This window comes from Ottowia beijingensis, assembly GCF_042680925.1.
Classification (GTDB): Bacteria; Pseudomonadota; Gammaproteobacteria; order Burkholderiales; family Burkholderiaceae_C; genus Ottowia; species Ottowia beijingensis.
The window spans coordinates 221148-276522 of the sequence record NZ_JBHUEP010000005.1 but is presented as its reverse complement, the minus strand read 5'-3'; the positions used below and the strand labels follow the sequence as shown (position 1 = coordinate 276522).

General features: G+C 68.0%; 54 protein-coding genes, 1 pseudogene and 1 riboswitch (2 of these 56 only partly in view). Of the genes and pseudogenes, 19 read left to right on the top strand and 36 right to left on the bottom strand.

Annotation, left to right across the window (positions count from 1 at the left end):
* The 11 genes from ACFSCU_RS04720 to ACFSCU_RS04670 form a co-directional block, all read right to left on the bottom strand.
* Positions 1 to 509, bottom strand: partial view of a UDP-N-acetylmuramoyl-tripeptide--D-alanyl-D-alanine ligase gene (locus ACFSCU_RS04720; protein ID WP_180550743.1) — the 5' end (the start) only. The gene continues 910 nt to the left of window position 1, outside the view; the window shows 509 of its 1419 coding nt (coding positions 1-509); its start codon is at positions 507 to 509; its stop codon lies off the left edge, out of view.
* The gene (locus ACFSCU_RS04715; protein ID WP_180550742.1) at positions 506 to 1996 is read right to left on the bottom strand and encodes a UDP-N-acetylmuramoyl-L-alanyl-D-glutamate--2,6-diaminopimelate ligase; all 1491 of its coding nucleotides are present in this window, start codon (positions 1994 to 1996) and stop codon (positions 506 to 508) included. The genes ACFSCU_RS04720 and ACFSCU_RS04715 overlap by 4 nt, the downstream gene beginning before the upstream one ends.
* A gap of 169 nt (positions 1997 to 2165) precedes the next feature.
* Positions 2166 to 3902, bottom strand: coding sequence for a peptidoglycan D,D-transpeptidase FtsI family protein (locus tag ACFSCU_RS04710; protein WP_180550741.1), 1737 nt, complete (start codon positions 3900 to 3902; stop codon positions 2166 to 2168).
* Positions 3899 to 4207, bottom strand: coding sequence for a cell division protein FtsL (gene ftsL / locus ACFSCU_RS04705; protein ID WP_180550740.1), 309 nt, complete (start codon positions 4205 to 4207; stop codon positions 3899 to 3901). The genes ACFSCU_RS04710 and ftsL overlap by 4 nt, the downstream gene beginning before the upstream one ends.
* The gene (gene rsmH / locus ACFSCU_RS04700) at positions 4204 to 5118 is read right to left on the bottom strand and encodes a 16S rRNA (cytosine(1402)-N(4))-methyltransferase RsmH (RefSeq protein WP_180550739.1); all 915 of its coding nucleotides are present in this window, start codon (positions 5116 to 5118) and stop codon (positions 4204 to 4206) included. Before rsmH ends, ftsL begins: the two co-directional genes overlap by 4 nt.
* Before the next feature lie 12 nt (positions 5119 to 5130).
* Positions 5131 to 5559: a division/cell wall cluster transcriptional repressor MraZ gene (mraZ, locus tag ACFSCU_RS04695; protein ID WP_377560027.1), complete on the bottom strand. Its 429-nt coding sequence runs from the start codon at positions 5557 to 5559 to the stop codon at positions 5131 to 5133.
* A 436-nt stretch (positions 5560 to 5995) separates the two neighbouring features.
* The gene (gene hslU / locus ACFSCU_RS04690; RefSeq protein ID WP_180550737.1) at positions 5996 to 7333 is read right to left on the bottom strand and encodes an ATP-dependent protease ATPase subunit HslU; all 1338 of its coding nucleotides are present in this window, start codon (positions 7331 to 7333) and stop codon (positions 5996 to 5998) included.
* Between the two features lie 143 nt (positions 7334 to 7476).
* Complete coding sequence (gene hslV / locus ACFSCU_RS04685) at positions 7477 to 8022, bottom strand: ATP-dependent protease subunit HslV (protein ID WP_180550736.1); 546 nt, start codon at positions 8020 to 8022, stop codon at positions 7477 to 7479.
* Positions 8023 to 8203: 181 nt separating this feature from the next.
* Entirely contained in the window at positions 8204 to 9973 is a 1770-nt protein-coding gene (locus ACFSCU_RS04680) for a hypothetical protein (protein WP_180550735.1), read from the bottom strand.
* Between the two features lie 34 nt (positions 9974 to 10007).
* Positions 10008 to 10535 (bottom strand): RNA polymerase-binding protein DksA, encoded by a 528-nt coding sequence (gene dksA, locus ACFSCU_RS04675; RefSeq protein ID WP_333707950.1) that lies wholly within the window; start codon positions 10533 to 10535, stop codon positions 10008 to 10010.
* 482 nt (positions 10536 to 11017) lie between these two features.
* Entirely contained in the window at positions 11018 to 12088 is a 1071-nt protein-coding gene (locus tag ACFSCU_RS04670; protein ID WP_180550734.1) for a CobW family GTP-binding protein, read from the bottom strand.
* Positions 12089 to 12306: 218 nt separating this feature from the next.
* Here ACFSCU_RS04670 and ACFSCU_RS04665 point away from each other — a divergent pair, with 218 nt between their 5' ends.
* Positions 12307 to 14046 (top strand): sensor domain-containing diguanylate cyclase, encoded by a 1740-nt coding sequence (locus ACFSCU_RS04665; protein WP_180550733.1) that lies wholly within the window; start codon positions 12307 to 12309, stop codon positions 14044 to 14046.
* A gap of 5 nt (positions 14047 to 14051) precedes the next feature.
* Here ACFSCU_RS04665 and xerC read toward each other — a convergent pair whose 3' ends face one another.
* The 6 genes from xerC to ACFSCU_RS04635 all read right to left on the bottom strand — a co-directional run bounded on the left by xerC (position 14052) and on the right by ACFSCU_RS04635 (position 19988).
* Complete coding sequence (gene xerC / locus ACFSCU_RS04660) at positions 14052 to 15020, bottom strand: tyrosine recombinase XerC (protein ID WP_377560026.1); 969 nt, start codon at positions 15018 to 15020, stop codon at positions 14052 to 14054.
* Between the two features lie 71 nt (positions 15021 to 15091).
* Positions 15092 to 15766, bottom strand: coding sequence for a DUF484 family protein (locus tag ACFSCU_RS04655; protein WP_180550732.1), 675 nt, complete (start codon positions 15764 to 15766; stop codon positions 15092 to 15094).
* Between the two features lie 17 nt (positions 15767 to 15783).
* Positions 15784 to 16713, bottom strand: coding sequence for a diaminopimelate epimerase (dapF, locus tag ACFSCU_RS04650; RefSeq protein ID WP_180550731.1), 930 nt, complete (start codon positions 16711 to 16713; stop codon positions 15784 to 15786).
* 9 nt (positions 16714 to 16722) lie between these two features.
* Positions 16723 to 17466 (bottom strand): ABC transporter ATP-binding protein, encoded by a 744-nt coding sequence (locus tag ACFSCU_RS04645; protein ID WP_180550730.1) that lies wholly within the window; start codon positions 17464 to 17466, stop codon positions 16723 to 16725.
* Positions 17463 to 18689 carry an ABC transporter permease gene (locus ACFSCU_RS04640; protein WP_180550729.1) on the bottom strand — a complete coding sequence of 409 codons (1227 nt, stop codon included), beginning with the start codon at positions 18687 to 18689 and terminating at the stop codon, positions 17463 to 17465. Before ACFSCU_RS04640 ends, ACFSCU_RS04645 begins: the two co-directional genes overlap by 4 nt.
* Positions 18690 to 18695: 6 nt before the next feature.
* Positions 18696 to 19988, bottom strand: a complete 1293-nt coding sequence (locus tag ACFSCU_RS04635; protein ID WP_377560025.1) for an efflux RND transporter periplasmic adaptor subunit — start codon at positions 19986 to 19988, stop codon at positions 18696 to 18698.
* Positions 19989 to 20107: 119 nt separating this feature from the next.
* Here ACFSCU_RS04635 and ACFSCU_RS04630 point away from each other — a divergent pair, with 119 nt between their 5' ends.
* Positions 20108 to 20665, top strand: a complete 558-nt coding sequence (locus ACFSCU_RS04630; RefSeq protein ID WP_180550728.1) for a carboxymuconolactone decarboxylase family protein — start codon at positions 20108 to 20110, stop codon at positions 20663 to 20665.
* A 114-nt stretch (positions 20666 to 20779) separates the two neighbouring features.
* On the opposite strand, the pseudogene ACFSCU_RS04625 reads toward ACFSCU_RS04630, so the two are convergent.
* Positions 20780 to 21375: pseudogene (locus ACFSCU_RS04625) on the bottom strand (aquaporin).
* A 182-nt stretch (positions 21376 to 21557) separates the two neighbouring features.
* On the opposite strand from ACFSCU_RS04625, the gene ACFSCU_RS04620 reads away from it, so the two are divergent.
* Positions 21558 to 22259 carry a toprim domain-containing protein gene (locus tag ACFSCU_RS04620; protein WP_377560024.1) on the top strand — a complete coding sequence of 234 codons (702 nt, stop codon included), beginning with the start codon at positions 21558 to 21560 and terminating at the stop codon, positions 22257 to 22259.
* Positions 22260 to 22356: 97 nt separating this feature from the next.
* Here ACFSCU_RS04620 and ruvB read toward each other — a convergent pair whose 3' ends face one another.
* The 6 genes from ruvB to ACFSCU_RS04590 form a co-directional block, all read right to left on the bottom strand.
* Complete coding sequence (gene ruvB, locus ACFSCU_RS04615) at positions 22357 to 23427, bottom strand: Holliday junction branch migration DNA helicase RuvB (RefSeq protein WP_377560023.1); 1071 nt, start codon at positions 23425 to 23427, stop codon at positions 22357 to 22359.
* A gap of 120 nt (positions 23428 to 23547) precedes the next feature.
* A complete protein-coding gene (locus ACFSCU_RS04610; protein WP_377560022.1) occupies positions 23548 to 25059 on the bottom strand; it encodes a trypsin-like serine peptidase in 1512 nt (503 codons plus the stop codon).
* Positions 25060 to 25093: 34 nt separating this feature from the next.
* Positions 25094 to 25444: an I78 family peptidase inhibitor gene (locus tag ACFSCU_RS04605; protein WP_180550723.1), complete on the bottom strand. Its 351-nt coding sequence runs from the start codon at positions 25442 to 25444 to the stop codon at positions 25094 to 25096.
* Between the two features lie 118 nt (positions 25445 to 25562).
* Complete coding sequence (gene ruvA, locus ACFSCU_RS04600; protein ID WP_180550722.1) at positions 25563 to 26135, bottom strand: Holliday junction branch migration protein RuvA; 573 nt, start codon at positions 26133 to 26135, stop codon at positions 25563 to 25565.
* Between the two features lie 294 nt (positions 26136 to 26429).
* On the bottom strand, positions 26430 to 27089 hold the full coding sequence (locus tag ACFSCU_RS04595) for a response regulator (protein ID WP_180550721.1): 660 nt from the start codon (positions 27087 to 27089) through the stop codon (positions 26430 to 26432).
* A gap of 257 nt (positions 27090 to 27346) precedes the next feature.
* Entirely contained in the window at positions 27347 to 29662 is a 2316-nt protein-coding gene (locus ACFSCU_RS04590; protein ID WP_180550720.1) for a sensor histidine kinase, read from the bottom strand.
* 24 nt (positions 29663 to 29686) lie between these two features.
* On the opposite strand from ACFSCU_RS04590, the gene ACFSCU_RS04585 reads away from it, so the two are divergent.
* Positions 29687 to 30646 carry a PhoH family protein gene (locus ACFSCU_RS04585; RefSeq protein WP_377560021.1) on the top strand — a complete coding sequence of 320 codons (960 nt, stop codon included), beginning with the start codon at positions 29687 to 29689 and terminating at the stop codon, positions 30644 to 30646.
* Positions 30647 to 30944: 298 nt separating this feature from the next.
* Positions 30945 to 31409: an rRNA maturation RNase YbeY gene (gene ybeY, locus ACFSCU_RS04580; protein WP_180550719.1), complete on the top strand. Its 465-nt coding sequence runs from the start codon at positions 30945 to 30947 to the stop codon at positions 31407 to 31409.
* 54 nt (positions 31410 to 31463) lie between these two features.
* Here the strand turns inward: ybeY and dtd are convergent, their stop codons facing one another.
* Together dtd and ACFSCU_RS04570 are read right to left on the bottom strand one after the other, a co-directional pair.
* A complete protein-coding gene (dtd, locus tag ACFSCU_RS04575; RefSeq protein ID WP_180550718.1) occupies positions 31464 to 31913 on the bottom strand; it encodes a D-aminoacyl-tRNA deacylase in 450 nt (149 codons plus the stop codon).
* A 293-nt stretch (positions 31914 to 32206) separates the two neighbouring features.
* On the bottom strand, positions 32207 to 33172 hold the full coding sequence (locus ACFSCU_RS04570) for a cation diffusion facilitator family transporter (RefSeq protein WP_180550717.1): 966 nt from the start codon (positions 33170 to 33172) through the stop codon (positions 32207 to 32209).
* Positions 33173 to 33380: 208 nt separating this feature from the next.
* On the opposite strand from ACFSCU_RS04570, the gene ACFSCU_RS04565 reads away from it, so the two are divergent.
* Positions 33381 to 34367, top strand: coding sequence for a TauD/TfdA family dioxygenase (locus ACFSCU_RS04565; protein ID WP_180550716.1), 987 nt, complete (start codon positions 33381 to 33383; stop codon positions 34365 to 34367).
* Between the two features lie 18 nt (positions 34368 to 34385).
* Here ACFSCU_RS04565 and tyrS read toward each other — a convergent pair whose 3' ends face one another.
* Positions 34386 to 35630 carry a tyrosine--tRNA ligase gene (gene tyrS, locus ACFSCU_RS04560; protein ID WP_180550715.1) on the bottom strand — a complete coding sequence of 415 codons (1245 nt, stop codon included), beginning with the start codon at positions 35628 to 35630 and terminating at the stop codon, positions 34386 to 34388.
* A 152-nt stretch (positions 35631 to 35782) separates the two neighbouring features.
* On the opposite strand from tyrS, the gene ACFSCU_RS04555 reads away from it, so the two are divergent.
* On the top strand, positions 35783 to 37132 hold the full coding sequence (locus ACFSCU_RS04555) for a M23 family metallopeptidase (protein ID WP_308645846.1): 1350 nt from the start codon (positions 35783 to 35785) through the stop codon (positions 37130 to 37132).
* A gap of 202 nt (positions 37133 to 37334) precedes the next feature.
* Here ACFSCU_RS04555 and erpA read toward each other — a convergent pair whose 3' ends face one another.
* The 5 genes from erpA to ACFSCU_RS04530 all read right to left on the bottom strand — a co-directional run bounded on the left by erpA (position 37335) and on the right by ACFSCU_RS04530 (position 39575).
* Positions 37335 to 37715 (bottom strand): iron-sulfur cluster insertion protein ErpA, encoded by a 381-nt coding sequence (gene erpA, locus ACFSCU_RS04550; RefSeq protein ID WP_180550714.1) that lies wholly within the window; start codon positions 37713 to 37715, stop codon positions 37335 to 37337.
* A gap of 62 nt (positions 37716 to 37777) precedes the next feature.
* On the bottom strand, positions 37778 to 38224 hold the full coding sequence (locus ACFSCU_RS04545) for a bactofilin family protein (protein ID WP_333706341.1): 447 nt from the start codon (positions 38222 to 38224) through the stop codon (positions 37778 to 37780).
* A 125-nt stretch (positions 38225 to 38349) separates the two neighbouring features.
* Positions 38350 to 38742, bottom strand: coding sequence for a 30S ribosomal protein S9 (gene rpsI, locus ACFSCU_RS04540; RefSeq protein ID WP_333706342.1), 393 nt, complete (start codon positions 38740 to 38742; stop codon positions 38350 to 38352).
* 12 nt (positions 38743 to 38754) lie between these two features.
* Positions 38755 to 39183: a 50S ribosomal protein L13 gene (rplM, locus tag ACFSCU_RS04535; protein WP_180550713.1), complete on the bottom strand. Its 429-nt coding sequence runs from the start codon at positions 39181 to 39183 to the stop codon at positions 38755 to 38757.
* Positions 39184 to 39386: 203 nt separating this feature from the next.
* Positions 39387 to 39575 carry a hypothetical protein gene (locus ACFSCU_RS04530; protein ID WP_180550712.1) on the bottom strand — a complete coding sequence of 63 codons (189 nt, stop codon included), beginning with the start codon at positions 39573 to 39575 and terminating at the stop codon, positions 39387 to 39389.
* A gap of 116 nt (positions 39576 to 39691) precedes the next feature.
* Between ACFSCU_RS04530 and ACFSCU_RS04525 the strand changes: the two genes are divergently transcribed.
* From ACFSCU_RS04525 to paaE, 6 genes are all read left to right on the top strand, one after another.
* A complete protein-coding gene (locus tag ACFSCU_RS04525; RefSeq protein ID WP_180550711.1) occupies positions 39692 to 40663 on the top strand; it encodes a 23S rRNA (adenine(2030)-N(6))-methyltransferase RlmJ in 972 nt (323 codons plus the stop codon).
* 198 nt (positions 40664 to 40861) lie between these two features.
* On the top strand, positions 40862 to 41824 hold the full coding sequence (gene paaA / locus ACFSCU_RS04520; RefSeq protein WP_333706367.1) for a 1,2-phenylacetyl-CoA epoxidase subunit PaaA: 963 nt from the start codon (positions 40862 to 40864) through the stop codon (positions 41822 to 41824).
* Positions 41825 to 41848: 24 nt separating this feature from the next.
* On the top strand, positions 41849 to 42151 hold the full coding sequence (paaB, locus tag ACFSCU_RS04515) for a 1,2-phenylacetyl-CoA epoxidase subunit PaaB (RefSeq protein WP_180550710.1): 303 nt from the start codon (positions 41849 to 41851) through the stop codon (positions 42149 to 42151).
* Positions 42151 to 43035 carry a 1,2-phenylacetyl-CoA epoxidase subunit PaaC gene (paaC, locus tag ACFSCU_RS04510; protein ID WP_333706345.1) on the top strand — a complete coding sequence of 295 codons (885 nt, stop codon included), beginning with the start codon at positions 42151 to 42153 and terminating at the stop codon, positions 43033 to 43035. Before paaB ends, paaC begins: the two co-directional genes overlap by 1 nt.
* A gap of 72 nt (positions 43036 to 43107) precedes the next feature.
* The gene (gene paaD / locus ACFSCU_RS04505) at positions 43108 to 43665 is read left to right on the top strand and encodes a 1,2-phenylacetyl-CoA epoxidase subunit PaaD (protein ID WP_377560020.1); all 558 of its coding nucleotides are present in this window, start codon (positions 43108 to 43110) and stop codon (positions 43663 to 43665) included.
* Between the two features lie 117 nt (positions 43666 to 43782).
* Positions 43783 to 44886, top strand: coding sequence for a 1,2-phenylacetyl-CoA epoxidase subunit PaaE (paaE, locus tag ACFSCU_RS04500; protein WP_377560019.1), 1104 nt, complete (start codon positions 43783 to 43785; stop codon positions 44884 to 44886).
* 229 nt (positions 44887 to 45115) lie between these two features.
* Here paaE and ACFSCU_RS04495 read toward each other — a convergent pair whose 3' ends face one another.
* The 4 genes from ACFSCU_RS04495 to ahcY form a co-directional block, all read right to left on the bottom strand.
* Positions 45116 to 45586: a septal ring lytic transglycosylase RlpA family protein gene (locus ACFSCU_RS04495; RefSeq protein ID WP_180550709.1), complete on the bottom strand. Its 471-nt coding sequence runs from the start codon at positions 45584 to 45586 to the stop codon at positions 45116 to 45118.
* A gap of 322 nt (positions 45587 to 45908) precedes the next feature.
* Complete coding sequence (gene metF, locus ACFSCU_RS04490; protein ID WP_180550708.1) at positions 45909 to 46742, bottom strand: methylenetetrahydrofolate reductase [NAD(P)H]; 834 nt, start codon at positions 46740 to 46742, stop codon at positions 45909 to 45911.
* Complete coding sequence (locus ACFSCU_RS04485; protein ID WP_180550707.1) at positions 46739 to 47536, bottom strand: TlyA family RNA methyltransferase; 798 nt, start codon at positions 47534 to 47536, stop codon at positions 46739 to 46741. Before ACFSCU_RS04485 ends, metF begins: the two co-directional genes overlap by 4 nt.
* Before the next feature lie 58 nt (positions 47537 to 47594).
* Positions 47595 to 49031: an adenosylhomocysteinase gene (gene ahcY, locus ACFSCU_RS04480; RefSeq protein WP_333706352.1), complete on the bottom strand. Its 1437-nt coding sequence runs from the start codon at positions 49029 to 49031 to the stop codon at positions 47595 to 47597.
* A 68-nt stretch (positions 49032 to 49099) separates the two neighbouring features.
* Positions 49100 to 49185, bottom strand: a riboswitch (S-adenosyl-L-homocysteine riboswitch).
* A gap of 106 nt (positions 49186 to 49291) precedes the next feature.
* Between ahcY and ACFSCU_RS04475 the strand changes: the two genes are divergently transcribed.
* From ACFSCU_RS04475 to ACFSCU_RS04450, 6 genes are all read left to right on the top strand, one after another.
* A complete protein-coding gene (locus tag ACFSCU_RS04475) occupies positions 49292 to 50917 on the top strand; it encodes a peptide chain release factor 3 (RefSeq protein ID WP_377560018.1) in 1626 nt (541 codons plus the stop codon).
* Positions 50918 to 50919: 2 nt separating this feature from the next.
* Positions 50920 to 52920, top strand: a complete 2001-nt coding sequence (locus ACFSCU_RS04470; RefSeq protein ID WP_377560015.1) for a glycosyltransferase family 39 protein — start codon at positions 50920 to 50922, stop codon at positions 52918 to 52920.
* Positions 52921 to 53005: 85 nt separating this feature from the next.
* Entirely contained in the window at positions 53006 to 53887 is an 882-nt protein-coding gene (locus tag ACFSCU_RS04465) for a class I SAM-dependent methyltransferase (RefSeq protein WP_377560013.1), read from the top strand.
* 22 nt (positions 53888 to 53909) lie between these two features.
* On the top strand, positions 53910 to 54257 hold the full coding sequence (locus tag ACFSCU_RS04460) for an EamA family transporter (protein ID WP_180550702.1): 348 nt from the start codon (positions 53910 to 53912) through the stop codon (positions 54255 to 54257).
* A gap of 8 nt (positions 54258 to 54265) precedes the next feature.
* Entirely contained in the window at positions 54266 to 55255 is a 990-nt protein-coding gene (locus ACFSCU_RS04455) for a glycosyltransferase family 2 protein (protein WP_180550701.1), read from the top strand.
* Positions 55256 to 55303: 48 nt separating this feature from the next.
* Positions 55304 to 55375: the start of an HAD family hydrolase gene (locus ACFSCU_RS04450; RefSeq protein WP_377560011.1), read on the top strand. 732 nt of this gene lie beyond the right edge of the window; the window shows 72 of its 804 coding nt (coding positions 1-72); the start codon lies at positions 55304 to 55306; the stop codon falls past the right edge of the window.

Genomic DNA, 55375 nt, shown 5'->3' with positions numbered 1-55375 from the left:
AGCTCCACCACCGCCGCCTGGGTGCTGGGCCGCAGACGCAGCAGCGTCAGCGGCAGGCCGATGTCGTTGTTGAAGTTGCCCTCGGTGGCCAGGGCCGCATCGCCCCGCCAGACCCGCAGGATGGAGGCGATCATCTGCGTCACCGTGGTCTTGCCGTTGCTGCCGGTGACGGCGATCAGCGGCCCGGCGAAGCGGCGGCGCCACTGGCGCGCCAACTCACCCAGCCCGATCTTCGCGTCCGGCACCAGCACGCCAGGCAGGCCGGAGGCCGTCAGCTGCGCTGCCGCGCTCGCGTCGCACAGGGCCGCCACCGCGCCCTTGGCCGCCGCGTCGGGCAGAAAGCTGGCGGCATCGAAGCGCTCGCCCTTGAGGGCCACGAACAGGGCGCCCGGCTGCAGGCTGCGCGTGTCCGAATGCACGCGCGCACACAGGGTGGCGCCGTCGCCCACCAGGCGCGCGCCGGTCAGCGATTCGGCCACTTCGCGCAGGCTCAGGTTCATGGCCGTCATGCCGCGGCCTCCATGCGCTGGCGCAGCGCCTGCAGCGCCAGGGTCTGGTCGGAGAACGGCAGGCGCTGGCCGCGCACTTCCTGATAGTCCTCGTGCCCCTTGCCGGCGATCAGCACCACGTCGCGCGGATCGGCGTCGCGCAGCGCGCGCGCGATGGCTTCGGCGCGGTCGACCACCACGCGGGCCTGGGCGGGTTGCCGAAGGCCCGCCAGCACCGCGTCGATGATGGCTTGCGGCGCTTCATCGCGCGGGTTGTCGCTGGTGATCACCACGCGGTCTGCACCGCCTTCAGCGGCCGCGCCCATCAACGGGCGCTTGCGCGCATCGCGGTTGCCACCACAGCCGAACACGCACCACAGCCGGCCACCGCGCTCGCTGACCAGCGGCCGCAAGGCGCCCAGCGCCTTCTCGAGGGCATCGGAAGTGTGTGCATAGTCGACCACCGCCAGCGGCGCACCCGGCACGTCGATGCGTTGCATGCGGCCCGGCACCGCCGGCAGGTCGGTGCAGGCCGCCACGGCGTCGTTCAGCGGCACGCCCAGGGCGCGCAGCGCGCCCAGCACGCACATCAGGTTGTCGATGTTGTATTCGCCTACCAGATTGGTGCGGATGGGCACCGAGGCATCGCCCTCGCGCACCACCCACGCCATGCCGGCCGCACCATAGGTGACATCGACCGCCGCCAGCCGGGCGGGCCGCTGGCGCGACACCGTCCACACATCGAGCCCACGCGCCTCGGCCTGCGCCAGCAGCAGGTGCGCGCGCGGGTCGTCCAGTTGGATCACGGCCGACTGCAGCTGCGGCCAGTCGAACAGCGCGGCCTTGGCCTGCCAGTAGGCGTCCATGTTGCCGTGGTAGTCGAGGTGGTCCTGCGTGAAGTTGGTGAACACGGCCACTCGGATGGCCGTGGCATCCAGCCGGCGCTCGACGATACCGATGGACGACGCCTCGATGGCGCAGGAGCGCACGCCGCCGTCGACGAATTCGCGAAAGCGCTGCTGCAGCAGCACCGGATCGGGCGTGGTCATGCCCGTCGGCACCATTTGGCCCGGCAGACCCACACCCAAAGTACCCACCAGGCCGCACGGAGACAGCGCCGGCAGCTTCACTTTCGAGAGCAAGCAGGACAGCCAGAACGCCGTCGACGTCTTGCCGTTGGTGCCGGTCACCGCGATCACGTTCAGGGCCTGTGACGGCGCCTCGTAGTACGCCGCCGCGATCGGCGCGGTGGCGGCCTTCAACTGCGGATAGACCGCCACCGATGGCGCATCGAAACCGAAGGCCTCGACACCCTGCTGCTCGACCAGGCAGGCGCTGGCACCCTGCGCCAGCGCGCCCGCCACGAAGCGCCGGCCGTCGGTGGCGGCGCCGGGCCAGGCGATGAAGCCATCGCCTTCGCGCACCTGCCGGCTGTCGGTGTGCAGGCGCCCGGTCACCCGCGCGCGCAACCAGCGTGCAGCCTCCTGGGGCGAAGCCAGCAACGTCATCACGCTTGCGTCTCCCCATGGGGTGCGAGCGCCTGCAGCCAACCGATGGCCGCGGAGCAGGCCATGCCAGCGATCGCCGCGGAAGGGCTTGGCCCGCCCGCTGGCGATGTCCTCCCTCGCGCAGCAGAGGGGGGAAGGTGCGTCAGCGACTCAGGGGGGAGCCTCATCATCAGAACGACTCCTCCACCTGCTCGGCCACGATGGCGGGCTTCACGGCCATGTCGGGCTGCACGCCCATGATGCGCAGCGTCTGCTGCACCACTTCGCTGAACACCGGCGCCGCCACGGCACCGCCGTAGTACACGCCGTTGCTGGGCTCGTCCACCATCACCGCCACGATGACGCGCGGCTTGTCGATGGGCGCCATGCCGGCGAACCAGGCGCGGTACTTGTTGGCGGCATAGCCCTTGCCCTGCTGCTTGCGCGCGGTGCCCGACTTGCCGCCCACCGAATAGCCCACGGTCTGCGCGCGCTGACCGGTGCCGCCGGGGCCGGCGGCCATCTCGAGCATCTTGCGCACGGCGCGCGCGTTCTTCTCGGAAAACACGCGCACGCCCTGCACCTCGGCGCCTTCGGGCGCCTTCAGCAGCGTGGCGGGAATGATGGCGCCGTCGTGCGAGAACACGGTGTACGAGTGCGCCATCTGGAACAGCGAAGCCGACAGGCCGTAGCCGTACGACATGGTGGCCTGCTCCACCGGCTTCCAGCTCTTCCAGTGCCGCACGCGGCCGGTGGCGGCGCCGGGGAAGGCCAGATCCGGCTTGCGACCGTAGCCCAGCGCTGCATAGGTCTCCCACATGTCCTGTGCGGACAGCCGCTGCGCGATCTTCAGCGAGCCGACGTTGCTGGACTTCTGCACCACGCCCTCGACGGTGAGCGTGCCGTGGTTGCGCGTGTCGCGGATGGTGAACTTGTCGAGCTTGTAGAAACCGGGCGCCGTGGGGATCGAGGTCTGCGGCGTGACCTTGCCCGCCTCGAGCGCCATCGCCACGGTGATGGGCTTCATGATGGAGCCCGGCTCGAAGGTGTCGGTGACCGCGATGTTGCGCAGCTGTGCGCCGCTCAGGTTGCGGCGGTTGTCGGGCGAATAGCTGGGGTAGTTGGCCAGCGCCAGCACCTCGCCGGTCTGGGCGTCCAGCACCACCACGCTGCCGGACTTGGCCTTGTTGGCCGTCACGGCATCGCGCAGCTTCTGGTAGGCGAAGAACTGCACCTTGGAATCGATGGACAGCTGGATGTCCTGCCCGTCCACCGGCGGCACCTCGTCGCCCACGGCCTCCACCACGCGGCCCAGGCGGTCCTTGATGACGCGGCGCGATCCGGGCTTGCCGGCCAGCTGCTTCTCGAACGACAGCTCGGCGCCTTCCAGGCCCTTGTTCTCGACGTTGGCGAAGCCCACCACGTGCGTGGCCGCCTCGCCCTCGGGGTATCTGCGCTTGTATTCCTTGCGCTGGTAGATGCCGGCGATCTTCAGCTCGGCGATCTGCTTGGCCACCGGCTCGTCGACCTGGCGCTTGAGCCAGACGAAAGTCTTGTCCTCGTTGGACAGGCGCTTGTTCAGGTCGGCCAGCGGCATGCCCAGCAGCTTGGCGAGCTGCTGCAGCTTGGCCGGGTTGCGGTCCACGTCCTCGGGGATGGCCCAGATGCTGGGCGCCACCACGCTGGAAGCCAGAAGCAGGCCGTTGCGGTCGAAGATGCGGCCGCGGCTGGCCGGCATCTCCAGCGTGCGGGCGAAGCGCACTTCACCCTGGCGCTGGAAGAAGGCGTTGCCGAACACCTGCACGTAGGCCGCGCGCGCGGTCAGGCCGATGAAGGCCAGCGCCAGCATGGCGACGATGAACTTGCTGCGCCAGACCGGCGTCTTGGAGGCCAGCAGCGGGCTGGAGGTGTAGCGGATATCCCTCATGGCCGGCTCCCTGACGCCGCAGCGGATGCCGCCGGCACGGCTGCCGACGACGTGACGTACTCCGTGATGGCGGGCGTGACCGTGCGCATGGCCAGCTTGTCCTTGGCCAGCTTCTCGACGCGCAGCGAGGTCGCCTCGGCGCGCTTTTCCACCTCCAGGCGGCTGCGCTCGGTCTCCAGCCGGCGCGCCTCGGCGGTGGCGCGGTCCAGCTCGGTGAACAGGCGGCGCGAGTCGTACTGCACCCGCACCAGGTACAGCGCCGACACCATGACGGCGGCCAGCAGCACGATGGAAAGCCGGGTCATGCCGGCGCCTCCGTGCGCTCGGCCACGCGCATCACGGCGCTGCGCGCGCGCGGGTTGGCGGCCACTTCGGCCTCGGACGGTTTCACGCGGCCCAGCGCGCGCAGCAGCGTGGGCGCCGGCTCGGCGAACGGCGCGCGGCGGTCCACCACCGCCTTCGAATGGCGGGCGATGAACTGCTTGACGATGCGGTCTTCCAGTGAATGGAAGCTGATCACCACGAGCCGACCTCCGGGTTGCAGCACATGCAGGCTGGCCTTCAGCGCCTGCTCGAGCTCTTCAAGCTCGGCGTTGACGAAAATCCGAACAGCCTGAAATGTGCGCGTTGCAGGGTTCTGGCCCGGCTCGCGGGTTTTGACCGCGCCAGCCACGAGTTCGGCCAGTTCAAGGGTGGTTGCAACAGGGCCCCGTTCCTGTCGGCGCGACACAATCGCCTTTGCAATGGGGCCAGCAAACCGTTCTTCGCCGTAGTCACGAATCACCTCCGCGATCTGCCGTTGATCGGCCACCGCCAGCCATTCGGCCGCGCTCTGGCCGCGCGTAGGGTCCATGCGCATGTCCAGCGGGCCGTCGGCACGAAAAGAAAAACCCCGCGCGGGGTTGTCGATCTGCGGCGAGCTGATCCCTAAGTCCATCAGCACCCCGGCCGCACTGCCCGCCGGCAGCTCGCCCAGCGCGGCAAAGCCCTGGTGTCGGATCGAGAAGCGCGCATCCTGAATGCGCGCTGCCTCGGCCAGCGCCTCGGGGTCCTTGTCGAAGGCCACCAGGCTGCCCTGCGGCGCCAGCCGCTGCAGGATCAGGCGCGCATGCCCGCCCCGGCCGAACGTGGCATCCACGTACTGACCTTGCGGGTCCGTGATGAGGGCGTCTGTCGCCTCGTTCAGCAGGACCGTGGTGTGTGACCATGTGCTCACCCGCCTCCTGCCTCAAAAAGCGAAGTCCTCGAAGGCCTCGGGCATGCCGGCCTGCATGGCCTCGGCCTCCTTGGCTTCGTAGGTCGTCTTGTCCCACAGCTCGAAGTGCTGGCCCATGCCCAGCAGCATCACGTCGCGCGTCAGGCCGGCGGCCTGGCGCAGCTCGGGCGACACCAGCACGCGGCCGGTGCCGTCCATGTCCACGTCCATGGCGTTGCCCAGGAAGATGCGCTTCCACCACTGGGCGGACATGGGCAGCCGGGCGATGCGCTCGCGGAACTTCTCCCACTCGGGGCGCGGAAACACCATCAGGCAGCCGTGCGGGTGCTTGGTGATGGTGAGCTGGCCGGCGGCGGTGGCGCTCAGGACGTCACGGTGCCGGGTAGGCACGGAAAGCCTTCCCTTTGCATCCAGACTCAGCGACGACGCCCCTTGAAACACGCGAATTTCCCTGCCTTGAGTGCCCAAACACCGGGGAATGGCACTTTCCCCCACTTAATTGCACTTTTTTGCACTGTAGCAGGAAAAGCCAGGCAGGCAAGGACGACCTACAAATTATTTCAATGAAATCAAGAGCTTAGCTGGGTTTTCCCTCAGATATCCACAGCGAAACCCCTTTGAAATGAGCAACTTAGCGCGCATAGTCAAAGTGATGGTCGACGCCATTGTGGATAACCCGGCTGGCGGGTCGCGCAGTGGACAACGCAGCGGGCAGGCAGCACCCCGGCCGGGCGCCATCAAAATAATAGCTGCTTGCGCACATCAATCAATGTTTTCAGATAGAAAACTATCTGAAATGACCATATGACAGGCGCCAGAAGCTCCTATTTTTGAAGCGCCCACGCTTCCAGAGAAGCGGGCGCTCGCCCGCCCCCGCTCAGAGGATGTAGCGCGACAGGTCCTCGTCGCGGCTCAGCGCCGCCAGGCGCGCGTCGACGTAGGCGGCGTCGATGGTCACCGTCTGGCCCTCGAGTTTGGTGGCGTCGAAGCTCACCTCGTCCAGCAGCCGCTCCATCACGGTCGACAGCCGGCGCGCGCCGATGTTCTCGGTCGACTCGTTCACGGCGCAGGCGATCTCGGCCAGGCGCGAGATGCCCTCGGGCGTGAACGTCAGCGTCACGCCCTCGGTGGCCAGCAGCGCCTGGTACTGGCGCACCAGGTTGGCGTCGGTCTGGGTCAGGATGGCCTCGAAGTCCTGCACGGACAGCGACGCGAGCTCGACGCGGATCGGCAAGCGCCCCTGCAGTTCGGGAATCAGGTCGCTCGGCTTGGACAGGTGGAACGCGCCCGAGGCGATGAACAGGATGTGGTCGGTGCGCACCATGCCGTACTTGGTGCTCACCGTGGTGCCTTCCACCAGCGGCAGCAGGTCGCGCTGCACGCCCTGGCGCGACACCTCGGCTGTGCTGCCGCCGCCTTCCATGCTGCGCGAGGCCACCTTGTCGATCTCGTCGATGAAGACGATGCCGTTCTGCTCCAGGTTGCGCAGCGCCTCGCTGCGCAGTTCGTCCTCGTTCACCAGCTTGCCGGCCTCCTCGTCCACCAGCAGCTTCATCGCCTCGCCGATCTTCACGCGCCGCAGCTTGCGCCGGCCGGCCCCGAGTTGCCCGAACATGCCCTTGAGCTGCTCGGCCATGTCTTCCATGCCAGGCGGGCCCATAATCTCCATGGTGGGCGCTGGCTGGGCCAGTTCGAGTTCGATCTCCTTGTCGTCGAGCTGGCCCTCGCGCAGCTTCTTGCGAAAGCCCTGGCGCGCCGCGCCGTCGGTGGCGGGCGCGTTGCTGCCGTCGGCGTTGCGCGCGGGCGGCAGCAGCACGTCGAGGATGCGGTCCTCGGCCAGGTCCTCGGCGCGCGTGCGGTGCGCCTTCATGGCCTGCTCGCGCTGCTGCTTGACGGCCATTTCGGCCAGGTCGCGGATGATCGAATCGACATCCTTGCCGACGTAGCCCACCTCGGTGAACTTGGTCGCCTCGACCTTGATGAAGGGCGCGTTGGCCAGCCGCGCCAGCCGGCGCGCAATCTCGGTCTTGCCGACGCCGGTGGGGCCGATCATCAGGATGTTCTTGGGCGTGATCTCGGGCCGCAGCTTCTCGTCGACCTGCTGGCGCCGCCAGCGGTTGCGCAGCGCGATGGCGACGGCGCGCTTGGCGTCGTTCTGGCCAATGATGTGGCGGTCGAGTTCGGAGACGATCTCCTGCGGGGTCATGCTGGACATGGAAGGTATCTATTACAAAAACAATAGCTGCCTGCGCTGGTCAATAGCCGATTTCAGAATCATTTGGCTTGAAATCATTGCACGGCGAGCGCAGGCCACTATCAATTCATGAGCGAACGGGTGCGCACCGGGCGCGCCACCCGTCAGAGCGTTTCGATGGTGTGGTGCATGTTGGTGTAGATGCACAGCTCGCCGGCGATCTCCAGCGCCTTCTTCACCACCTGGTCGGCGGGCAGTTCGGTGTGCTCCAGCAGCGCGCGGGCGGCGGCCTGCGCATAGGCGCCGCCCGAGCCGATGGCCACCAGGCCATGCTCGGGCTCCAGCACGTCGCCGTTGCCGGTGATGATGAGCGAGGCCTCCTTGTCGGCCACGGCCAGCATGGCCTCGAGCCGGCGCAGCACGCGGTCGGTGCGCCAGTCCTTGGTCAGCTCGATGGCGGCGCGCGTCAGGTGGCCCTGGTGCTTTTCCAGCTTGGCCTCGAAGCGCTCGAACAGCGTGAAGGCGTCGGCCGTGGCGCCGGCAAAGCCGGCCAGCACCTTGCCGTGGTACAGCCGGCGCACCTTGCGCGCCGAGCCCTTGACGACGATGTTGCCCAGCGTGACCTGCCCGTCGCCCCCGATGGCGACTTGCCAGCCTTCGGGCGTCTGGCGCCGCACGCTGACGATGGTGGTGCCGTGAAATGGTTCCATCGCGCCGAGATGGGGACGACGCCCGCGTTCTTCAAGACCGCCACCGCCAACGGCATGCGCAGCGAAGCAAGCGCAAAAAGGGCCGCGGAGCAGGCCGCCCCGGAACGCCGTGGCCGGGGCCCCCGGCCACCAGCGTTGTCCCCCTGGGGGGGAAGGCGCCGCAGGCGCCTCAGGGGGGATGTCAGTCCGTGCGCAGCATCACCCGCGCCGACTCGGTGATGCCGATGACACCGAAGAACGCGGCCACCAGGCGATTGACCTGCTTGAGCGTGACGCTGCGGCCCTTGCCCTGCTGCTCCATGCACCAGTTCAGCAGATCGCCGGCGGCGCCGAAGTCCACCCGCAGCAGCTTGCGGCAGTTGATCTCGTACGCCGTGGCCGTGGTCTGCGCATTCAGCGGCTGCAGCGCCTCGCCGGCGGTGCCGATGTATTCGCCCTCGAACGTGGCCTTGACGATGCCGTTGTCCACGGCCGGTCCGGCAGCCGGGGTTTCGGTGCCGGCGAAGGACGGCGCGGGCGCCGGGCCTTCTTCAGCGGGCAGTTCGCTGGGCACCAGCGTCTGCCCTTCCTCGGTCGCGTTGCTGTAGCGGCTCCTGGGTTCTTCCCAGGCGGGCGGCGACACCTCGTAGGTGACGCAATAGTTGAGCGCCACCAGTTCGAACTCGTCCATCTCGCCCATCACCCGCAGCAGCGCCAGGCGCGCCAGCCACCACTGCGGATCGGCCTCGCGATCATCGGTGGGCGAATGCCCGGTCAGCACTTCGAGGAGGCGTTCGGCACCGTGGAACTTCAGCCGCGCCGGCGTTTCGGCCCAGCGGCTGAGCACGTCGATCAAGCCGGGCACGGCCGCCGGCTCGATGGCCTTCACATGCCGCCAGTCGATGCGCCAGGGCGGCGCATGGCGATCCAGCGTGGCCTTGAGCGCGGCCACCGACTGCGTGCCCATGGTGGAAGGGCAGGTCCAGTGGAACAGCCCGGCGCTGACCGCCGCCGGCTGCACCGCCATGGGTGCGGGCGACGACACCGCCTCGGTCACCAGCGCCCACTGCGGCGCCGAGCGGCCGAAGATGGCGGCGAAATCGAACGCCGCGTCGTCGAACTTGGTCGGCTCGCTGGCGCAGCGGTACAGGTCGAACAGCGTCAGCCAGGTGTCGACGTCATCGCGCCGCGAGCCGCCCATGCCCACCAGGTCCAGCAGCACCGCCTCGGCGCCCGCCACGTCGCCGTTGGCGAAGCGGATGGCGGCCTCCTCGATCTCCGGATCCTGCTTGGCGGCGGCCACGACCTCGACGTTGAACTCCGGCACGTCGCCCAGCAGGCGCGGGCCGGCCGGGGATGAAGCTGGTGCTGGGACTGGGGCGGACACCGGCGCCATGTCGGGCACGGGTGCCAGCAAGGGAGGTGGGACGACGGGTTCGTGGCCTACCGTCTGATCCATGGTCAGCGTCGGGGCGAAGGCCGCTGCCGGGGGCAGCGTGGTGCGCTCGGCCGCGGGCAGGGACATCGGCGTGGGTGCGGTCTTCGCGTAGGGATCGCCCGCCGGCTGTGGCGCCTCCTGGCTGGCGCCCGCGGCCTGTGGCCCGGCCGCCGCGTTGCGATTGAACCAGGCGGTGGACATCTGCGCCTCGATCTCGTCGATCTTCTTCAGCGTGCGGGCGCGCTCACCGGTGTTGGCCGGCTGGCTGCTGGGGTAGAAGGACGGGCCCGCGGCCAGGTCGCTGTCCCTCAGGGTTTCGCGCCGGCGCACCTTGCGCAGCATGTCGAATTCGCGGTTGCGCACGAAATCGTTGCGGCGCTTGCGCTCGATCATCTCCTTGAGCGCCAGGCGCGACTCGGTGTCCCCGCCATTGCCCTCGGGGCGGTCAAGATCCGACCAGTGCGTGGTCGGGCTCTTGACGAACTTCACCATCTTCGACAGCAGGCCGCTGCCCTGTCCGGAATCCTTGCTCATGGCTGGGGGTTCTCCGCGATGGAAGCCTGCCTGCTCAGTCGCCGAACATCTTCTGCTTCAGCTCGCGGCGCTGCTGCGCCTCGAGCGACAGCGTGGCCGTGGGGCGCGCCAGCAGGCGCGGCACGCCGATGGGCTCGCCGGTTTCGTCGCAATAGCCGTAGTCGCCCGAGTCGATGCGGGCAATCGACTGCTCGATCTTCTTCAGCAGCTTGCGCTCGCGGTCGCGCGTGCGCAACTCCAGCGCATGCTCTTCCTCGATGGTGGCGCGGTCGGCCGGGTCGGGCACCACCACCGTGTCCTCGCGCAGGTTCTCGGTGGTCTGGCCGGCATTGGCCAGGATGTCCTCTTTCAGGCCCACCAGCTTCAGGCGGAAGTAGGCCAGCTGCTTGTCGTTCATGTATTCGCTGTCGGGCATGGCGATGACTTCGGCATCGCTCAGGTCGGCAACGTTCTTGGATTTCCAGTTGTTGGCCAGCTTCGGGTCTTTCTTGACCGGAATCGGCACGGGAGGAGCGGCAACAGTGGGCATGGGCAGATTCTTGGGTGCCGGCACCGGCGGCAATGCCGAGGGTGCAGTGGCGGACTTCCTGGCAGCGGTGCGCGGCGTCGCCGTGGTGCTGGTCTTGGCAGGCGCCTTGGGCTTGCTGTCTGTCTTGGCAGCAGCGGACGTCGCCTTGGCCGCCTGCTTGGCAGGCGTCGTCTTGGCGGGCGTGGCCTTGGGTTTGGCCGGGCTCTTGGCAGCCGCAGTTTTCACTTCTACTGTCTCCTGAAGACCCCAGCGCCACAAAGGCCCGGGGCCGACCGCATGGCCAGCGGATGAAGCATGGTCTTTTTCATCCGATGAGCGCCCTTATTGTTGGACCTTCTTGGGCGGCTGGACCAGGCCGCTCCTGAATGGGGTGCGGCCTGTGCAAAGGCGGCGATTGTAGCCACCGGAACGCGGCTGCGGCCATTTGGCCTTTACAAACGCACTGGTTCAGCCGGTTTTCATGAAAAATGATTAATCTGCAGGCTGTTCTGGAGATTTGGGCGCACCGGCGTGCTTCAGACCAGGCACTGCTCCAGCCCCTGCGTCAGGATGTCCCGAGGCAGGTCGATGCCGATGAACACCATCTTGCTGGTGCGCTGCTCGCCTTCTTTCCACGCCGGCCCCAGATCGCTGCCCATCAGCTGGTGCACGCCCTGGAACACCACCTTGCGCTCGGTGCCCTTCATCCACAGCACGCCCTTGTAGCGCAGCATGCGCGGGCCGTAGATATTGACGATGGCACCGAGGAAGTCCTCCAGCTTGGCCGGATCGAAGGCGCGGTCGCTGCGGAAGACGAAGCTCTTGACGTCGTCGTCATGGTGGTGATGGTGGCCGTGGCCATGACCGTGCTGGTGCGACGGATGGTCGCAGTGCTCGCCATCGTGGTCATGGTCGTGGTGATGGTCGTGGTGATGGTGGTCGTGCGACTCGGCCGCCAGGAACTCCGGGTCCACGTCGAGCTTGGCGTTCAGGTTGAAGCCGCGCAGGTCGAACACCTCCTTGAGCGGCACCTCGCCGAAATGCACCACCTTCTGCGGCGCGCGCGGGTTCATGTGCTTCAGGCGGTGCTGCAGCGCATCCAGTTCCCCGGCATCCACCAGGTCGGCCTTGCTGATGAAGATCTGGTCGGCAAAACCCACCTGGCGCTGCGCTTCCACCCGGTCGTTCAACTGCTGCGCCGCATGCTTGGCATCCACCAGCGTGACGATGGCGTCCAGCAGATAGGCCTCGGCGATCTCGTCGTCCATGAAGAAGGTCTGCGCCACCGGGCCGGGGTCGGCCAGGCCCGTGGTCTCGATCACCACCCGCTCGAAATCGAGCTCGCCCTTGCGCTTTCTCGCGGCCAGATCGCTCAGGGTGGAGCGCAGGTCTTCACGGATGGTGCAGCAGATGCAGCCGTTGCTCATCTGGATGATCTGCTCCTGCTCGTCGGCGACCAGGATCTCGTTGTCGATGTTTTCTTCGCCGAATTCGTTCTCGATCACGGCGATCTTCTGGCCGTGCGCCTCGGTCAGCACGCGCTTGAGCAGCGTGGTCTTGCCCGAGCCGAGGAAGCCGGTAAGGATGGTGGCGGGAATCAGGGACATGGCGTAGCGTGGCGTCGCGGCCGCCAGCCGGCAGCACGCGCACAAAGGACTGAAACAGCGCAGTGTAGTCCCGCGCCCGCCGCCTGTCCCGCCGGCCCATGCACCGCGCCGCCACGGCAGACCAGCCCGGTTTCCGTGAAATCGTGCACACCCGATGGCCGCGCGACCGTAAGCAGTTGTGATTGACTTGAGGGTTAACCCGCTGCCTGTCCCGCCCAATGCCCCGTCCCGCGCTCATCCACAGCCTCCGAACCTGGCCCGGGCTGGCCTGGGCCATCCCGCTGCTGCTGCTGCTGCTGTGCTGGCCGGCGGCCCAGGCGCAGCCCCTGCTGACGCTGGACCCGCACCCCGAGCAGGCGCGCCGCCTGGGCCCCGATGGACAGTACTGGATCGACCACACGGGACGCGCCACCCCCGACGAGGTAATGCGCTTGCCCGACACGGCCTGGCAAGCCACGCGGTCGGACCACATCTTTCCCCTGCACACCCTGGCCGACATGGTGTGGATTCGCTTTCGCACCGCGCCCATCGGGTCGACCCATTGGCACTGGTACCTCGAAATCCCCTACGCCAACCTGGACCGCGCCACCCTGTTCATCCAGGCCGACGACGGCCGCTGGACGCAGCAGGATGCGGGCGACGCCCTGTCCGTGGCCGAATGGCCGCTGCCACACCGCCAGCCGCTGCTGCAACTGCGGCCCAAGGCCGATGCGCCGGTCGTCCACCTGCTGCGGATCGGCCACGCCAACCCGACCTCGGTGCCGGTGCTGGTGACCGAGGAGCGTCAGCTGCTGCGCCGCGAGCGCAACGTGTCGGTCGGCCTGGGCGTGTACTTCGGCATCGCCGCGCTGGCCGTGCTGGTGGCGCTGAGCAGCGCCTGGCGCGGTCGCGACCTGGCCTTCGTCCTCTACGCCCTGTTCACGCTGCTGACAGCCCTGTCGGCGGCATCGCTCTCCGGCTTTGCAGGCCTGGTGCTGTGGCCAAGGCACGCCGCGTGGAACCACCACGCGGCCACGGTCCTGCCGCTGCTCACGCTGGGGGCTGCGCTGGCTTTCGTGGTGGCAGCCACCGACCTGCACCTGCGCTCCAGGCGCTTGTTCCTGTGGGCGTCCGCCGCCGTGGCCGCCGCCGTGCTGCTGGCCCTGGCCATGCCGTGGCTGCCAGCCACCTGGACCGACGAAACCGTGGGCGTGTATGCCATCGTCGCGCTGCTGCTCGGTATCGGCGTGCCCGCCTGGGCCATCGGGCACGGCGACCGTTACGCGCCAGCCGTCCTGGCGGGCATGGTGTGCCTGGCGGCACCCGCCTCGCCCTACATCCTGCGCATGTTCCAGCTGGCGCCGGTGGGCCTGCTGATGCGCTTCGTGCTGCTGGGCGGCGCGGCCCTGCAACTGGGCATTCTGATGACGACGCTGCTGGTGCGCGGGCGTGACCGCAGCCTGACGGCGCAGCGCCTGCGCGGCCTCGACCGGGTCGACCCCGCCACCGGCCTGTCGACCCCGGCCGTGGTGATGGAGCGCCTGCGCCGCATGACCGCGCGCGCGCAGCGGCAGGAGCACCAGATCGCGGTGCTGCTGATCGACCTGGTCAACCTGGGCGAGCTGCGCCAGCTGTACGGCCGCCGGGTCGACCAGGAAATTCCGCTGCGGCTGGCCAACCGGCTGCTGCACGTGATGCGCGAGATCGACACCGTCGGGCGCCTGAGCAACCGCCGCTTCATCATGCTGATCGAGGGGCCGGTGACGCAGGAAGCCATCGAGGACCAGGCGCAGCGCGTGCTGGCCCATTGCCTGCGGCCCATCAGCGGCCGCCCCGAGGGCTGGCGGCCCAGGCTGCGCATGGCCCTGGGCGTGATGCCGCGCGACGGCCGCCAGCCCGACCTGATGCTCGACAAGCTGGCCCTGATGCTGGACACCGTGGCGCCCGGCGACAACCGGCTGCTGTTCCGCTGCCAGTAGGCGACTCAGCCCTTGCGCCGCGCACGCGGGTGCGCCGCGTCGTAGGCCTTGGCCAGGTGCTGGAAGTCGAGCCGCGTATACACCTGCGTGGTGCCGATGTTGGCGTGGCCCAGCAGCTCCTGCACCGCGCGCAGGTCGCCGCTGGACTGCAGCACGTGGCTGGCGAACGAGTGGCGCAGCATGTGCGGGTGCACCGGCGTGGCCAGCCCGGCGCGCAGGCTGCGGCGCTTCAGGCGCTGCCATACCGACTGCGCCGTCAGCCGCGTGCCGCGGCGGCCGATGAACAGCGCCTGCGCGGCCTGCGGTTGCGCAGGCACCTGATCGCGCACCGCCAGCCACTGCTGCAAGGCTTGCAGCGCGCCGCGCCCCACCGGCACCGTGCGCCGCTTGTCGCCCTTGCCATGGACCTGCACCTCGGCGCTCTGCAGGTCGAGCCAGCCGCGGCCGGCGCGCAGGGCGGCGTCGCTGGGCGCCACGTCCAGCCCGATCAACTCCCCCACGCGCAGGCCACCGCCGTACAGCAGTTCCACCATGGCGGCGTCGCGCGCGTCGAGCCAGGGGTCGTCGGCCTCGTCGGCGTGGTCGGCCAGCTGCACCGCCTCGTCCACGCCCAGCGCCTTGGGCAGGGGGCGCGGCTGCTTGGGCGCGCGCACGTCCTGCACCGGGTTGGCGCTGATCAGGCCTTCGCGCCCCAGCCAGGCGTAGAAGCCGCGCCAGCCCGAGAGGATGAGCGCGATGCCGCGCCCGCTGCGCCCGCCGGCGTGCATCTGCGCCACCCAGCGGCGCACGTGGTGGTTGCCGACCGTGGTGAGCGCCACACCGGACTGGGCGGCGAACTGGGCGAGTTTTTCGAGGTCCAGGCTGTAGAGCGCGAGCGTGCGCTCGGCCAGGCGCTTTTCAACGCGCACGTGCTCCAGGTAGCGCTCGACCAGCGCCGCATCGGCAGCGGAGATCGGGGCGGCATCGGCACTCATGTCGCTATGCATTCAATAGCTGCTTGCGCTTGCTGCATGGGCGCCAAAGGCCGATTTGGCTTGAAAACCCGTCAGGTATCCCGCACCCGCGACAGCGCCGCGCTGGCCAGTTCGGCGATGCGCTCGAGGAAGTCGGTGGCCATGCCGGCCTGGTAGCGCTGGCTGTCGGGCGAGGCCAGCACCAGCAGGCCGAAGGCCGGCTGGGTGGCGCCCGCACGCAGCGGGATCAGCGCCAGCGAGGCGGCGGCCTCCGGGTCGTCCAGCCACTGCACCGAATCGAAGCCGGCGTTGACGCCGCAGTACGGCGCCGTGAGCGACGAGGCCAGGCTTTTCACGTCGTCGCTGGCACCCTGCGCAAAGGGCTCGCCGGCGTACACCTCGGCCACGTCCCACAGCTTCAGCGCCGCCTGCGGCACGCTGAACTGCGCCTTCATCTCGCTCACCAGCACGGCCGGCAAATCGACCGGGCGCGCCACCATGAACAGCTGGCGCGACCAGCGCAGCAGCTTGTCGGCGATCAGCATGTTCTCGTTGCCGTGGCGCATCATCTCCATCAGGCGCAGCTCCAGCACCTTGATCTTCTCGCGCAGCATCTCGGCCTGGCGCTCCTGCAGGCTCACGGCACGGCCGCCGTGCGGGCTGGTGAGCTGCACGGCGCCCAGCAGGTCGGCATGGCGCTCGAAGAAATCCGGCGTGTGGATCAGGAACTGGGCGATGTCTTCTTCGGTGATGGGGTGGGTCTGCATGGTGGTTCTGCCGGCGTTCAGGCCGGGTTGGAAAGAGAGTCGGGCAGCTCGATGCTGCCCTCGAACACGGTGGTGGCGGGGCCGGTCATGAACACATGATCCTGCATGCCGCCGGCCCATTCGATGGTGAGCTGCCCGCCGCGCGCCTGCACGTCGACGCGGTGATCGAGCAGGCCGATCCGGATGCCCGCCACCACCGCCGCGCAGGCGCCGGTACCGCAGGCCAGCGTCTCGCCAGCGCCGCGCTCGTACACGCGCAGGCGCACGTGACCGCGGTCGACGATCTGCAGGAAGCCCGCGTTGACGCGGTTGGGGAACGCGGGGTGCCGCTCGATCAGCGGGCCGTGGTCGAGCACCGGCGCCGTGTCCACATCGCCCACCAGCTGCACCGCGTGCGGGTTGCCCATGGACAGGATTGCTACATTAACCATAGCTTCCTGCGCTTGACTGGCGGGCGCTGAAGCCTGATTTGGCTGCAAATCCAGCGACCACAGCTGCCACCGGTGATCGGGCGTGGCACCGGCCGGCACCGGCGTCAGGCCCGTCGGGTCGAACGGCACCTGGTCCAGCGCGAACACCGGCGCGCCCATGTCGACGCGCACACGGCCGTCGTCGGCCTCGGTCAGCTCGATCACGCCGCGCTGCACCTGCACCCGCACCGTGCGCTTCTCGGTCAGGCCACGCTCGCGCACGTAGCGCACGAAGCAGCGCGCGCCGTTGCCGCAGTGCTCCACCTCGCCGCCGTCGGCGTTGTGGATCACGTACTCGAAGTCCACCTCGGGCGACGGCGCCGGGCGCACGCTGAGGATCTGGTCGGCCCCGACGCCGAAGTGGCGGTCGGCCAGAAAACGGTACTGCGCCGCGCCCAGGCCCAGCCGGCCCTGCGTCTCGTCGAGCACCACGAAATCGTTGCCCGCGCCCTGCATCTTGGTAAAGCGAATGCGCATGGGGCCGGATTATCCCCGCTGGCCCGCGCCGGGCGGCACCCGTTCGTCGCGGGCGATGCGGCCGTCGACCAGCTCGACGATGCGGTCGCAGCGCTGCGCCAGCCGCGGGTCGTGCGTGACGACGATGAAGGCCGTGCCGCGCTCCTCGTGGATCTGGCGCAGCAGGCCGAACACGGCGTCGGTCGAGGCGGTGTCGAGGTTGCCCGTGGGCTCGTCGGCCAGCACCAGCGGCGGGTTGTTCACCAGCGCGCGGGCAATGGCCACGCGCTGCTGCATGCCGCCCGAGAGCTCGCCGGGGCGCTTGTCCATGGCCTGCGCCAGGCCCACGGCGCCCAGCAGCGCGCGTGCCCGCTCGCGCTGCGCGCTGCTCACGCGGCCCTCGGCCATCAGCGCCGGCAGCGTCACGTTCTCCAGCGCGCTGAAGGCCGGCAGCAGGTGGTGGAACTGGAACACGAAGCCCAGCGCGCGCCGGCGCAGCAGCGTCAGGGCCTGATCCTGCAGATCGCGCACCGACTGGCCCTGCAGCGCGTAGTCGCCGTCCGTCAGGCGTTCCAGCAGGCCCAGGATGTTGAGCAACGTGCTCTTGCCCGAGCCCGAGGGGCCGATCAGCGCCACGAATTCGCCCGGCGCCACGCGCAGATCCAGCCCGTGCAGCACCTCCACCTCGTTCGGCTGGCCCAGGTTGTAGCGCTTGACCAGCTGGCGCAGCGCGATCAGCGGCACGGCGGTGTCGGCGGGCGCGGGCGTGCTCACAGCCGGATCGCCTGCGCCGGGTCCATGCGCGCGGCGCGGCGCGCCGGCGCCAGCGCGGCCAGCACGCCGCACACGGTGGCCAGCAGCGCGGTGTAGGCCGCCGTGCCGGGCGGCAGGTGGATGACGAACATGGGCTGCCCGTCGGGCCCCACCGCCAGCGTGGTGAACAGCCACACCAGCAGCATCGCCAGCAGCACGCCCAGCACCGAGCCCAGCGCGCCCACCACCGCCCCTTGCAGCAGGAACACGCGCAGAATCTGCCCGCGCGTGGCGCCCATGGCGCGCAGGATGCCGATCTCGCGCTGCTTCTGCACCACCGACACCACCAGCACGCTGGCAATGCCCAGCACCACCACGGCCGCCACCACGCCGCGGATCACCGCCGTGCTGATGCTTTGCGCGCGCAGGGCCGACACAAGTTGAGCATTGGTCTCCTGCCAGCTCTCGACCTTGTAGGGCAGCGCCTGGCGCAGTTCGGCGGCCAGGCGTTCGGCCTGCCACACGTCGGTCACCTGCAGCTCCAGCACGGTGGCGCCACCGGGCAGCTCCAGCAGGCTTTGCGCGCTGCGCAGCGGCACGATGACAGTGCGGCGGTTCAGGTCCTTGATGCCCAGGTCGATCAGCCCGGTGACGCGCATCGAGTCGGTGACGCGCCCGGTGTTCACGCTGAAGCGGTCGCCCACGCGCAGGCCCAGGTCGCGCGCCAGCTCGGTGCCGACGATGGCGTCGCCCGGCTCCAGCCGCGCCGCGCCATCCACCAGCTTGCGGCGCAGATCGACCATGCGGTCGTAGCGCGCCAGTTCCACGCCCATCAGCGCGATCGACTGCGAGGCCTCGCCGCGCAGCGCCAGCCCGCTGCCCGACACCATGGGCGAGACGGTGCGCACCTCGGCGCGCCGCTCCAGCAGCGGCACCAGCGCCTGCCAGTTGGCCACCGGGCGCAGGCGCTGGGCGCGCGCCTGGCGTTCGCTCAGCGTGTGGGTGGCGGCGTCGCGCGGCCAGCTGGGGGTGACCACGTCGTCGGGCGCGCGCAGCGCCACGTGCGCCTGCGTGCCCAGGGTCTTGGCCACGGTGTTGGCCTGCAGGCCGTCGATGAGCGCAGTGACGTAGGCGATCACCGCCACACCCGCCGCCACGCCGACGATGATCAGCACGCTCTGCATGCGCCCCTCGCGCAGAAAGCGCAGCGCCACGCGCCATTCGAAGCCGAGCCAGCCCGCCATGGCCCGTCAGCGCCCCTTGGCGTTGGTCAGGGTGGCGCCGGCGTCGCTGCGCGTGCCGAAGTCATGCGCCGTGCCGGGGTGCCAGTCGATGGCGCGCGGCCGGGCACGCTGCCCCGGCGCGGGCGCGCTGCCAACGATCACGGCAGTGCCTTCGGCCAGGCCGTCCAGCACCTCGGCCGCCTCCAGCGTGCGCAGGCCCAGGCGCACCGGGCGCGCCTGCACGCGGCCATCGCCCAGCACCCACACGCTGTCGGGCGCGCCCGGCGCCGCACCCGGCGCGGGACTGCGCAGCGCGGTGAGCGGCAGCGCCAGCGCGGCAGGGCGCTCGCCGGTGCGCACCTCCACCGACAGCGTCATGTCCTCGCGCAGGAAATCCGGCGGCGCCTGCCGCGGCGCCAGCTTGACCTCGACCGAGCCGCGCTGCGCATCCACCGCCGGCGCCAGGCTGCGCAGCTGCGCGGCAAAGGGCTGGGCCGGAAAGGCATCGGCCACCACGCTGGCGGCCTGGCCGGGCTGCAGCTGGTCGAGAAAGCGTTCGTCCACCTGGGCCACCAGCTCGGTCGGGCCGGCCAGCGCCAGGCTCAGCAGCGCGCTGCCGGGCTGCACGATCTGCCCCGGCTCCACCTTGCGCAGCAGCACGCGGCCGTCGGTGGGCGCGTGCACCACCGTCTGCGCCAGGCGCGCCTGCGCGGCCTGCACGGCGGCGCGGGCCTGCTGCAGCTGGGCCTCGGCCTGCGCCAGCTCGGCGCCGCGCTCGCCCACGGCCTGCGCCTGGGCGCCGGCACCGTCGCGCTGGGCGCGCGCCACCGCCACGGCGCGGCGCGCGTCGTCCAGCCGCGCCTCGCTGATGAAGCCGCTGGCCACCAGCTGCTGGGTGCGCGCCAGCTCGCGCGCGGCGGCGCGCAGCGTGGCGTCGGCCTGGGCGAGCTGCGCCTGCGCCTGGGTGCGCCCGGCGCCGCGCAGGCCCGCCAGGCGTGCCTGCGCCTGCTGGGCGTTGGCCTGGGCCTGGGCCAGCGCGGCCTGGGCTTCGTCGGTCTCCAGGCGCAGCAGCACGTCGCCCTGGCGCACGGCATCGCCCTCGCGCACGGCCACGTCGGCCACGCGGCCGGTGAGCGTGGCACCCACGCTGACGCGCGAGGTGGTGGCCACGCGGGCCGAGAACTGCAGGGTGCGCACCAGCGGGGCGGTGCCGAGCGTCACCACATCCACCTGTGGCGCCTGCAGCCGCCATGCGGCCGCCGCTGCCCCCACGATGTGCAGCACCACCAAAGCCCACAGGGCGGGCCGCCAGCGCTTCATGCCACGCACCTCGGCGCGCGCGGGATGCAATGGGAACAGGACAAACCCCGCGAACCGGACATGCGAAGGATTATCCGCATATGCTTGCCGCACCCTTCATCAGCCGCCGAGACCCAACCATGCGCATCCCCGACTGGACCCCCGAAGCCAAGCCCCAGCCCGCCGAACTGGTCGACGCCATCCTGGCGCGCCGCGGCGGCCAGCTCATCAACCTGGACAAGGCGCTGCTGTGGAGCGAGCCCCTGGCGCGCGGCTGGAACACCTACCTGAAGGCCGTGCGCACCGAGCTGCCCACCAGCCCGCGGCTGCGCGAGCTGGCGATCTGCACCGTGGCGCTGCTGACCGGCGCGCTGTACGAATACCACCACCACGCGCCGGACTTCCTGGCCGCCGGCGGCACGCAGGCTGAGCTGGATGCGCTGGATCGCGTCGTCGCCGGCGATGCGCGGCGCAGCGCCGCCGATGCAGCGCTGGGCGAGATCGAGCAACTGGTGATTCGCTACGCCGCGCAGATGACGCGCGACGTGCAGGTCGAAGACGCGCTGTTCGATGCGCTCAAGGCGCACTTCGACACCACGCAACTGGTCGAGCTCACCGCCGCCATCGCCACCTACAACATGGTGGCGCGCTTTCTGGTGGCGCTGGGCGTCAGGCCCGAGGCGCAGCCGGGTTTGTAAGTCTTTTCGGGCCTTGGCGCTTGCAGGACAAGCGCAAAAAGCTATGCTAAAAATAGCAAATCGCCGCCACTGACTGGCGGTGATGGCGATTTGCAGTGGGCCGATGCGGCGTGTTCAGTCGCGATCGCCGACCACCGCCTTGTAGACCACCGCGCCGGTCATGCCGCCCACAATCGGCGCCACCCAGAACAGCCACAACTAACTTAGCGCGCCGGTCTGCGCAAACAGCGCCACGCCGGTCGAGCGCGCCGGGTTCACCGAAGTGTCCGACACCGGAATGCTGACCAGGTGAATCAGCGTCAGGCACAGGCCGATGGCGGTCGGCGCAAAGCCGGCCGGCGCCTTGCCGTGTGTCGAACCCATGATGACGAACAGCAACATCGCCGTCATCACCACCTCGCACACCAGCACCGACACCATCGAGTACTTGCCCGGCGACAGATCCAATCACCTGAGCCGCCACGTAAGGCACCAGGTCCTTGGTCGGAAGCGGCCGCCGGCCTCAGGCCAAAGCTCACCGCCGGGTTCAAATGGCAGCCCGAGATGTGGCCGATGGCGTAGGCCATCGTCAGTACCGTCAGGCCAAACGCCAGCGCCACGCTGTGAAAGCCGATGCCCAGCTGCGGAAACGCCGCCGCCAGCACCGCGCTGCCGCAGCCGCCCAGCACCAGCCAGAAAGTGCCGATCAGTTCGGCCAGATACTTGTTCATGATGCAACCTCCACACACTCGCTGTTGAACACGGAGTGACTACTAATGACTGATGTCAACTCGCCACGGGCGCGCGCTTCACCCCCCATTTGCGGCGCGGCTGCGGTGGCGTGCACAAGGATTTTGAGAGCACACGTATAAATGTTGCCAAACGCTACCTCCGAGGCCGCGAGGCGCCCGTCATGAGCCTGGCGCGCCGCTCGCAAGCGGGCATGACGCTGATCGAAAGCCAGCGCCACGGGGCGGGTTGCGAGCTGTTCCTGGTAGAAGGCGAATCCGCCGCCGGCGCCGTCGCGGCCGTGCGCGACGCCCGCACGCAGGCCGTGCTGGCGTGCCAGGGCAAGCCGCTGAACGCCTGGCGCGCCACGCCGGCGCGCGTGGCGGCCTACCCGCTGTACCCGCAACTGGCCAGCGCGCTGGGCTGGTCATCGGTCGTGGACAGCAGCGCCACGGCGGCGCCGCGCTTCGAGCGCGTGATGCTGCTGTTTGACCCCGATGCCGACGGCATCCACATTGGCGCGCTGTTGCTCTTGTATTTGCAGCGCTTTGCGCCCGCCCTGCTTGCGCAAGGCCATGTTTTCATGGTCAGGGCGCCACTGGCCGGCCTGCGCGTGGCCGCGCGCGATACCGGCGAAGTGGAAGACGTGTGGGCCTACTCGCCCGAACAGGCGCGCGCCCTGCGCCAGCGCGCCGCCGCCGCGCCCGAGCGCTGGGCCGTGCTGCGCGAATGGGGCTTTCGCGGCCTGGCCAGCCTGCCGCCCGAGGTGCTGCGCGCTACTTGCGTCGATGCCGCCACGCGGCGCGCCGATGTGGTGACGGCGGCGCAGATACAGGCGGTGGTTGATGTGTTTGGGGGTGCGGGCAGAACGTCGTCTGGACGTTGACTACATTTTTTATAGCTGTTGGCGCACGTCCCAATTGCGCCAGCGGCCCATTCGGCTTGAAACTCTCAAGCGCCTGCGCGTCTGCTCGCCGCCACCATCACGCCGCGCCGAACAAGCCCCCCGCACCCTGCGGGGCGGCCACGCCCAGGTGCCGATACGCCGCCAACGTGGCCACGCGACCGCGCGGCGTGCGCTGCAAGAAGCCTTGCTGGATCAGGTAGGGCTCGATCACGTCTTCGATGGTGCCGGCCTCTTCGCCGATGCTGGCGGCGATGTTGTCCAGGCCCACCGGGCCGCCGTCAAAGCGGTGGATCACGGCTTCCAGCAGCTTGCGGTCCATCACGTCAAAGCCTTCCGGGTCGACGTCCAGCATGGCCAGCGCGTCGTGCGCTATTTTTTTGGAGATGTGGCCATCGCCCTTGACATCGGCGTAGTCGCGCACGCGGCGCAGCAGGCGGTTGGCGATGCGCGGCGTGCCGCGGCTGCGGCGCGCGATCTCGAGCGCGCCTTCGGCATCGGCTTGCACGTTCAACAGACCGGCCGAGCGGGTGACGATTCGCGCCAGCTCTTGCGGCGTGTAGAAGTCCAGCCGCGCGACGATGCCGAAGCGGTCGCGCAGCGGGTTGGTCAGCATGCCGGCGCGCGTGGTGGCGCCCACCAGGGTGAACGGCTGCAGATCGAGCTTGATCGAGCGCGCGGCCGGGCCTTCGCCAATCATGATGTCGATCTGGTAGTCCTCCAGCGCGGGGTAGAGGATTTCTTCCACCACCGGCGAGAGGCGGTGGATCTCGTCGATGAACAGGACGTCGTTTTTTTCCAGGTTGGTCAGCAGCGCCGCCAGGTCTTTCGGCTTTTCGAGCACCGGCCCGCTGGTCTGGCGCAGGCTAACGCCGAGTTCGTGCGCAATGATGTGCGACAGCGTGGTCTTGCCCAGACCCGGCGGGCCGAACAGCAGCACGTGATCGAGCGCCTCGCCGCGCTTTCGCGCCGCGCCGATGAATATCTCCAGCTGCTCGCGCGCCTTGCGCTGGCCCACGTACTCGTCCAGCAGCTTGGGGCGCAGCGCACGCTCCAGCGCCTCCTCGCGCGGTGAGGCCACGGCTGCGGAAACCATGCGCGGCGCAGCCCCGCCCGGCGGCAGGGCAAACTCGTCAACGGTGATGCTCATGGGCCGACATTCTGCCGCCTGCAGGCGTGGCGCAGGCGGCCAGGGAACGGGCCCCCGGGGGAGGCCCGTGCTTCGCGGCGGGGCACGCAGCGCCGCACCCGCCGCGCTGGCGTCAGCGCGTCAGCGCGTCAGCCAGTTGCGGATGCCGTCCGCGAACGAAAGCTCGAAGCGGCCGTAGGCGTCTGTGCCGCTCGGGTTCTGGCAGCTGGCGCTGCCCGAGCTAAGCGCGCCCACGACGTAGCGAACGTCGTTGGCCTGCACGAAGATCGCCGAGCCGCTGCTGCCGCCTTCGGTGGTGCCTTGGCGCCAGGAAACGCGGAACATGGCGCCATCGCTCACGCCGGCCTCCAGGCACTGCGCGCTGCCATTACTGCCGAAACTGCAGTTGGTGTAACCGCGGATGCTGCCGATGCTCATCTTCTGCAGGTCGCCCGCGGGGTGGTGCACACCCAGCACGTCAACGCCCGGCACCGCTTCGCTGCCGAAGTACGAGCCGGCGTACACCACGTTGGCCGGTGGGGCGCTGTTGAGCTGCACCAGGGTGGTGTCGACAATGGCGCGCGTATAGAGCAGGCGCGCGCCGCCGGTCATGCGCACGGCGTTGGGGTCGAACCGGGGGGCGCTGCCGCACGATTCGGCGCGGAAGAACCAGTAGGTGATCAGGTTGCTGGCCGCTTCCTGGCTCGAGATGCAGTGCGCGGCCGTCAGGAAGTACGGGGTGAGGCTGTTGCGCGTGTCGTTCAGCAGCGTGCCGGTGCAGAGCAAGGTTCTGCCACCTTCGGTGAACACCATCTTGGCCACCGCTCGGCCTTCGGTCTGGTAGCTGCCGCACATGACGTCGACGTTGCAGCTGCCCGCGTTGCCGATCTCGTCGACGTCCTTCGGCTGCTCCATGGCCTGCGCCACCGTCTGCGTCAGGTGCGACAGCTGCGGCACGGCCAGCTGCAGCTGGTCGGTGGCCACACCGGCGGGCAGCTGCACTTCCAGCGTGCTGACGGCGCCCGGCGTGTCGGGGCCCCAGACCATGCGCGCGGCATCGGCCTTCAGGCCGGCGCTTTCGTTGGCCTGGCGCAAGGCACTCAGCTCGGCGGCGGTCATCTCCACCACTTCGCCGCTGGCGCCGTAGAAGCGCAGCACCGCGCCCTCGGGCACTGCCTGCGCCAGCACGCCCAGGCGCACCGCCTTGGCGCCCTCGGCCGTGAAGGCCACGGCCGCCACGCGCGAGCCGTCGGTCAGGGTGGCCCAGCGCAGGTGGCGGGCCAGTTCGGCGGTGGTGGCGGTGGCGCGAACATCGCGGCCTTCGCCGATCTGCAGCGCCGTGCCCTTGGCGGCGGGCGCGGCGGACTTGGCGGCGGCCAGCGGCCCCAGGGCCACCTGACCCACGGCGGCGCCCGCCGGCAGGCGGCTGGCCACGGCGGCGGCGGTCTTGGCCGGCGTGCTGCGCGGCAGGGTGGCGGTGTCCAGCGGCTCGATGCGGTCGCCACCAGGCGCGGGCGCCGGTGCCGGTGCCGGTGCCGGTGCCGGTGCCGGTGCCGGTGCCGGTGCCGGTGCGGGCTCATCGTCGGAGCCGCCGCAGGCGGCCAGGGCCAGGGAGGCGGCCAGGGCCGTCCACAAGACGTGTCGTTTCAGCATGGTGTGCGTTCGGTTCAGGTTGAAGGGGAACGGATCAGCCGCAGTGCACGCGGGTGATGCGGTTGTCGGCGCCCACGATCACGTTGAGGCGACCGACCTGGTATTCCTTGGTGATCATGCTGTCGGGGCGCAGCATGCGGGCCTCGTCGGCACCGGCGGCGGCCAGGGCCTGGGCCAGGGTGGCGTCGGTGAAGGGCTGGCCCACCAGCGACTGCACGGCCTGGGCGTTGCACTGGTTGCGCGGCGGCTGGCCGGTGGTCGCGCGCGTGGCGGCGGCGGGCTTGGCCTGGGCGTCGGCGGCGCTGGCGCCGGGCCCGCCGCTGCAGGCGGCCAGCGTGACCAGGGTGCCAAGCGCCAGCAGCGCGGAGAAAGCGTTGACTCGCATGAGAAAGGGCTCCAGGAGGATGGCTTCAGGAAAGGGCTGCGCGGGCGAACCGCCGATGCCGCGCCGCGCATGCTAACGGAGTAAGTTGACGCCGCCGTAACAAAACAGAAGTATGGGCTTACTTGGCCAGCGCACGCAGCGCGAGCTTGATGCCCTCGCTCACGCCCACGTCCGGCGGCAGGGTCTTGAGTGCGGCGGCGGCTTCCTTGTCGCTGTAGCCCAGCGCCAGCAGGGCCTGCTGGATGTCGCTTTGCGCATCGCTGGCGGGTGCCTGCGGCGCGCCCAGGTCGGCGCCGAGCTTGCCTTTCAGCTCCAGCAGCAGGCGCTCGGCGGTCTTCTTGCCGATGCCGGGCACCTTGGTCAGGCGTGCGCCGTCCTGGGTGCTGACGGCCTGCGCCAGGTCGGCCACGCTCATGCCCGACAGCACAGCCAGCGCCATGCGCGGGCCGATGCCGCCGATCTTGATGAGTTCGCGGAAGGCGGCGCGCTCGGTGTCGCTGCCGAAGCCGTACAGCAGTTGCGCGTCCTCGCGCACCACGAAGTGCGTCAGCAGCGTGGTGCGCTCGCCCAGCGCGGGCAGGTTGTAGAAGGTGCTCATGGGCACCCACACTTCGTAGCCGACGCCCTGACAGTCGATCAGGATTTGCGGCGGGTTCTTTTCGGCCAGCAGGCCGCTGAGGCGTCCGATCACGGGCAGGCTTTCAGTCAGGGGGCACGGGTTGGGCCGCGCCGGGCGCGCGGGGGAGGCTCGATGATACGAACCGGGGACTGCGCGGCCGAAAAGGCGGCGCGTGGCAGGGGGGGGGGACTTGCCAGATTTTTCCAGGTATCGAATCAGGATCTGGCGCCCGTCTATCAGGCGCCAGCAGCTCCTGTTTTCATATTTCAACATGTTGTCAAATGGCTATCGCCTGTTTCAGGCGCGGCAAACGGCTGACGGCAACCGCAGGGGCCAGCGTGGCGCGAGGGCTTCGTGGACCGCCGCTCAGGGCCGCACCAGCCCACGCCGCGCTGCCTCCAGCGCCGCCTCGGCGCGCGAGGAGACGTTGAGCTTGCGGTAGATCTGCTTGACGTAGTCGGCCACGGTGTGGCGCGACAGACCCAGCTGGCCGGCGATCTCGGGCAGGGTGTAGCCCTTGGCCACGCGCTGCAGGATTTCGGTCTCGCGCGCGTTCAGCGCCACCTCGTTGGGGTCGAAGCGCGTCACGTCCACGCCGCGCGGGCCGCCGGCGCTGAAGTAGGTGAGCACGCGCCGCGCGATCGGCGGCGACAGCGGCGGCTCGCCCTCGGCGATGCGGCGCAGCTGCGCAATGATGATGTGGCGCGGGCCGTCCTTCAGCAGATAGCCGAAGGCGCCCGCCTGCAGGGCCGGAAACAGGTGTTCATCGTCGTCGTGGATGGTCACCACCACCGGCACGGCCGAGGGCTGGTGGTTGCGCAGCGCCTGGATGACCTGCACGCCGCTGCCGTCGGGCAGGCCCAGGTCGACCAGCGCCACGTCGAACGGCCGCAGCGCCGCCTGCTCGATGCCTTCGCTGCAGCGCGCCACGGCCACCACCTCGGTGTCGGGAAACGCCAGGCGCGCGGTTTCGACCAGCCATTCGCAGATGGCCGGCAGATCTTCGACGACAAGCAGGGCTTTCATGACCGCGGCATGTTAAGCAGCCGCGAGCCGGCCGCGCCGATAGGGGGCCACCTTCGCGCCCCGAATGCGGGAATAAGTCCGCTATCCGCCGCCGCAGGCCGCCCGCCCGCGCGCCAGCGCACGCTCATACCAATGCGCTTTCAAAAATGACGAATGACAAATGACTTCGCTGCGCTTCAATGACAAAGAAGACATTCGTCATTTGTCATGCGGCGCCAGCCGCGGTCACTTGTCATCGTTTTGAACGCCAAACGGTATCAGGGCCGCAACGGCTCCAGCGGCACCCGCACCAGCAGGAGCGTGCCACCCAGGCTGCCGGTGGTGAAGCGGTGCGTGCCGCCCAGCCGGCGCACGCGCCGCTCGATGTTGGGCAGGCCGTGCCCGGCCGAGCGGGCCAGCGCCACCGTGTCCAGCCCGCGGCCGTTGTCTTCCACCTCCAGCTGCAGGTCGCCCTCGGTCACCTGCAGCCGCACGCGGCAATGCCCGGCGCCGCTGTGGCGGATGACGTTGGAGACCGCCTCGCGCAGCACCCGCGTCAGCTGTGCGCCGGCGCGCACCGGCATCAGCACCATGCCGTCGGGCAGGGTGGCGTCCCAGTCCACCTCGATGCCGGCCGCCGTCAGGCGCGACACGGTCTCGGCGCGCCAGTCGGCCAGCACGTCGGCCACCGGCAGCGGCTGCGCCTTCAGGTTGCGCACCGACAGGCGCATCTCCTCCAGCGCCTGGCGCGCCTGGCTGCTCACCGCCGGGTCGGTCTGCCCACTGGCATGCACCAGCGACAGCAGCTTGGCGCCCAGGTCGTCGTGCAGGTCGTCGGCGATGCGCTCGCGCTCGTCGCTGGCGCCGCGCACGTAGGCATCGTGCGCCTGGATGGTCTGCACCACCAGCTCGGACAGGCGCTGCGCCAGCCGCCGGTCGCCGCGCGAGAACAGGCGCCCGCCGCGGTCGCGCGCCCACAGCGTGAAGCCGGGCAGCTCGGCCACCGGCGGCACCCACAGCACCTGGCCATTGGCGCTCACCGTCGGCTCCAGCGCGCTGCGCAGCTCGGCCGGCGGCGGCTCGTGGCCCAGCTGGCGCACCTGCAGCGTCTGCGTCAGCAGGTTGGCCCAGTGCTGCAGGCGCTCGCCCGGCGGCGCCAGGCCCAGCGCCAGAATGCCGCTGGTCAGCTCGCGCGGCGTCGGGCCGCGCCGCAGGATGCTGCGCCCCCACACGCCGCTGGACAGCGGCACATAGGTCAGGCCGAACAGGAGCACCGCCACCAGCATCGCCAGATCGTCGTTGAGCCATTCGGTGGCCTGGATCAGCCGATAGCACACCAAGGTGCCGATGCCCGCGCCCAGGCTGAGCAGCGCCTGCATGGCCCGGTCGTCCAGATCGAACGCGCGCGAGCCGCGCAGGCCCAGCGCCGTGCCCACGCTGGTCGCGAAGATCAGGCCGAACAGCCACGCCTGCGCCACCGGCGGCGTGCCGCCGAACATCAGCACGCCTTCCTGCAGGCCCAGCAGCGCCGCCAGCGCCAGCCCCCAAGGCAGCGCCAGCGTGCGCAGGAGGGTGCGCTCGGGCGTGTGCGCCGCGCTGGCGCGCCATTGCCGCGCCATCTGCAGAAACGCCAGCCCCACGCCCGCCAGCAGCATGCCGCGGCTGGCCCAGTTGGGCGACGGCAGCCACCACAGCGCATTGGCCAGCGCCCACAGCCCGAACACGCCCGCCACCGCGGCCTTGTGCCAGCCCGCGCCCGGCAGGCGAACCGGAAAATTCGTCAGCAAGCCCGCCAGGAACAGCAGTGCACCGATGCTGGCGGCGTGGTTGATGAACAGCAGGGTGTGGAACAGCCCGGCCGGCAGCGCCAGCTCGCGCCCGCTGAACACCGCGGCGCAGCTCAGCAGCACGCTCAGCATCAGCGCCGCCAGCGACGAGCAGACCGTGGCCGCCTGCGTCGGGTACACCACCAGCACCCAGGCCGCGGCCAGCAGGCTGACGGCCTGCACCAGAAACAGGAACCAGAATACGTTCGACAGGGCGCGGAACGGCCGCTCCTTGGCCGGCGCCAGTTCGATGCCGACCGGCGCCGCCTCGGGCGCCTGCACCTGCAGCCCCACCAGCGGCTCGCCCCACAGGCGCGCCAGCAGGTCCTGCCGCTCGTAGAAGCGCGCCCACGCGGCATAGCTCGGCAGCTGGTCGGGGTTCTCCACCAGGTCGGCGGGCTCCAGCGTGATGCTGGCATCGTCCAGCAGCGAGGTGACGGCCAGCAGGCGCATGCCGGGGCGCAGACCGGCGTCCTGCGCCGGGCTGCGGTCATGCACCGCCAGCACCTCCACCTGATCGCCGACGACCCCCAGCTGCACGCCCACCCAGGGCCGCGCCATCGACAGCGCCGTGGCCACCACGCCGGCCAGCGTGATCCACAGCACCGCCAGCAGCAGCGCGTGGCGCCGCAGCCAGCCGGCGGTGCGCGACGCCGCGGGCCGCCCTGCCGCCTCGCCGCCCAGCGGCGCGCGCGCGCTGTCGAGCAGGCCGCGCTCGGTGTCGAGCGCGGCCGGCGTGGTCGCGGGCGGCGGGTGGATGAAGCTCACGGCACGATGGGTGACAATGCGGCGGTGATTCTGCGCCATACCTTCACCCCCCTCAACAACACCCGGCTGGCCCACCTGTGCGGCCCCATGGACGAGCACCTGCGCACCATCGAGGCCGGGCTGCAGGTGGCCATCGCGCACCGGCACGAGCAGTTCAAGATCGACGGCCCCAAGAAGCAGGCCGAGCGCGCGCTCACCGTGCTGCAGGCGCTGTACGAACTGGCCGACCGCCCCATCAAGCCCGACACCGTGCAGCTGATGCTGGCCGGCGACGGCGAGCCGCTGGCCGAAGGCGCCGACGGCCGCCTGGTGCTGGCCACGCGCCGTGCCGACCTGCAGGCGCGCACGCCCAACCAGAGCGTGTACCTCGACAACATCGCCCACCACGACATCACCTTCGGCATCGGCCCCGCCGGCACCGGCAAGACCTTCCTGGCCGTGGCCTGCGCCGTCGACGCGCTGGAGCGGCAAAGCGTGCAGCGCATCGTGCTCACGCGCCCGGCGGTCGAGGCCGGCGAGCGCCTGGGCTTTCTGCCCGGCGACCTGACGCAGAAGGTCGACCCCTACCTGCGCCCGCTGTACGACGCGCTGTACGAGCTGATGGGCTTCGATCGCGTGCAAAAGGCCTTCGAGCGCAACCAGCTCGAGATCGCGCCGCTGGCCTTCATGCGCGGGCGCACGCTGAACCACGCCTTCGTCATCCTCGACGAGGCGCAGAACACCACGCCCGAGCAGATGAAGATGTTCCTCACCCGCATCGGCTTCGGCAGCCGCTGCGTGGTGACCGGCGACGTGAGCCAGGTCGACCTGCCCAAGGGCGCCACCAGCGGCCTGGTGGACGCCGAGCGCGTGCTGCGCCGCGTCAAGGGCCTGGCCTTCACCCGCTTCACCAGCGCCGACGTGGTGCGGCACCCGCTGGTGGCGCGCATCGTGGACGCCTACGACGCCGCGCCGCGCCATGCGGGCAAGGCGTCGGCAGCGTGATGAACCTCATTGGCTTGATCATCGAGAAGACCCGGATGACACGCGGACCGCATCCGCTGTGTGGGAGCGGGCTGGCCCGCGATCCGGCGTTCATTGCGACGAGGCGCCTCATCGCGGGCCAGCCCGCTCCCACAAAGCAGTCTGAGACTGGTTGACAATCAAGCTGTTTCGATAGCTGCTTGCGCTTGATATACAAGGATTTCAGGCATATTTCCATCTGAAATCGTTCAATGATGGGCGCAGGCAGCTATCAATTCAAGACCACACAGCCGCGCCAGCCAACGCCTCCCAGCAGCCCATGCCCCAGCCGCCCCTGAGCCTCAGCCTGCAGTTCGCCCGTTTCGACGGCGTGGCCGCGCACCGCGCCGCGCTGCCGCGCCACAAGGTGCTGCGCTGGGTGCGCGCCGCGCTGGGTGGCGACGTGCAGGCGGCCGAGATCACGGTGCGCATCGTCGATGCCGACGAGGGCCGGCAGCTCAACCGCGATTTCCGCGGCAAGGACTACGCCACCAACGTGCTGACCTTCGACTACAGCGGCGCGCCGGTGGTGGCGGCCGATCTGGTGCTGTGCGCGCCGGTGGTGGCGCGCGAGGCGGCCGAGCTGGGCAAGCCCCTGGCCGAGCACTACGCCCACCTGCTGGTGCACGGCACGCTGCACGCGCAGGGCTGGGACCACGAAACCAGCGAGGCCGACGCCGAGGCGATGGAGGCGCAGGAAGCCGCCATCCTGGCCGCGCTGGGGCAGCCCAACCCCTATCAGTGAAATTGGCCTGCAGCGCTTGTACAGCAAGCGCTGGAAGCTATCAAAAGCAAAGCATCAGGCCGCAGCACTCATCCGCAGCGGAATCGTCACCGGCCCGTCGTTGACCAGCGCCACCTGCATGTCGGCGGCGAATTCGCCGGTGGCCACCTCGGGGTGGGCAGCGCGCGCCTGGGCGACGAAATGCTCGTACAGGTGGCGGCCCAGCTCGGGCGGCGCGGCATTGGTGAAGCTCGGCCGGTTGCCGCCCGCCGTGTCGGCCGCCAGCGTGAACTGGCTGACGATGAGCAGCCCGCCGCCCACGTCCTGCACGCTCAGGTTCATCTTGCCGGCGGCGTCGCTGAAGATGCGCAGCTTGAGCAGCTTGGCCAGCAGCCGGTCGGCCACGGCCTCGTCGTCGCCGCGCTCGGCGCACAGCAGCACCAGCAGGCCGGGGCCGATGGCGCCGGTGACGCGGCCATCGACGGTGACACGGGCTTCGGAGACGCGCTGGATCAGGGCTTGCATGGGGCGGAACGCGGTGATGGCCTCATCGGCCGGGATTCAAAAACACTGGATGCGCAACCAGACAGCGTTGTGGGAGCGGGCTGGCCCGCGATGAAGCGTCTGGTCGCCACCACGGCTTGATCGCGGGCAAGCCCGCTCCCACACCGCAGGTGCGGTTTGCGCGTGATCTGAGAGTTCTTCATGATCAATGAAAAACAATAGCTGCTTGCGCCCACCCACGCTCGATTTCAGATCATTTTCCCTTGAAAACATTGCTGTACAGGCGCTGGACGCTATCGAAATTGTATGCACCCTCAATGCGCATGCAGGCTTTCGGGCGCGCCCTCCAGCGGCTCGTTCAGGTCGACGGTGATCGGCTCCACGCCGTCGGGCAGCATCTGGATGCTGGCGTGCAGGCCCGGCACCGCCTCGGCCAGCGCGTGCTCGACCTGGTGGCGCAGGTCGTCGGCGCGGCCCAGCGTCCAGGTCGGCGGCACGTGCATGTGCACGTTGATGAAGCGGCGCTGGCCGGCGCGGCGCGTCATCAGGTGGTCGAACAGCACCACGTGCTGGTCGCCCAGCCGCTGGCTGAAGCGCTCCAGCACGGCTTCGATGTCGCCGTGCACTTCGGGCTCGACGGCGCTGTCCATCAGCCCGCTCCACGAGCGCCAGATCAACCGCGCGCCCTCCCACACGATGTTCAGCGCCACGCCGATGGCCACCAGCGGGTCCAGCCACCGCCAGCCGGTCACGCCCACCAGCAACAGGCCGGCGACCACGCCGGCCGACGTCCAGACGTCGGTCAGCAGGTGCTTGGCATCGGCCTCCAGCGCGATCGAGCGGTGCATGCGCGAGGCGCGCAGCATCACCCAGGCCAGCACGCCGTTGAGCACCGAGCTGGCTACCGACAGCGCCAGGCCCCAGCCCACCTGCTCCAGCGGCTGCGGGTTCCAGAAGCGCGGCAACGCCGTCCAGATGATGGCCGCCGCGGCGCCGATGATCAGAATGCCCTCGAAGCCGGACGAGAAGTATTCGGCCTTGTCGTGGCCGTAGGGGTGGTCGTCGTCGGCCGGGCGCGCGGCCACCGTCACCATCAGCAGGCCGAACATGGCGGCCGCCAGGTTGACGAAGGATTCCATGGCATCCGACAGCAGGCCGACCGAGCCGGTGATCCACCACGCCGCTGTCTTGAGGGTGATCGTCATCAGCGCCACGACCACCGACACCGCCATCAGGCGGCGCGGCGTCATCCAGGCGCGGACGGAAGCAAGGGCGTTCATGCCGGCATTGTCGCCAAGCGCGGCGACAAGCATCGGCGGCCGCGCGCAGCCGGCACGGCGCTTATGGCCAAAACGGGGTTTTGCGCCCATGTGCCGGGCGCCGGCAGCTATCGTTATTGAAGCAATTGCGGCAGATCATGGCGCTTTGCCGGCGCTGACGTTAATCTTGCCGTTTCAACCCCACCCACCTGCCGCCCCCGGAGCAGCCATGAGCGTCATCCTGAAAGAAAAGATCACCGGCCCCGCCGCCTGGAAAGGCCCCAACATCGCGGCCGACCCGGCCTGGCTGTACCACTTCACGCCCGACGACATCGCCGTGCTGGACGCCGCGCTGGCGACGCTGAAGGCGCGCGGCCGCGCGTTTCCGCACTTCGGCGCGCAGGACTTCCCGATCGCACCGCTGGTGCCGCGCCTGACCGCCTTCGCCGACGAGCTGGAAAACGGCCGCGGCTTCAAGCTGCTGCGCGGCCTGCCCGTCGAGCGCTACAGCGACGCCGAGATCAACGCCATCACCTACGGCATCGGCCTGCACCTGGGCCAGCCGGTGTGCCAGAACCCGCGCGGCGACCTGCTGGGCGAGGTGATGAACGTGGGCGACATCCACGACAAGAACACCCGCGTCTACGAAACCAACCTGTACCTGCCCTACCACTCCGACCCGTCCGACGTGGTGGGCCTGATGTGCGTGCGCAAGGCGCGGCAGGGCGGCCTGTCCAGCCTGGTCAGCGTGGCGGCGATCTACAACGAGATCCTGGACAAGCACCGCGAGCTGCTGGGCCTGTACTACCGCCCCATCCACTTCGCCCACCTGTGCGAGCCGCAGCCCAGCCTGTCGCCCATCTTCAGCTACCACCAGGGCAAGCTGAGCTGCCGCTATCTGCGCCAGTACATCGAGCTGGGCGCCGACATCTGCAAGCTGCCGCTGTCGCGCGTCGAAATCGAGGCGCTGGACGTGTTCGACCGCGTGATGGCCGACCCGGCGCTGCGCCTGGACATGATGCTGGAGCCCGGCGACCTGCAATTCGCCAACAACTACGCCGTGCTGCACTCGCGCACCGAGTTCGAGGACCACGAACACCTGGCCCTGCGCCGCAAGATGCTGCGCCTGTGGCTGAAGATGCCCAACGCGCGCGCGCTGGCGCCGGAGTTTCCGGGGCGCAACGGCTTTCCGGCGCCCGAGACGGCCGCGGCCTGAGCCGCCGGCAGGTGTGCTTCAGGCCAGCGTCACGCGGGCGAACTTGCGCTTGCCCACCTGCACGACGTAAGTGCCCGCTTTCAGCTTCAGCCCTTTGTCGCTGACCACGCCGGAATCGACGCGCACGCCGCCGCCGTCGATCAGGCGGTTGGCCTCGCTGGTCGACGGCGCCAGCCCGGACTGCTTGAGCACCAGGCCGATGCCGAGCGCGCCGCCCTCGCCCGCGGCCAGCGACACTTCGGGAATCTCGTCCGGCACGCCGCCCTTGCTGCGGTTGGTGAAGTCGGCTTCAGCGGCATCGGCCGCCGCGGCCGAATGGAAGCGCGCCGTGATCTCCTTGGCCAGCATCACCTTGGCGTCCTTCGGGTTGCGGCCGGCGCCCACCTCGGCCTGCAGTGCCTCGATGTCGGCCATCGACCTGAACGACAGCAGCGTGTACCAGCGCCACATCAGCTCGTCGCTGATCGACAGCACCTTCGCGAACATGGTGTTGGCGTCTTCGGTGATGCCGATGTAGTTGTTCTTCGACTTCGACATCTTCTCGACGCCGTCCAGCCCTTCCAGCAGCGGCATGGTCAGGATGCACTGCGGCTCCTGGCCATACTCCTGCTGCAGGTGGCGGCCCATCAGCAGGTTGAACTTCTGGTCGGTGCCGCCGAGTTCAATGTCGGACTTGAGCGCCACCGAGTCGTAGCCCTGCATCAGCGGGTAGAGGAACTCGTGGATGCTGATCGAGTTGCCGGCGTGGAAGCGCTCGTGGAAGTCGTTGCGCTCCATCATGCGCGCCACGGTGTATTTGGCCGCCAGCTTGATCAGCCCGCGCGTGCCCAGCGCGTCGCTCCACTCGCTGTTGTAGCGCAGCTCGGTGCGGGCGGGGTCGAGCACCTTGAAGGCCTGCGTCTTGTAGGTCTCGGCGTTGGCGCGAATCTGCTCCTCGGTCAGCGGCGGGCGGGTGGTGTTGCGGCCGCTGGGGTCGCCGATCAGCGTGGTGAAGTCGCCGATCAGGAAGATCACCTGGTGCCCCAGGTCCTGCAGCTGGCGCATCTTGTTCAGCACCACGGTGTGGCCGATGTGGATGTCGGGCGCCGTCGGGTCCAGCCCCAGCTTGATGCGCAGCGGCTGGCCGCTGGCCTCCGACCGGGCCAGCTTCTTCAGCCAGTCCTCCTGCGGCAGCAGCTCCTCGCAGCCGCGCAGCGAAATGGCCATGGCCTCGCGCACGCGGTCGGATACCGGCGGGTTCGTAATATCGGTGTCAGTTTTCATGTGCTTTTGGTTGTAGGAGCTTGCCTACGACGTTATACTGGCGCGTTAAGGCCCGATTCTAGAGGCCCGGCTCTCTTCGACAGAGCGCTTCGACAGGTGACCCGCTGCCCATGTCTGTCGCCTGACTGCAACGAATTCCGGAACAACGTCGCGTGAAGCAACAACTGATTTCCTCCGGCCTGGCCGTCGCTGATTTCATCCACCGTCACCCCAAACGCATCACCGCGGTCATCGCCGGCTTCATGCTGTGCGGCGGCGGCGGCGCGTTTGCCGTGGCCTCGCTGGCGCCCACCGCCCCCACCGCGCCGCTGCGCCTGGTGGCCGAGTCGGTGGAGCCGCAACTGGGCGCCCAGACCGACATCCTGGACACCCATTCCTTTACCCTCTACCGCAGCGAATCGACCCGCAGCAACGACACGCCCGAGGCGCTGCTCAAGCGGCTGGGCCTGGCCGACCCGGCCGCCGCGGCCTTCCTGCGCAAGAACGAGACCACGCGCCAGGCGCTGTTCGGCCGCTTCACCCGCCTGGTGACGGCCGAGGCCAGCGACCGGCAGGAACTGCTCAAGCTGCAGACCCACTGGCTCGACAAGAACGACGACGAGAACTTCAAGCGCCTGGTGGTCGAGAAGGCGGGCGACGCTTTCAGCGTGCGCGTCGAGACCGCGCCCCTGGTGGCCAACCAGCGCATCGCCAGCGGCACCATCCGCGGCACGCTGTTCGCCGCCACCGACGAGGCCAACCTGCCCGACAGCGTGACCAAGCAGCTGACCGAGATCTTCGAGTCCAACGTCGACTTTCACCGCGGCCTGCGCCGGGGCGACCGCTTCTCGGTGGTCTACGAAACGCTGGAAGCCGACGGCGAAACCATGCGCGCCGGCAAGATCCTGAGCGCCGAGGTGGTCAACCGCGGCCGGACGCACCAGGCCATCTGGTTCAAGGAACAGGGCGCGACCAAGGGCGCCTACTACACCCCCGACGGCCAGAGCCTGCGCAAGGCCTACCTGCTGTCGCCGATGGAGGTGTCGCGCATCACCAGCGGCTTCGGCATGCGCAACCACCCGGTGTACGGCTACAGCCGCGAGCACAACGGCGTCGACTACGCCGCCCCCACCGGCACGCCGGTGCGCACCATCGGCGACGGCGTGGTCACCTTTGCCGGCGTGCAGAACGGCTACGGCAACGTGATCCAGATTCGCCACCGCAACGCCAAGGATTCGACGCTGTACGCGCACCTGTCGCGCATCGACGTGAAGGTGGGCGACAACGTGATGCAGGGCGAGAAGATCGGTGCCGTGGGCTCCACCGGCGTGTCGACCGGCCCGCACCTGCATTTCGAGTTCCGCATCGACAACACGCCGCAGGACCCGACCGAAGTGCTGGCCGAGCAGCGCGAGTACGTGCCCGTGTCGCCCGGCGGCAAGGCGGCGTTCGCCAAGTGGTCGTCCGGCATGAAGATGCAGCTGACCGCCGCCGGCGAGATCACGCGCAGCAGCTTCGAGTAGGTCGCACGCAACCACAAAAAAGGGCGCCCAGGGCGCCCTTTTTTCGTTGGCTCAACCCGGCCGCTTGTGATGCGGGGAGTCTTGGCAGAAACATCAAAAATAATAGCTGCTTGCGCTCATCCACAAAGGATTTCAGATCGATTTCTCTTGAAATGCTTACCAGACCTGCGCATGCCACTATACAAATTAAAGTGCAGTGGGCTTACTCGTCCGCCACCGAGAACGACGAGCCGCAGCCGCAGGTGGTCTGGGCGTTGGGGTTCTTGATGACGAACTGCGCGCCCTGCAGGTCTTCCTTGTAGTCGATCTCGGCGCCGACCAGGTACTGGTAGCTCATGGCGTCGATCAGCAGCGAGACGCCGTTCTTGGTCATCGTCGTGTCGTCCTCGTTGGCGATCTCGTCGAAGGTGAAGCCGTACTGGAAGCCCGAGCAGCCGCCGCCCTGCACGAACACGCGCAGCTTCAGGTCGGGGTTGCCTTCTTCCGCGATCAGGTCGGCCACCTTGGCGGCCGCGCTGTCGCTGAAGAGGATCGGGTCAGGCATCGCGGTGGGGGTTTGAATGTCTTGGGCTACGGCGCTCATGGCGGTTCCTGCGGTCAAAAACGAATTGACCAATAGTATATCGAATTAGTCGGGTTTTCGCTTCACGGCCGGTCCAGGTCCAGCGTCGGCTCGGTGGGCTCGCGCGGCTCCTCGGCCGGTGAATTGGAGGCCATCGGCTCGTGCGCCACGGGCGGCGGCGTCAGCTGCGGCTGCAACTGGCCGGCAATCACCGCACCCTGCGCCATTTCCAGCGACTTGTAGCGCACATCGCCCTGCACGCGCGCCTTCGACTGCAGCTCCAGCAGCTCGCGCGCCAGCACCGGGCCGACCACCGTGCCGCCGATCACCACGTGGTCGGCGCTGATCGCCCCTTCCACGCTGCCGCCCTCGCCGATCACCAGCACGCTGGGCTGGCCGCCTTCGGCGATCACATCACCCAGCACCGTGCCGTCAATCTGCAGGCCGTCCTGGAATGTGCACGGCCCCTGCACACGCATGCCGGCGCCGATGGTGCTGCGAACCGACAACTTCGACTTGATGCCCAGCATCTCACGGACTCCTTGATTGGTTGCCCTGCTTTTACCACGCTGCCCGCCAGCGCGGGGCGGCACGCCCAAGAAAAAACCGCGCCAGCCTGACGGCCGCGCGGTTCCTTCGGTTGCCTGCAGCGGAATCAGCGCTTGCTGAACTGCTTGCGACGGCGGGCGGAGTGCAGACCGACCTTCTTGCGCTCGACCTCGCGCGCGTCGCGCGTGACGAAACCGGCGGCCGACAGCTGCGGCTTCAGGTTCGCGTCGTAGTCGATCAGCGCGCGGGTGATGCCGTGGCGCACCGCACCGGCCTGGCCGGATTCGCCGCCGCCGTGCACGTTGACCTGCACGTCGAAGGTCTCGACGTTGTCGGTCAGCACCAGCGGCTGCTTGCAGATCATGATCGAGGTCTGGCGGCCGAAGAAGTCAGCAATGTCCTTGCCGTTCACCGTGATCTTGCCGGAGCCTTTTTTCAGAAACACGCGGGCGACGCTGGACTTGCGACGGCCGGTGCCATTGTTCCAATCACCAATCATTGCATCGGCTCCTTAGACTTCCAGCGCCTTGGGCTGCTGGGCGCTGTGCGGGTGCTCGGCGCCGCCGTACACCTTCAGCTTCTTGATCATGGCGTAGCCCAGCGGGCCCTTGGGCAGCATGCCCTTGACGGCCTTCTCCAGCGCGCGGCCGGGGTGCTTGGCCTGCAGGTCGCGGAAGTTGGTCTCGCGCAGACCACCCGGATAGCCGGTGTGGCGGTAGTACTTCTTGTCGAGCTCTTTCGCGCCGGTGACGCGGAGCTTGGAGGCGTTGACGACCACGATGTAGTCGCCGGTATCGACGTGAGGCGTGTAAATGGCCTTGTGCTTGCCGCGCAGACGGAGGGCAACTTCGCTGGCTACCCGTCCGAGCACCTTGTCGGTGGCGTCAATCACAAACCACTCGTGCGTCACGTCAGCGGGTTTCGCGCTGAACGTTTTCATGAGTTTTCCTGTGCAAAGGATGGTTTGGTCAGACCCTTTTCCACGGTCGGTGCTCCTCTTGTGACGGGAGCCTCTTAGGTGGGTTTCGGCGCCCCGCCCCCTGTAAAGAAAGGCGATTCACCGCTTGCCGCGGGGTCTTGCAAAGCGCTGCAAAGCCTTTGATTCTACCCCGGCGCGGCGCCGTCAGGCAAGAACCCGGGCGCTCAATGCCATGGCGGCGGCGTCAGCCGCGCATCGGGCTTGCGCCGCAGGGCGATGCGCCGGGCCGATTCGCGCGCAAAGGCCCGCGCCATGGCCAGCGCCAGGGGTTCGCGCGACTCGGCGCGCTCGCTCCACTTGGCCAGCAGCAACGCCAGTTCACTGTCGGAGCACGGCGGCACTTCCAGTTCCATTCCTCACCTCTTCGCATCCTTTTATTAGCACGAAATTCTACGTTTTCAGGCGCGCGCTCACACCCCCGATTTGCGGGACGGGCGGCGCAGCACCGCGGCGCGGGTACCATGCCCGCATGTTCAGCTACCGCCACGCCTTCCACGCCGGCAACCATGCCGACGTGCTGAAACACATCACGCTGCTGGCGACGCTGCGACACCTGATGCGCAAGGATTCGCCACTGTTGCTGGTCGACACCCACGCGGGCGCGGGCATCTACCGGCTGGACGGCGGCGCGGCGCAGACCTCGGGCGAGGCGGCGGCCGGCATCGCGCGCATGCAGGCGCTGTGGGCCCATCCTGATTTCGATGAAAAATCGGCTTCAGCGCCCGCCAATAAAGCGCAAGCAGCTATCAATAATGAAGCAGATGCACTCGCCGACTATCTGGCCCTGATCGCCGGCTTCAACCGCGATGGCAACGACGACTGGCGCGTCTACCCCGGCTCGCCCTTGCTGATGCACGCCCTGATGACCGAGCCCGCGCGCGCGCCGGTGCACGACCGCCTGAAGCTGTTCGAGATGCACCCCACCGACGCCCAGGCACTGCAGGCGCACATCGAGCAACTGGAGGCTGGCCGCCAGGTGACGATGGCGCGGCAGGACGGCTTCGATGGCCTGAAGGCACTGCTGCCACCACCACCGGCCGCTGGCGGCTCGCGCCGGGCGCTGGTGCTGATCGACCCCAGCTACGAAATCAAGAGCGACTACGCCAAGGTGGCCGCGGCCGTGCAGGATGCGCTGAAGCGCTTTGCCACCGGCGTGTACCTCGTCTGGTACCCCATCATCGGGCGCCCCGAGGCGCATGGCCTGCCGCGCCGGCTCAAGACGCTGGCACAACAGGCCGGGCGCACCTGGCTGCACGCCACGCTCAACGTGGGCGCTGCACCCGGCGGCGCCGGGCTGTCGGCCAGCGGCATGTTCGTCATCAACCCGCCGCACAGCCTGAAGGGCACGCTGGACGCGGCGCTGCCTCTCGTGCTGCAAGCCCTGGGCGACGGCCGTGGGCGCGGGCATGCCTGGTCGGTGGAAGCCGGCGACGCTGGTTGACGGCGCGGGAAAACCCTCAACCCCGGCCGACCAATTAACCGACCGCTCGGTCGGCTAATTCTCTATACTCCGGTTTCGCGCATTTCATGGCGTGCGGTGTTGGCCGCGCGCCAACCACCCACGACAGGAGACATCCGCGTGTACACCCAATCCTTTTCCGTGCCCGACGACGCCGACGCCAAGGCCGGCCTCAAGGCCGTGCCCAAGCCCGCTTCCGAGAACGACGCCGCGCTGATGGCGCAGTTCGAGGCGCGCATCGCCGCCGATGGCCGCATCGAGCCGCGCGACTGGATGCCCGAGGCCTACCGCAAGACCCTGGTGCGCCAGATCAGCCAGCACGCGCATTCCGAAATCGTCGGCATGCTGCCCGAGGGCAACTGGATCAGCCGCGCGCCCAGCCTGAAGCGCAAGGCCATCCTGATCGCCAAGGTGCAGGACGAGGGCGGCCACGGCCTGTACCTGTACAGCGCCGCCGAAACGCTGGGCACCAGCCGCGACGACATGCTGAATGCCCTGCACTCCGGCCGCGCCAAGTACAGCTCCATCTTCAACTACCCCACGCTGAACTGGGCCGACGTGGGCGTGATCGGCTGGCTGGTCGACGGCGCGGCGATCATGAACCAGATCCCGCTGTGCCGCTGCAGCTACGGCCCCTACGCGCGCGCCATGGTGCGCGTGTGCAAGGAAGAATCCTTCCACCAGCGCCAGGGCTACGAGGCCCTGCTGGTGATGATGAAAGGCAGCCAGGCCCAGCGCGACATGGTGCAGGACGCCGTGAACCGCACCTGGTGGAAGTGCCTGGCGATGTTCGGCCCGTCCGACAAGGACAGCATGCACTCCAGCGACGGCATGCGCTGGGGCATCAAGCGCATCAGCAACGACGATTTGCGCCAGAAGTTCATCGACGCCACCGTGCCGCAGGCCGCCGTGCTGGGCGTGACGCTGCCCGACCCCGAGCTGAAGTGGAACGAAGAACGCGGCCACTACGACCACGGCGAAATCGACTGGGACGAGTTCTGGCAGACCGTGAACGGCCACGGCCCCATGAACCGCGAGCGCCTGGCCACGCGCGTGAAGGCGCACGACGACGGCGCCTGGGTGCGCGACGCGGCGCTGGCCCATGCCGAGAAGCAGAGACAACGCGCGCTGAAAGCCGCGTAAGACAAACACCCCGGAGAACACACGATGAGCACCGCACAACCCGCCCTGAAAGACTGGCCGCTTTGGGAAGTCTTTGTTCGATCCAAGCAAGGCCTGGAGCACAAGCACTGCGGCAGCCTGCACGCCAGCGATGCGCAGCACGCGCTGCAGATGGCGCGCGACGTCTACACGCGCCGGCAGGAAGGCGTGTCGATCTGGGTCGTGCCCTCGCACCTGATCGCCGCCAGCGACCCGAGCGAGAAGGACCAGCTGTTCGAGCCGGCCAGCGACAAGATCTACCGCCACCCCACGTTCTACGAAATTCCTGAAGAAGTGGGGCACATGTGATGCACGCAGAATCGGATACGGCCCTGGCGCCCGCCAGAACAGCGCCAGCAGCTACAAAAAAGCAAGCGCCCATCGACTACCTGCTGCACCTGGCCGACAACGCCGTGGTGCTGGGCCAGCGCAACGCCGAATGGTGCGGCCACGCGCCGGTGCTGGAAGAAGACCTGGCCATGGCCAACAACAGCCTCGATTTGATCGGCCAGGCGCGCCTGCTGTACCAATATGCCGCCGAGCGGCTGAACGGCGACGTGCGCGCGCCGCGCGGCGCCACCTGGCCCGCTGGCGCGATCACCGAAGACACGCTGGCCTACTTCCGTGGCGACAGCGACTTCCGCAACTACGTGCTGCTGGAGCTGCCGCACCACACCGGCCTGGTGCCCGCCGCCGGCGGCGCGCGCGACTGGTCGGTGAGCATCGTGCGCAACTTCCTCTACAGCGCGCTGATGGTGCAGGTGTGGGAACGGCTGCAGCAGTCCACCGACGAGCATCTGGCCGCCATCGCCGCCAAGAGCCTGAAGGAAGTGCGCTACCACCTGCGCCATTCGCGCGACTGGTTGCTGCGCCTGGGCGACGGCACCGAGGAGTCGCAGCGCCGCGCGCAGGCCGCGCTGGATTACCTGCTGCCCTTCACCGAAGAGTTCTGGACCGCCAGCGCGCTGGAGTCCGAGGCGAATGCATCGGGCTCCGGCGTTGACGTGCCCAGCCTGCGCGCCGCGTGGCACCAGATGGTCGACGAAGCCATCGCCGAAGCCACGCTGAAGCGCCCGGCCGATGTGAAGCGCTATGTTCCCGAAGGCAAGCGCGGCGTGCATTCGGAATACCTGAGCTACCTGCTGGGCGAGATGCAGAGCCTGGCACGCGCGCATCCGGGAGCGACGTGGTGATCGTACGGTCGCATTTTGGCTGTTACTCCCTCGCCCCTCTGGGGAGAGGGTGGGGGTGAGGGGCGGCCTGCCATGCGCGACACATCACCCTCACCCCAACCCTCTCCCGCCCCGCGGGAGAGGGAGCCGGAGTTCGCGCCGCTCTGGCGCGCGCTCGACCAGCTGACCGACCCCGAGATCCCCGTCGTCACCCTGCGCGAGATGGGCATCCTGCGCGACCTGCGCCGCGGCGCCGACGGCCGCGTCGAGGTGGTCATCACTCCCACCTACAGCGGCTGCCCCGCCATGGACCAGATCGCCGACGACATCGGCGCCGTGCTGAAGGGCGCGGGCGTCGAAGGCCGCGTCGTCACCCAGCTCGCCCCCGCCTGGACCACCGACTGGATGACGCCCGAGGCGCGCGAGAAGCTGCGCGCCTACGGCATCGCGCCGCCCCAGTGCGGCACCCAGGCGCCGGGCGAGGCCGCGCTGCGGTTCGCGCCGCACGCCGCCGCCAAGGTCGAAGTGGCCTGCCCGCAGTGCGGCTCGGTCAACACCACCGAAACCTCGCATTTCGGCTCCACCGCCTGCAAGGCGCTGTACCGCTGCCTCGACTGCATGGAGCCGTTCGATTACTTCAAGAGGCTCTGACGCCCACCCTGAGTCGCGGCGCGCCTTCCCCCCAAGGGACGCGCGCAGCGGCCGGGCGAACCTCGCTTGGCATCCACCTCGTTCACATCCCAGAAGATTCCCAGGAGCGCTCACCCCATGTCTGTTCCTCGCTTCCACGATCTCACCGTCGCCCGCGTCAGCCCCGAGGCCGCCGGCTCGGTCGCCATCACCTTTGCGGTGCCGGATGATTTGCAGGAGTCGTTCAGTTTCCAGCCCGGCCAGTTCCTCACCCTGCGCACCACCATCGACGGGCAGGACGTGCGGCGCAACTACTCGATCTGCAGCACGCGCAGCCGCTACAGCCAGGCGAAGGAGCTGGAAGTGGGCATCCGCCCCATGGAAGGCGGCGTGTTCTCGAACTGGGCCGCCACGCAATTGAAAGCCGGCGACAAGCTGGCCGTGATGCCGCCCGATGGCCGCTTCACCATCAAGAAGCCGCGCGCGCTGCACCGCGTGGGCTTTGCGGCCGGCTCGGGCATCACGCCCATCCTGAGCATCATCGCCAGCACCATGGAAGAGTCGGACAGCGCCAAGTTCACCCTGGTGTACGGCAACCGCCGCATGAGCAGCGTGATGTTCAACGAGGCGCTGCAGGACCTGAAGGACAAGTACAAGAACCGCCTGACGCTGATCCACATCCTGTCGCGCCAGGCGCAGGAAGTGCCCATGCTGGAAGGCCGCATCGACGCCGCCAAGGTGCAGCAGCTGATCGACACGCTGCTGCCCGCCAGGAGCATGGACGAGGTGTTCGTGTGCGGTCCCGAGGCCATGATCGAGCAGGTTCAGACGGCGCTGAAGGCTGCCGGCGTGCCCGAAGACCGCATCTACAGCGAGCGTTTCACCTCACCCACGCTGGAGGCGCTGAGCACCGCCGCGCGCCGCGCCGCCGTCGAGCAGGCCGACCCGGAAGCACCGGCTGGCCAGGTGGATCTGACCGTGGTCATCGACGGCAAGCAGCACGAGCTGAGCATGCGGCGCGACCAGCACGTGCTGGACGTGGCGCTGTCGGCGGGGCTCGATCTGCCCTATTCCTGCAAGGCCGGTGTGTGCTGCACCTGCCGCGCCAAGGTGCTGGATGGCAGCGTGAGCATGGACAAGAACTTCACGCTGGAAGAAGCCGAGATGGCGCAAGGCTTCGTGCTGAGCTGCCAGGCGCGGCCGACCACCGACAGGCTGACGGTGAGCTACGACGAGCGCTGATCTGATCGCGCCGCGGCGCAGCCCACGGCGGCGGCCGAAAAGAGGAGCACACCCCTTCTGCAAGAGGGGGGAACCTCTCAAATTTTTCTGATGCTGAAAAAAGGCGCTGGCGCCCTGTCAACGGGCGCCAGCAGCTTCTTTTTTGATACCGCGAAGCCGCGCCAAATGGCTATCGCTTGTTCTGGCACTGTGCGGCGTGCCAGGGCTGCGCGGCAGGGCACCGGAGCCGTCAGGTATCGCCGCCTGCCGCCACCAGCTCGCCGCCTGCGCGCGCCGGGCGCACTTCGCGCAGCACCACGGCGTCGTGGCCGCGGCCCTTCATGCCCAGGGCCTTGGCGGCGGCCTTGCTCAGGTCGATCACGCGGCCCTTGATGAACGGGCCGCGGTCGTTAATGCGCACCACCACTTCCTTGCCGGTGCGCGGGTTGTGCACCAGCACGCGGGTGCCGAAGGGCAGGGTCTTGTGCGCGGCGGTCAGCTCGTGCATGTCGAACTTCTCGCCGTTGGCCGTCAGGCGGCCGTGGAAGCCCGGCCCGTACCACGAGGCCATGCCACGCCCCAGGTCGCGCCCGCCACGCAGGCCCAGGGCCGGGCGCTGCGGTTCGACCAGGCCTTGCGCGCCATCGCCCGACGCGGCTTCGCGCGCGCCCGCATCGCCGCCCAACCGCGCCCTGAAGCCGGTGTAGTTGGGGCAACGCATGTCGTGCACGGCCTTGGCCGAAGAGCAAGGCTCGGAGAGAGCGGATGATGTGGAAGCGTTCAGGCTCACCGTCTGGGCCGCCAGGGGCCCTGCTGCCAGCCACAGCATGCCCACACACAACAAGCGGGCTGCCGGCAGACGGTGTGCACTTCCCGAAACCGGCACGCCGCGCAAGCGGGCGCCGGGAGAGGTGTCCCGTAACATGGGGGCGGATTTTACCGGCGCAGCCGGCCCAGCGCATGTTTCAAGCTGTCGCAGCGGCGTCTTTTAGACACGAAAGTCCAGAAAACGCCGCTTTATTCAAACCATCTTCGTATAAAGCTCAATCGCAGCGCCCGAGCCGCCGGCACACCTCCAGCGTGGCCACCGACTGGTTCAGCGTGTAGAAGTGCAGGCTGGGCGCGCCGCCGGCGCGCAGGCGCTCGCACAGCGCGGCCACCACGTCGGCGCCGAAATCCTTGATGGCCGCCGCGTCGTCGCCGAAGGCCTGCAGGCGCAGGCGAATCCAGCGCGGCACCTCGGCGCCGCAGGCGTCGGAAAAGCGCAGCAGCTGCGTGGAATTGGTGATGGGCATGATGCCCGGCACGATGGGCGTGTCGACGCCGCGGCGGCGCAGCTCGTCCACATAGCGGAAGTAGGCGTCGGCGTTGAAGAAGTACTGCGTGATGCCCACATCGGCCCCGGCGCGCACCTTGGCGGCGAAGGCGTCGATGTCGGCCTCGGGCGAGCGGGCCTGCGGGTGGTACTCGGGGTAGGCGGCGACGGCCAGCTTGAAGTGCTCGCCCGTTTCGGCGCGGATGAAGGCCACCAGGTCGCTGGCGTAGCGGAACTCGCCGCCGCTGCCATAGCCGCTGGGCAGGTCGCCGCGCAGCGCCACGATGCGCTTGACGCCCGCGGCCTGGTAGGTCGCCAGGCGCTGGCGGATCGACGCCTGCGTCTGGCCGATGCACGACAGGTGCGGCACGCCGTGCTGGCCTTCGCCGACGATCTCGCGCACGGTGTCCAGCGTGCCCTCCTGCGTCGAGCCGCCGGCGCCGAAGGTGACGGAGCAGAAGTCGGGCGCCAGCGCATACAGCTTGCTGCGCACCACGCGCAGCTTTTCGGCGCCTTCGGGCGTCTTGGGCGGAAAGAATTCAAGGCTGATCGGGAAACTCATGTCTGGGTCACTGAAATGGCCGCCGCAGCGGCATGAATGAAGAACTCGCGGTTGCCGTCGCCACCGGCAATGGGGCTGGGCAGCCAGTGCCGCACGGCGAGGCCCGCCTCGGCACACGCCGCGCGCAGGCGTTGCTCGACCTGGGCGTACCGCGCCGCATCGCGCACGATGCCGCCCTTGCCGATGTCGGCCGGCTGCAACTCGAACTGCGGCTTGACCAGCAGCAGCAGATGCCCGCCGGGCTTGAGCAAGGGCGCCAGCGCCGGCAGCACCAGCGTGAGCGAGATGAAGGACAGGTCGCCGACGATCAGGTCGAAATCCGAGCCAAATCGGCCTTCAGCGCCCGTCCCACCTGCGCCAGCAGCTATCAATTGAGAAGCGACCAGATGCCGTGCGTTGACGCCTTCCAGCACCCGCACCCGCGCATCGCCACGCAGGCGCGGGTGCAGCTGGCCGTGGCCCACGTCCACGCCCACCACGCTGGCCGCGCCGTGCTGCAGCAGGCAGTCGGTGAAGCCGCCGGTGGACTGGCCCACGTCAAGGCCATGCCAGCCGGTGACTTGAAGCCCGGTGGCACGCAGCGCGCCCTCCAGCTTGAGCCCGCCGCGCGAGACGTAGCGCGCTTCGGCGGCGTCGAGCAACTCGACCTCGGCGTGCGGCGGCAGCTCGTCGCTCTTGGCCAGCGTCTTCCAGCCACTGGGCGACAGCCAGCGCGCACCGGCCGCGATCAGGCGCTGCGCCTGGCTGCGGCTGGCGGCCAGGCCGCGTTCGACGAGCCACTGGTCGGCACGCACGGATTACAAGGCAAATCGGCATCCAGCGCCCGCGCACCAAGCGCAGGCAGCTATCAACTCAATAGCGGTAGGTGTCCGGCTTGTACGGCCCCTGCTTGGGCACGCCGATGTAGCGTGCCTGCTCGGGCGTCAGCTCGGTGAGGTTCGCGTTCAGCTTGGCCAGCTGCAGGCGCGCCACCTTCTCGTCCAGGTGCTTCGGTAAAACGTAGACCTGGCCCACGGCGTACGAATCAGGCCGCGTGAACAGCTCGATCTGCGCGATGGTCTGGTTGGCGAAGCTGCTGCTCATCACGTAGCTCGGGTGTCCAGTGGCGCAGCCCAGGTTCACCAGGCGGCCCTTGGCCAGCAGGATGATGCGCTTGCCGTCCTTGAAGATCACGTGGTCAACCTGCGGCTTGATCTCTTCCCACTTGCACTTTTCTTCGAGGCCAGCCACGTCGATCTCGTTGTCGAAGTGGCCGATGTTGCAGACGATGGCCTGGTCCTTCATGGCCTTCATGTGCTTGTAGGTGATGACGTCCTTGTTGCCGGTGGCGGTGACGAAGATGTCGGCCAGCGGCGCGGCCTCTTCCATGGTCACCACGCGGTAGCCTTCCATGGCGGCCTGCAGCGCGCAGATGGGGTCGATCTCGGTCACCCACACCTGGGCGCTCAAGGCGCGCAGCGCCTGCGCGCTGCCCTTGCCCACGTCGCCATAGCCGCACACCACGGCGATCTTGCCGGCCACCATCACGTCGGTGGCGCGCTTGATGCCGTCGACCAGCGATTCACGGCAGCCGTACAGGTTGTCGAACTTCGACTTGGTGACGCTGTCGTTGACGTTGATGGCGCGGAACAGCAGCGTGCCGGCAGCGCTCATCTCCTTCAGGCGGTGAACACCGGTGGTGGTCTCCTCGGTCACGCCGAGCACTTCAGCGCTCTTGCGGCTGTACCAGGTGGCGTCTTCCTTCAGCTTGGCCTTGATGGCGGCGAACAGCACCTTTTCTTCTTCGCTCTTCGGGTTGGCCAGCACCTTGGGGTTGGTCTCGGCCTGCTGGCCCAGGTGCAGCAGCAGCGTGGCGTCGCCGCCGTCGTCCAGAATCATGTTGGGGCCTTCGCCCTTCGCGCCCTTCTTGCCGAATTCGAAGATGCGGTGCGTGTAGTCCCAGTAGTCCTTCAGCGACTCGCCCTTGATGGCGAACACCGGCGTGCCGGCGGCGGCAATGGCGGCGGCGGCGTGGTCTTGCGTGCTGAAGATGTTGCACGAGGCCCAGCGCACGTCGGCGCCCAGCGCCTGCAGCGTCTCGATCAGCACGGCGGTCTGGATCGTCATGTGCAGGCTGCCCGTGATGCGTGCGCCCTTCAGCGGCTTTTTCTTGGCGAATTCCTCGCGGATCGCCATCAGGCCGGGCATCTCGGTCTCGGCGATGGCGATTTCCTTGCGGCCCCAGGCGGCCAGGTTGATGTCGGCAATGGCCGAATCGGCGGCCACGGGGTTTTTCAGGGGGGCGTTCATGGTTTGCTCCAAAGGCGATGCATTTGAAAAAACCACTGACGGGATGAAAAAACTCACCACACGCGATCAGTGGGTGAGCGTCGTTGCGAAGAAATCGGCTTCCGAGCCTCACGCCTGGCTGCACTGTGCAGGCGCTGCAACGCTCCTCGGAAAGGCCGCGATTATAGCGGCGGCGTGCATTTTCGGGCGTTGAGCGGGCGATAATTCACCGTTTGCGCGCCGCCCGCCCGGGCTGCACTGCGCGCCCGGAGTTTTCTGCCTTGACCCACGCCGCCGAAACGCGCCGCCGCCGCACCTTCGCCATCATTTCCCACCCCGACGCCGGCAAGACGACGCTGACGGAAAAGCTGCTGCTGTTCTCCGGCGCCATCCAGATCGCCGGCGCCGTGAAGGGCCGCAAGGCCAGCCGCCACGCCACCAGCGACTGGATGGAGATCGAGAAGCAGCGCGGCATCTCGGTCGCGTCGAGCGTGATGCAGATGGTGTACCGCGACCACGTCATCAACCTGCTGGACACGCCCGGCCACAAGGACTTCAGCGAGGACACCTACCGCGTGCTGACGGCGGTGGACAGCGCGCTGATGGTGATTGACGCCGCCAACGGCGTGGAGACGCAGACGCGCCGCCTGATCGAGGTCTGCCGCCAGCGCGACACGCCCATCATCACCTTCGTCAACAAGATGGACCGCGAGGTGCGCGACCCGCTCGACATCCTGGATGAAGTGGAGCGCGAACTGGGCATGCCCTGCGTGCCCATGACCTGGCCGGTGGGCCAGGGCAAGCGCTTCGGCGGCATCATCAACCTGCGCACGCAGGCCATGACGGTGTTCCAGGCGGGCAGCGAGAAGCGCCCGGAGGACTTCGAGGTGATTCCGCTGGCCGAGCGCGACCGGCTCGTCGCCCGCTTCGGCGATGCCTTTCTCGCCGCCGAGGAAAGCATGGAACTGGCCGTGGGCGCCTCGCCCGCGTGGGACCATGAGGCCTTTCTGGCCGCCAAACAGACACCGGTGTTCTTCGGCTCGGGCGTCAACAACTTCGGCGTGATGGAAGTGCTGGACGCACTGGTCGACATGGCGCCGCCGCCGCGTCCGCGCACCAGCCACGCGCTGGTCAATCGCCAGGTGCAGGAGCAGGTGATCCAGCCCGAGGACAAGACCTTTGCCGGCGTCGTCTTCAAGGTGCAGGCCAACATGGACGCCAACCACCGCGACCGCATCGCCTTCGTGCGCGTGGCCAGCGGCAAATACACGCCGGGCATGAAGCTGAAGGTGCAGCGCACGGGCAAGGAACTGCGACCGACCAGCGTCGTCACCTTCCTGAGCCAGCGGCGCGAGGCCGTGGATGAAGCCTACGCGGGCGACATCATCGGCTTCACCACGCACGGCGGCGTGCAATTGGGCGACACCATCACCGACGGCGCCAACCTGCAATTCACCGGCCTGCCCTTCTTCGCGCCCGAGATGTTCATGACCGTGGTGCTGAAGAACCCGCTGCGCACCAAGCAGCTGCAGCAGGGCCTGGCACAGCTGGGCGAGGAAGGCGCGATCCAGGTCTTCAAGCCCGATGCCGGCGGCAACATGATGCTGGGCGCCGTGGGACAGCTGCAGTTCGAGGTGGTGCAGCACCGCCTGAAGACCGAGTACGACTGCGACGTGCGCCTGGAAGGCAGCCAGTACACCGGCGCCCGCTGGATCACGGCCGACACCCCGGCCGAGCTGCGCGAGTTCGAAAACGCCTACCCCCTGCGCATGGCACACGATGCGGCGGATGCGCTGGCCTACCTGTGCACCTCCCCCTACGACGTGCGGCTGGCGCAGGAACGCTTTCCCAAGATCCACTTTCATCCGCTGCGGGAGCATGCGGGGTTGGCGTTGCAGGCGGGCTGACCATGAATACGACGTACGCACGTGATCGCCGCTGGCACATGGCATGGCTTGTTCCGGTGCTGGTGCTGGCGGCCATTCGCTTGGCGGAAATCTGGGGCCGACCGACGCCCCATGACGCGGTATATACCTACTTGCCCGCAGCCCAGCGCCTCACCACCGAAGGGCTTGCCTTCTTTCTGGACCCCGAAAGCTACCGCATGGCGCCGCTGGCCTACATCTGGCCGGCCTTGTGGCAGTTCGATCAGGATGCGATACGGCTGGCCAACGTGGCGCTGTTTCTGGCTTCCGCAGCCATGTTGTGGCGCACCGCCGATCTGCTGGGCGGTACGCGCGCGGCATTGCTGACGGCAGCCTTGTTCGCGCTCCATCCCGAGTTGCGGGAATACTTTGTGGCCGAGTGGACGGAACCGTTCTATGTCGCCGGCGTGTCCGCACTGTTTCTCGCCAGCGCCCGATTGATCCTGGGAACGCCCCAGCCTCACCGCTGGATCGCGCTGGGTGCCTTCGGGCTTTCCATGACGCTGCTCGGGCGACCCGCGCTTCAGCTGATGGCACCTGCGATGCTGGTGATGTGCCTGGTCATCGCCTGGTGGCCCTCAATGCGTTCGACCGCGGCGCACGGCGTAGCGCAGCAGCTGGCGTTGATGATTGCGCTCGGCCTCGTTCCGGCGCTCATCGTGGTTGTGAAGAACGGAGTGCTCTTCGGACTGTGGGGTATCGCGACGGGGTCTGGCACTAGCCTGTATCTGGGATTGAATCCCATCAGCCAGGGCACCGAACCCGCCTATTACGGCCTTGACTACGACGTCAATGCGCTGGCCGGGTTAGCCCCTGGCACCCATGGCGACCACCTCCACTTAGCAACTGACCGCTTCCTGCGCAATATTGCGATGGAAACATTGAGCAGCTACACATGGTCGGATCGTCTGGTGTTTTTTGCGCGCAAAGCATGGTGGTGGCTGTTCCATCATCCCGTCGCACTCGCGGTCTCGGGCAATGAGTTGCGTGGCATACGCGTGTTCGAGCTGTTCAGCATCGCTAGCGCCATTCTGGTCACGGGAGGACTGTGGTTACGTCAAGGCAGGAAGCGTTTTTTTCAGCAGTTTGCGCCAGCAGCCATGTCCAACGGCGAAGACCCGGTCGCCATGGGAAGACGTCGCGCCATCGCAGCGGGTCTGCTGTTACTGGGGATGCTGGGCCTGCTCGCACAGTTCCTGCCGGTGCTTTACAACAGTCGTTACAGCACAGGCTTGCTTGAGCCTTGGCTGTGCGTGTTGACCGGCGTCAGCTGGGCGCTGATGAGCCGCTTTCTCGGGGCGGAAAAGGTGCGCGATGACGCTGGCGTGCAGTGGCGCCTGGTCGCACGCGGCATGCATGGCCCCGCCATTTCGAGCAAGGTGTTGGCCCTGGTCCTGATCCTGTCGGCCGCTCTTCTGCTGGCGCACCCTCGCCGTATCGAACGCGTGTCGATGGACCCGCTTCCGCAAGACATGCCGACCACACTCCTGGCCAGGGTTGATGCCACCGCCGGCATCGCCACCACGAACATCTCCCGCGTCGATGCAACCTCATGGCGACTGCTCGAGCGGCCGGGCGCGCTGGTATTTCCCATGACACCTTCTGCTGAAGTCACCTCCCGGCGTGCGGTGAGCGACAACGCCCTGTGGCGCTTGCGCTTCGCGGTCCGGCCACCGGATGGAAAGAAGTGCCGTTACGCGGAGGTCGGCTTTACCGCACCCCAGGAAAATCGGATGCTGGCATCGCCCCAACTGAATGTGGTCGGAGATGGCAAGATGCATGAATACGTGATCCACGCCACACAGGATCTCCGCCCCGCAGGGCCGGGAGACCTCAGAATCGCGTACGTCTGTCCGGTGGGGACCGTCGTCACATGGGGCGGCGGCGAAATGGTGAAACCGGAAGTCACTGATCGCTGGCGCGCACTGGTACTCCCCGACACAGGCCGCCAGCCTTCATATACACCTTCACCCTCCCCAAGATAAGCAGCCGTACCCCCATCAGTCACGAACAATAGCGCCCTTCGCATCACGGCGACAACAAAGCAACTCCTGCTCAATAAGCCCCAAAATGACAACATCGACCATAACCCAATGCGCTGCTTGTGGCGCAGCGATGAGACCTGGTCTTTTCGAATGGCATTTCGTATGCAACCATTGCAAATTCGAAAAATCCTCTCTGACGCCGAAAATAAATGAAATCGATGCAATGGATGAATCGGCGCGGCTCACGGCACTCAAAAAACTTCGTCAGGCCAATTTTGCGACACTGCTGAATTGGCTTGACCATCAATATCCATCGGAGCTTCAGACACGCCCCTTACTGCTGGAGGTCGGATGTGCTCATGGCTGGTTCATGGAGCAAGCACAGAAAAGATATGATGTTGAAGGCATCGAGCCAGACAAGGCGATTGCCAGCGCGACCAGCGCCAAGGGCTTGCGCGTGAGACAAGGTTTTTTCCCCGATGTACTCAACGATGCGGATGTTTTTGATATCATCATTTTCAATGATGTTCTGGAGCATATTCCAGACGTTCAGTCAACGTTGAGAAGTTGCCACGACCACCTATCTCAGCATGGGCACGTGGTCGTCAATGCCCCGGACAGCCAAGGAATAATCTATCGGCTTTCCAAATTGATGGCGCGCCTGGGTCAATCTGCACCGTTTGAGAGAATGTGGCAAGTGGGTCTTCCGTCACCTCACTTATATTACTTCGATACACAATCCATAACTAGGCTTGCGACCTCCACAGGCTTTGAAGTCGAGGCGCTCACTGCACTACCCAGCATAGAAAAAACGGGCCTCACGGAACGCATCCATTACGCGGGAAGCACCTCAAAGATCCAATCGATCATAATGGCCTTCTGTATAAGAATGCTGCTCCCATTGATCAGGATGTCACGACCAGATATCCGCGTCTGGCTGCTGAGAAAGCAGGAACCAGGTCGCTGAGCAAAGAATCATTGGCGTTCACATGAATTACGCCCTCTACCTTTACATGGTCGTCTGTGTGGCGGGAATGTCGATTGGTCAGCTTCTGTTCAGAAAGGCAGCCCTCTCTATCAGTTCCTTTTCGCCTGCAGGTTTGCTGTTGAATGGCTGGTTTTTGTTGGCTGTCGGCCTTTATGGCATTACAACGCTGGGGTGGGTGTGGATCCTGCGTCAAGCGCCGCTGGCCCTTGCCTATCCTTTCATGAGTCTGGCCTTCCTGATCGTTCCCTTGCTGGCTTGGCTATTCCTGGGTGAGCCCCTGCACTGGCATACCGTAGCTGGAGGCGCCCTGATCATGGCCGGCGTGGTCCTGGCTTCTCTCGGCAGCTAGGCTTGAAAATGACACGCATCGCCGTCACCATCCCCAGCTACAAGGTCCGCGCCCAGGTGCTCGACGTGATCGCGCGTATACCACTGCAGGTGCAGCGCATCTATGTCGTGGACGACAAGTGCCCGCAGCAGAGCGGCCTCTTCGTTCAGCAGCACTGCACTGACCCGCGCGTGCGCGTGATCTTCCACGAAGAAAACCAGGGCGTCGGCGGTGCTGTGCGCATGGGCTACCGCGCGGCGCTGGAAGAGGGCATGGACATCGTCGTCAAGGTGGATGGCGACGGGCAGATGGACCCGGCGCTGATTCCACACTTCACACGACCGATCGAGCGCGGCAAGGCGGACTACACCAAGGGCAATCGCTTCTATCGACCGGAATCGCTCAAGGGCATGCCGCCGATCCGGCTGTTCGGCAACGCGGCGCTGTCGTTCATCAACAAGCTCAGCACGGGTTACTGGTCGATCATGGACCCGACCAACGGCTACACGGCCATCCACACCGCCGTGTTGCGCGAACTGCCCTTGCACAAGCTCGAGCAACGGTACTTCTTCGAGACCGACATGCTCTACCACCTCAACACCATTCGCGCCGTGGTGCACGACGTGCCCATGGACGCGGTGTATGCGGACGAGGAGTCGAGCCTGAAGGTATCCAAGGTGTTGCCCGAGTTCATGCTCAAGCACATCAACCGCTTCTTCAAGCGCTATGTCTACCTTTATCTGCTGCGTGACTTCAACCTGGGCAGCCTGTACAGCCTGCTGGGCGTGGCGCTGTGCGTGCTGGGCGTGCTGTTCGGCGGCTGGCACTGGCTGCGCAGCCTGTCGACCGGCGCGCCGGCCACCAGCGGTACGGTGATGCTGGCCGCGCTGCCGCTGATCATCGGCATCCAGTTCATCATCGCGTTCCTGCACCACGACGTGGAGCATGTGCCGACCGAGCCGCTCAGCAACGATCTTGCAGAGCTGGACGACGATCGCTTTTCGCCGCCCAAGGCCTGAGCGCGCCTTCAGCCTTCGGCCCATGCTGCCCTGCCACGGACGCACTCGTTGATCCCGCTCCATCAACTCGCACCGGGAGCCTGGTCGCAGGTCCTTGGCGTGTTCACCGACATCGACGAC

Coding starts and splice junctions, on each gene's coding strand:
- ACFSCU_RS04715 (WP_180550742.1), bottom strand. CDS start 1,996: ATGACGTTGCTGGCTTCGCCCCAGGAGGCTGCACGCTGGTTGCGCGCG.
- ACFSCU_RS04710 (WP_180550741.1), bottom strand. CDS start 3,902: ATGAGGGATATCCGCTACACCTCCAGCCCGCTGCTGGCCTCCAAGACG.
- ftsL (WP_180550740.1), bottom strand. CDS start 4,207: ATGACCCGGCTTTCCATCGTGCTGCTGGCCGCCGTCATGGTGTCGGCG.
- hslU (WP_180550737.1), bottom strand. CDS start 7,333: ATGTCCAGCATGACCCCGCAGGAGATCGTCTCCGAACTCGACCGCCAC.
- hslV (WP_180550736.1), bottom strand. CDS start 8,022: ATGGAACCATTTCACGGCACCACCATCGTCAGCGTGCGGCGCCAGACG.
- ACFSCU_RS04680 (WP_180550735.1), bottom strand. CDS start 9,973: ATGAGCAAGGATTCCGGACAGGGCAGCGGCCTGCTGTCGAAGATGGTG.
- ACFSCU_RS04670 (WP_180550734.1), bottom strand. CDS start 12,088: ATGTCCCTGATTCCCGCCACCATCCTTACCGGCTTCCTCGGCTCGGGC.
- ACFSCU_RS04665 (WP_180550733.1), top strand. CDS start 12,307: ATGCCCCGTCCCGCGCTCATCCACAGCCTCCGAACCTGGCCCGGGCTG.
- xerC (WP_377560026.1), bottom strand. CDS start 15,020: ATGAGTGCCGATGCCGCCCCGATCTCCGCTGCCGATGCGGCGCTGGTC.
- ACFSCU_RS04655 (WP_180550732.1), bottom strand. CDS start 15,766: ATGCAGACCCACCCCATCACCGAAGAAGACATCGCCCAGTTCCTGATC.
- dapF (WP_180550731.1), bottom strand. CDS start 16,713: ATGCGCATTCGCTTTACCAAGATGCAGGGCGCGGGCAACGATTTCGTG.
- ACFSCU_RS04640 (WP_180550729.1), bottom strand. CDS start 18,689: ATGGCGGGCTGGCTCGGCTTCGAATGGCGCGTGGCGCTGCGCTTTCTG.
- ACFSCU_RS04635 (WP_377560025.1), bottom strand. CDS start 19,988: ATGAAGCGCTGGCGGCCCGCCCTGTGGGCTTTGGTGGTGCTGCACATC.
- ACFSCU_RS04630 (WP_180550728.1), top strand. CDS start 20,108: ATGCGCATCCCCGACTGGACCCCCGAAGCCAAGCCCCAGCCCGCCGAA.
- ACFSCU_RS04620 (WP_377560024.1), top strand. CDS start 21,558: ATGAGCCTGGCGCGCCGCTCGCAAGCGGGCATGACGCTGATCGAAAGC.
- ruvB (WP_377560023.1), bottom strand. CDS start 23,427: ATGAGCATCACCGTTGACGAGTTTGCCCTGCCGCCGGGCGGGGCTGCG.
- ACFSCU_RS04610 (WP_377560022.1), bottom strand. CDS start 25,059: ATGCTGAAACGACACGTCTTGTGGACGGCCCTGGCCGCCTCCCTGGCC.
- ACFSCU_RS04605 (WP_180550723.1), bottom strand. CDS start 25,444: ATGCGAGTCAACGCTTTCTCCGCGCTGCTGGCGCTTGGCACCCTGGTC.
- ACFSCU_RS04595 (WP_180550721.1), bottom strand. CDS start 27,089: ATGAAAGCCCTGCTTGTCGTCGAAGATCTGCCGGCCATCTGCGAATGG.
- ybeY (WP_180550719.1), top strand. CDS start 30,945: ATGCCCCAGCCGCCCCTGAGCCTCAGCCTGCAGTTCGCCCGTTTCGAC.
- dtd (WP_180550718.1), bottom strand. CDS start 31,913: ATGCAAGCCCTGATCCAGCGCGTCTCCGAAGCCCGTGTCACCGTCGAT.
- ACFSCU_RS04570 (WP_180550717.1), bottom strand. CDS start 33,172: ATGAACGCCCTTGCTTCCGTCCGCGCCTGGATGACGCCGCGCCGCCTG.
- ACFSCU_RS04565 (WP_180550716.1), top strand. CDS start 33,381: ATGAGCGTCATCCTGAAAGAAAAGATCACCGGCCCCGCCGCCTGGAAA.
- tyrS (WP_180550715.1), bottom strand. CDS start 35,630: ATGAAAACTGACACCGATATTACGAACCCGCCGGTATCCGACCGCGTG.
- erpA (WP_180550714.1), bottom strand. CDS start 37,715: ATGAGCGCCGTAGCCCAAGACATTCAAACCCCCACCGCGATGCCTGAC.
- ACFSCU_RS04545 (WP_333706341.1), bottom strand. CDS start 38,224: ATGCTGGGCATCAAGTCGAAGTTGTCGGTTCGCAGCACCATCGGCGCC.
- rpsI (WP_333706342.1), bottom strand. CDS start 38,742: ATGATTGGTGATTGGAACAATGGCACCGGCCGTCGCAAGTCCAGCGTC.
- rplM (WP_180550713.1), bottom strand. CDS start 39,183: ATGAAAACGTTCAGCGCGAAACCCGCTGACGTGACGCACGAGTGGTTT.
- ACFSCU_RS04530 (WP_180550712.1), bottom strand. CDS start 39,575: ATGGAACTGGAAGTGCCGCCGTGCTCCGACAGTGAACTGGCGTTGCTG.
- ACFSCU_RS04525 (WP_180550711.1), top strand. CDS start 39,692: ATGTTCAGCTACCGCCACGCCTTCCACGCCGGCAACCATGCCGACGTG.
- paaB (WP_180550710.1), top strand. CDS start 41,849: ATGAGCACCGCACAACCCGCCCTGAAAGACTGGCCGCTTTGGGAAGTC.
- paaC (WP_333706345.1), top strand. CDS start 42,151: ATGCACGCAGAATCGGATACGGCCCTGGCGCCCGCCAGAACAGCGCCA.
- paaD (WP_377560020.1), top strand. CDS start 43,108: ATGCGCGACACATCACCCTCACCCCAACCCTCTCCCGCCCCGCGGGAG.
- paaE (WP_377560019.1), top strand. CDS start 43,783: ATGTCTGTTCCTCGCTTCCACGATCTCACCGTCGCCCGCGTCAGCCCC.
- ACFSCU_RS04495 (WP_180550709.1), bottom strand. CDS start 45,586: ATGCGTTGCCCCAACTACACCGGCTTCAGGGCGCGGTTGGGCGGCGAT.
- metF (WP_180550708.1), bottom strand. CDS start 46,742: ATGAGTTTCCCGATCAGCCTTGAATTCTTTCCGCCCAAGACGCCCGAA.
- ahcY (WP_333706352.1), bottom strand. CDS start 49,031: ATGAACGCCCCCCTGAAAAACCCCGTGGCCGCCGATTCGGCCATTGCC.
- ACFSCU_RS04470 (WP_377560015.1), top strand. CDS start 50,920: ATGAATACGACGTACGCACGTGATCGCCGCTGGCACATGGCATGGCTT.
- ACFSCU_RS04465 (WP_377560013.1), top strand. CDS start 53,006: ATGACAACATCGACCATAACCCAATGCGCTGCTTGTGGCGCAGCGATG.
- ACFSCU_RS04460 (WP_180550702.1), top strand. CDS start 53,910: ATGAATTACGCCCTCTACCTTTACATGGTCGTCTGTGTGGCGGGAATG.
- ACFSCU_RS04455 (WP_180550701.1), top strand. CDS start 54,266: ATGACACGCATCGCCGTCACCATCCCCAGCTACAAGGTCCGCGCCCAG.